The sequence below is a fragment of the Rhodanobacter fulvus Jip2 genome, assembly GCF_000264315.1.
Taxonomy (GTDB): Bacteria; Pseudomonadota; Gammaproteobacteria; order Xanthomonadales; family Rhodanobacteraceae; genus Rhodanobacter; species Rhodanobacter fulvus.
Genome location: NZ_AJXU01000067.1, coordinates 1 through 40893, shown reverse-complemented (window position 1 = coordinate 40893; position 40893 = coordinate 1). Strand labels below are relative to the sequence as shown.

The 40893-nt window shown below is 67.6% G+C and carries 29 protein-coding genes; 17 read left to right on the top strand and 12 right to left on the bottom strand.

The genetic code is table 11. The annotated features are described in order from the left end of the window. Nucleotides 1–311: 311 nt before the first annotated feature. Nucleotides 312–1523, bottom strand: coding sequence for a tyrosine--tRNA ligase (tyrS, locus tag UU9_RS14765; RefSeq protein ID WP_007082573.1), 1212 nt, complete (start codon nt 1521–1523; stop codon nt 312–314). 181 nt (nt 1524–1704) lie between these two features. Between tyrS and UU9_RS14760 the strand changes: the two genes are divergently transcribed. The 3 genes from UU9_RS14760 to UU9_RS14750 are packed head-to-tail and all read left to right on the top strand — an operon-like array spanning nt 1705 to nt 5626. Beyond that, the gene (locus UU9_RS14760) at nt 1705–3150 is read left to right on the top strand and encodes an OapA family protein (RefSeq protein WP_040671144.1); all 1446 of its coding nucleotides are present in this window, start codon (nt 1705–1707) and stop codon (nt 3148–3150) included. Between the two features lie 13 nt (nt 3151–3163). Beyond that, entirely contained in the window at nt 3164–4300 is a 1137-nt protein-coding gene (locus UU9_RS14755) for an anhydro-N-acetylmuramic acid kinase (protein WP_007082571.1), read from the top strand. A 9-nt stretch (nt 4301–4309) separates the two neighbouring features. Next, nucleotides 4310–5626, top strand: a complete 1317-nt coding sequence (locus tag UU9_RS14750; RefSeq protein ID WP_007082570.1) for an AmpG family muropeptide MFS transporter — start codon at nt 4310–4312, stop codon at nt 5624–5626. A 27-nt stretch (nt 5627–5653) separates the two neighbouring features. Here UU9_RS14750 and UU9_RS14745 read toward each other — a convergent pair whose 3' ends face one another. Continuing rightward, complete coding sequence (locus tag UU9_RS14745) at nt 5654–6424, bottom strand: exodeoxyribonuclease III (protein ID WP_007082569.1); 771 nt, start codon at nt 6422–6424, stop codon at nt 5654–5656. Nucleotides 6425–6438: 14 nt separating this feature from the next. On the opposite strand from UU9_RS14745, the gene UU9_RS14740 reads away from it, so the two are divergent. The 3 genes from UU9_RS14740 (at nt 6439) to UU9_RS14730 (ending at nt 8431) form a co-directional block, all read left to right on the top strand. Continuing rightward, nucleotides 6439–6966, top strand: coding sequence for a GNAT family N-acetyltransferase (locus tag UU9_RS14740; RefSeq protein ID WP_007082568.1), 528 nt, complete (start codon nt 6439–6441; stop codon nt 6964–6966). 22 nt (nt 6967–6988) lie between these two features. Next, nucleotides 6989–7651, top strand: a complete 663-nt coding sequence (pyrE, locus tag UU9_RS14735; RefSeq protein WP_007082567.1) for an orotate phosphoribosyltransferase — start codon at nt 6989–6991, stop codon at nt 7649–7651. A 135-nt stretch (nt 7652–7786) separates the two neighbouring features. Then, nucleotides 7787–8431 (top strand): DUF4124 domain-containing protein, encoded by a 645-nt coding sequence (locus UU9_RS14730; RefSeq protein ID WP_007082566.1) that lies wholly within the window; start codon nt 7787–7789, stop codon nt 8429–8431. 21 nt (nt 8432–8452) lie between these two features. Here UU9_RS14730 and UU9_RS14725 read toward each other — a convergent pair whose 3' ends face one another. The 3 genes from UU9_RS14725 to coaBC are packed head-to-tail and all read right to left on the bottom strand — an operon-like array spanning nt 8453 to nt 12488. Continuing rightward, on the bottom strand, nt 8453–10762 hold the full coding sequence (locus tag UU9_RS14725) for a phosphomannomutase/phosphoglucomutase (RefSeq protein WP_007082565.1): 2310 nt from the start codon (nt 10760–10762) through the stop codon (nt 8453–8455). Nucleotides 10763–10818: 56 nt separating this feature from the next. After that, on the bottom strand, nt 10819–11286 hold the full coding sequence (dut, locus tag UU9_RS14720; RefSeq protein WP_007082564.1) for a dUTP diphosphatase: 468 nt from the start codon (nt 11284–11286) through the stop codon (nt 10819–10821). Further along, nucleotides 11283–12488 carry a bifunctional phosphopantothenoylcysteine decarboxylase/phosphopantothenate--cysteine ligase CoaBC gene (gene coaBC / locus UU9_RS14715; RefSeq protein ID WP_040671141.1) on the bottom strand — a complete coding sequence of 402 codons (1206 nt, stop codon included), beginning with the start codon at nt 12486–12488 and terminating at the stop codon, nt 11283–11285. Before coaBC ends, dut begins: the two co-directional genes overlap by 4 nt. 96 nt (nt 12489–12584) lie before the next feature. Between coaBC and radC the strand changes: the two genes are divergently transcribed. From radC to UU9_RS14695, 4 genes are all read left to right on the top strand, one after another. Further along, nucleotides 12585–13256, top strand: coding sequence for a RadC family protein (radC, locus tag UU9_RS14710; protein ID WP_007082562.1), 672 nt, complete (start codon nt 12585–12587; stop codon nt 13254–13256). Between the two features lie 393 nt (nt 13257–13649). Further along, nucleotides 13650–15335: an arginine--tRNA ligase gene (gene argS, locus UU9_RS14705; protein ID WP_007082561.1), complete on the top strand. Its 1686-nt coding sequence runs from the start codon at nt 13650–13652 to the stop codon at nt 15333–15335. Beyond that, nucleotides 15335–16060 carry an SPOR domain-containing protein gene (locus UU9_RS14700; RefSeq protein ID WP_007082560.1) on the top strand — a complete coding sequence of 242 codons (726 nt, stop codon included), beginning with the start codon at nt 15335–15337 and terminating at the stop codon, nt 16058–16060. Before argS ends, UU9_RS14700 begins: the two co-directional genes overlap by 1 nt. Nucleotides 16061–16089: 29 nt before the next feature. Further along, nucleotides 16090–16845: an SDR family NAD(P)-dependent oxidoreductase gene (locus UU9_RS14695; RefSeq protein WP_007082559.1), complete on the top strand. Its 756-nt coding sequence runs from the start codon at nt 16090–16092 to the stop codon at nt 16843–16845. Nucleotides 16846–16851: 6 nt separating this feature from the next. On the opposite strand, the gene UU9_RS14690 is transcribed toward UU9_RS14695, so the two are convergent. The 3 genes from UU9_RS14690 to speA are packed head-to-tail and all read right to left on the bottom strand — an operon-like array spanning nt 16852 to nt 20745. Further along, nucleotides 16852–18021 (bottom strand): DUF3734 domain-containing protein, encoded by a 1170-nt coding sequence (locus UU9_RS14690; RefSeq protein WP_007082558.1) that lies wholly within the window; start codon nt 18019–18021, stop codon nt 16852–16854. Beyond that, nucleotides 18018–18818 (bottom strand): 3-hydroxybutyrate dehydrogenase, encoded by an 801-nt coding sequence (locus tag UU9_RS14685; protein WP_007082557.1) that lies wholly within the window; start codon nt 18816–18818, stop codon nt 18018–18020. Before UU9_RS14685 ends, UU9_RS14690 begins: the two co-directional genes overlap by 4 nt. A 37-nt stretch (nt 18819–18855) precedes the next feature. Beyond that, nucleotides 18856–20745, bottom strand: coding sequence for a biosynthetic arginine decarboxylase (gene speA / locus UU9_RS14680; protein WP_040671146.1), 1890 nt, complete (start codon nt 20743–20745; stop codon nt 18856–18858). Between the two features lie 299 nt (nt 20746–21044). On the opposite strand from speA, the gene speE reads away from it, so the two are divergent. Further along, on the top strand, nt 21045–21899 hold the full coding sequence (speE, locus tag UU9_RS14675; protein WP_007082555.1) for a polyamine aminopropyltransferase: 855 nt from the start codon (nt 21045–21047) through the stop codon (nt 21897–21899). A 302-nt stretch (nt 21900–22201) separates the two neighbouring features. Here speE and UU9_RS14670 read toward each other — a convergent pair whose 3' ends face one another. Further along, nucleotides 22202–22396 (bottom strand): hypothetical protein, encoded by a 195-nt coding sequence (locus UU9_RS14670; RefSeq protein ID WP_007082554.1) that lies wholly within the window; start codon nt 22394–22396, stop codon nt 22202–22204. A 160-nt stretch (nt 22397–22556) separates the two neighbouring features. On the opposite strand from UU9_RS14670, the gene UU9_RS14665 reads away from it, so the two are divergent. The 4 genes from UU9_RS14665 (at nt 22557) to UU9_RS14650 (ending at nt 27404) form a co-directional block, all read left to right on the top strand. Next, nucleotides 22557–23570, top strand: a complete 1014-nt coding sequence (locus tag UU9_RS14665; RefSeq protein ID WP_007082553.1) for a hypothetical protein — start codon at nt 22557–22559, stop codon at nt 23568–23570. 563 nt (nt 23571–24133) lie between these two features. Then, on the top strand, nt 24134–24766 hold the full coding sequence (locus UU9_RS14660) for a ParA family protein (protein ID WP_007082552.1): 633 nt from the start codon (nt 24134–24136) through the stop codon (nt 24764–24766). Nucleotides 24767–24974: 208 nt separating this feature from the next. Next, nucleotides 24975–25448 carry a SixA phosphatase family protein gene (locus UU9_RS14655; RefSeq protein WP_007082551.1) on the top strand — a complete coding sequence of 158 codons (474 nt, stop codon included), beginning with the start codon at nt 24975–24977 and terminating at the stop codon, nt 25446–25448. An 84-nt stretch (nt 25449–25532) separates the two neighbouring features. Continuing rightward, nucleotides 25533–27404: a phospholipase D-like domain-containing protein gene (locus tag UU9_RS14650; protein WP_007082550.1), complete on the top strand. Its 1872-nt coding sequence runs from the start codon at nt 25533–25535 to the stop codon at nt 27402–27404. Between the two features lie 207 nt (nt 27405–27611). Here UU9_RS14650 and UU9_RS14645 read toward each other — a convergent pair whose 3' ends face one another. Continuing rightward, entirely contained in the window at nt 27612–28151 is a 540-nt protein-coding gene (locus UU9_RS14645) for an energy transducer TonB (protein WP_007082549.1), read from the bottom strand. Nucleotides 28152–28169: 18 nt separating this feature from the next. Beyond that, nucleotides 28170–29456, bottom strand: coding sequence for an acetyl-CoA C-acetyltransferase (locus UU9_RS14640; RefSeq protein ID WP_007082548.1), 1287 nt, complete (start codon nt 29454–29456; stop codon nt 28170–28172). A 721-nt stretch (nt 29457–30177) separates the two neighbouring features. Here UU9_RS14640 and UU9_RS14635 point away from each other — a divergent pair. Continuing rightward, a complete protein-coding gene (locus UU9_RS14635; protein ID WP_007082547.1) occupies nt 30178–31302 on the top strand; it encodes a hypothetical protein in 1125 nt (374 codons plus the stop codon). 202 nt (nt 31303–31504) lie between these two features. Here the strand turns inward: UU9_RS14635 and UU9_RS14630 are convergent, their stop codons facing one another. Further along, complete coding sequence (locus tag UU9_RS14630; protein ID WP_007082546.1) at nt 31505–31975, bottom strand: GNAT family N-acetyltransferase; 471 nt, start codon at nt 31973–31975, stop codon at nt 31505–31507. 177 nt (nt 31976–32152) lie between these two features. Between UU9_RS14630 and UU9_RS14625 the strand changes: the two genes are divergently transcribed. Continuing rightward, a complete protein-coding gene (locus UU9_RS14625; protein ID WP_007082545.1) occupies nt 32153–40783 on the top strand; it encodes a GH36-type glycosyl hydrolase domain-containing protein in 8631 nt (2876 codons plus the stop codon). Nucleotides 40784–40893: the final 110 nt, after the last annotated feature.

Genomic DNA, 40893 nt, shown 5'->3' with positions numbered 1-40893 from the left:
GTCAAAGATCGTTCGCTTGGCACCGGTTTTCCCGGTACCGCCCCAAAACGTTTCGTCCTAGGTGAGCCGCCCATCTTACATCGATTTTCCTGACCGTCAACACCCTCGTTGAAGCTTTTTTCGAGGTTCCGGCGGTCCGTCTTGCGACGTTGGGCGACTGCGGGACGCGAATAATACGAGCTGGCTGAAATTTGGCAAGCGATTGTTGAGAGAAATAGCGGAAATGTTCGGCAAGCCACTGGCGTTGCTGAAAATATTTCTTTCCAACCGCGCAAGCTCCACGCGCCCGGTGGGCCCGGACGGCGTGTTCGTCAGGCCTGAACGAGCTTCACCCGGGCGAAATTTCGCTTGCCCACCTGCAGCACGCCTTCGAAACCGGGCTCGAAAGAGCGCTGCGCGTCCTCAACCACCTCGGCATCGATGCGCACGGCGCGCTCTTTCAGCTTGCGACTGGCCTCGGAGTTGCTGGCGGTCAGGCCGGCCGCCGTGAGCAACGCCGCCAGGCGCAGGCCCTCGGCGGGTACGGGCAGCTCGGTCTGCGGCAGCAACGATGTATCGCCTTCGCCGCGCACAACCGCGTGCCAGCCGGCAATGGCCTGTTCCGCCGCCGCTGCACCATGGAAACGCGTGGCCAGTTCACGGGCCAGGCGCAACTTGGCGTCACGCGGGTTGAGCGCGCCGCTGGCGATATCGCTTTTCATCCGCGCCAGCTCATCCAGTGACAGGTCGAAGCTGAGCAGCTCGAACCACCGCCACATCAACTCGTCGCCGATCTTCATGGTCTTGGTGACCATGTCGATGGCCGGCTCGTCGATGCCTATGTAGTTGCCCAGTGACTTGGACATCTTGTTGACACCATCGAGGCCTTCCAGCAGCGGCATCGTCAACACGATCTGCGGCGGCTGGCCATGGTGTTCCTGCAACGCGCGTCCCATCAACAGGTTGAACTTCTGGTCGGTACCGCCAAGCTCGACGTCGGCCTTCAATGCCACCGAGTCATAGCCTTGCACCAGCGGATAGAGGAACTCGTGGATGGCGATCGGCTGCTGGGCGGCGTAGCGCTTGGTGAAGTCGTCGCGCTCCAGCATGCGCGCCACCGTGTGCTGCGCGGCGAGTTTGATCATGTCGGCGGCGGACATCTGGCCGAACCATTCGGAATTGAAGCGCAGCTCGGTCTTCTCCCGATCGAGCACCTTGTAGACCTGCTCGGCGTAGGTCTCGGCGTTGGCCAGCACGTCTTCGCGGGTCAGCGGTTTGCGGGTAACGTTCTTGCCGGTGGGGTCGCCGATCATCCCGGTGAAGTCACCGATCAGGAAGATCACCTGGTGGCCGAGGTCCTGGAACTGCCGCATCTTGTTCAACAAGACGGTATGGCCCAGATGCAGGTCCGGCGCCGTGGGATCGAAGCCGGCCTTGATCCGCAGGGGACGCCCGCTCTTCAGCCGTTCGGCCAGATCCTCCCGCTTGATGATTTCATCCGCGCCACGCGCAATCGTGGCCAGCGCCTGCTCCAGCTCGCTCATGTATTCCTCTCTGATGGGTCGTAAGGGGCAAGCCGCAGTCGTCATCGACCGTGCTGCTTGCGTTAATTGTGCGTTAACCAGAAATGTCGCGCAAACCCTTGATGGGAAAGGCGTTGACGCCATTTACACATGGCCGCTATGGTACGCGCAGTTTGTTACTTTGTACCGCGGGGCGCACGGCATGGCAGAAGACAATCGGGGGGCGCGTCTCGCGCGCAGGCAAGCCATTTGCCGAAAGGCACAGCAGCGGCATTCCCACTTCTACGAACGCTGTGCGCACTGGTCGTTCAACCGCAGCGGTGAAGTGGAACCGATTTCGTGGCACCGGGAACGCTGGGTGCTGGCCGGAACGGCCATGCTGATCACCTTGCTCTCCGGCTTCATCATGCCCGCCTGGGCCAGTGCGATGCGCCCGTCGCCGCTGCCTGAAGTTCATGCGTTGCTGCCGCTTGCCGTACCCGAAATCACGCCCCGCATCGCCGCACCGGAGCAGGACAACTGGCAATCCGTGCGCGTACAACCCGGGCAGACGCTGTCGGACATCTTTGCCGACCGCGGCCTCGGCATGAGCGACCTGCAAACAGTGATGGACGCGGCCGGTGGCGCCAGCAGTGCCCTGCACAGCATCCGGCCGGGACAGGAATTCGATTTTCTGCAGAATAACGACGGCAGCCTCGACGGCTTCCGCTTCGAGAAGGACGCGGCCAGCCGCGCAACCATTCGACTCGATGGCGTGCAGCCCACGCTGGCCATCCAGAAGCGCGACATGGATGTGCGCGAGCAGATCGCCCACGGCGTCATCAGCAGCAGTCTCTATGCCTCGGCTGGTCAGGCCGGCATGGACGCCGCGATGGTCGGCAAGCTCGCCGACCTGTTCAAGTACGACATCGATTTCGTGCAGGACCTGCGCGCTGGCGACCGCTTCACCGTGATTTACGATGACGTCTACCGCGACGGCCAGCGCTACGGCCACGGCGACATCATTGCCGCGGAATTCGTCAACCAGGGCAAGCGCTACACCGCCTATCGGTTCAAGAAAGCCAATGGCGAATTCGGCTGGTTCAGTGAAGACGGGCGGCCGATCGAGAAATCCTTCCTGCGCATTCCGGTGGATTTCACCCGCATCTCATCCAAGTTCACCACCGCACGCATGCACCCCGTCCTTGGCCGCATGCGCGCACACAAGGGCGTCGACTACGCCGCCCCCAGCGGAACGCCCATCCACGCCGCGGGCGATGGCGTGATCAAGTACCACGGCTGGGAGCGCGGTTACGGCAATTTCGTGGTGGTCCAGCACAGCAAGACCATCAGCACGGCGTATGGCCACATGTCGCGTTTCGTGAAAGGCCAGCACGTGGGCGAACACGTGCGCCAGGGCGAAGTGATCGGCTATGTCGGCATGACCGGGCTGGCCACCGGCCCGCATCTTCACTACGAATTCCGCGTCAACGGCGTGCAGCGCAATCCGCAAACCGTGACTCTGCCGCAACCCCAGCCGCTGCCTGCCGCGCAGCTGGCCAAATTCAAGGCACAGGTCGTCAAGCCCCAGCTGGCTCGCCTGGAAGCGCTTGATTCGCGCATGAGGCTGGCGCGCAGCGACAAACCCACCCGCAACTCCGACAGCTGACCTGCGACGTCCCATGGATAGCGAGAAGGCCCTTTACCTGGGCCTGATGTCGGGTACCAGCGCCGACGGCATCGACGCCGCACTGGTCCGTTTTTCCGATGGCAAACCCCGCCTGCAGGCGGCACACAACCTGCCGTGGCCCGAGGATATGCGGGCGCAGATCCTGACCCTGGCGCAAAGCGACGCGCCGCTGGACCTCGATACGTTTGGACGTCTGGACGTCCGGATCGGACACTGCCTTGCCGACGCCGCGCTGGCGCTTCTGCAGCACAGCGGCACCGCGCCCGGTGACGTCCGGGCGATCGGATCGCACGGCCAGACCATGCGGCATCGACCTTCCGGCCCCTACCCCTTCACGCTGCAACTGGGCGATCCCACCGTCATTGCCGAGCGTTGCGGCATCGATGTGGTGGCTGATTTTCGCCGCGCCGACGTGGCCGCCGGTGGCCAGGGCGCGCCCTTGCTGCCGGCCGTGCACGCGATGTTGCTGGGGCGTCCCGGCCACGCACGCGTCGTGCTGAATCTGGGCGGCATCGCCAACATCACCGTGTTGGGCGCCGACGGCGGCGTTTCCGGTTTCGATACCGGCCCCGCCAACGGGCTGCTGGATGCCTGGTGCCAGCGTCATCGCGGCGAAGCCTATGACCGCGACGGCGCGTTCGCCACCAGTGGCCGCGTCAACCCGGCCCTGCTGCAGGCATTGCTCGACGATCCCTATTTCGCGCTGGCGCCGCCCAAGAGCACGGGGCGCGAGTATTTCCACCTGGCGTGGCTGGACGGTCATCCGCAACAGGCGGCGCTGGATCCCGCCGACGTGCAGGCAACGCTGCTGGAGCTGTCCGCGCGCAGCGTGGTGGCGGCGATCGACCGGCACGCGGCGAGTGCCCGCGAAGTGTTGGCCTGCGGCGGCGGCGTGCACAACGGCGCGCTGATGCATCGACTGGGCGAGTTGCTGGCGCCGCGCGTCTTGTTCAGCACCGCGCGCGAAGGCGTCGATCCGGACTACCTGGAAGCCACCGCTTTTGCCTGGCTGGCGCGGCAGCGCGTACTGGGGCTGCCCGGCAACCTGCCGGCGGTTACCGGCGCACGCGGGCTGCGGGTTTTGGGTGCGTTGCACGCGGCGCCCGTCAGCGACGCGCCAGCTGGTTAGCATAGGCCCATGACCAGCACAGCATCGCGCGGCTCCCCGGGCATTCTTGCCTCGCTCAAACCCTATCTGGAGCCCGCGCCGATCGGTGCGCTGCTGCTGGGGATCTCCTCCGGTTTTCCGTACGCCATGATCGGCGCCACCTTGACCACGCGGCTGGCCCAGGACGGCATCGACAAGCGCAGCGTGACCGCGTTTTCCCTGGCGTTTCTGGTCTACAACCTGAAATTCCTGTGGGCGCCGGTGGTGGATCGGGGGCGCCTGCCGTTCCTGGGCAGGTACGGCCAACGCCGCTCGTGGCTGTGGCTGACGGCGCTGGCGGTCGCGGCGTCGGTGGTTTTTCTGGGCGTGGTCAGCCCGCAGGCCAGTCTTGAGACGGTGGCGCTGGCCGCCGTGCTGGTCGGCGTGGCCGGCGCCACGTTCGACATCGTGATCGACGCATACCGGATCGAGATACTGCAGCCGCGGCAACTGGGTGTCGGTTCCGGCATGTCGCAGTACGGCTGGCGGATCGGTTCGGTGAGCGCCGGTGCCATCGCGCTGCTGGTGGCCGCGTCATCGGGCTGGGCGCTGGCCTATACGTTGTGCGCTTTCCTGGTGCTGCCGGCCGTGTTCGTGGGTTTCTGGCTGGGCGAACCGGCCCGCCATCGCGACCCCATTCCGGTGAAGGGTCTGGGTGTGGCGCTGTCGTCGGCGGTGGGGCCATTGACGGAATTTTTCCGCCGCAGCGGCGCGTGGCTGGTGCTGCTGTTCGTGCTGATCCACAAGATCGGCGACACGCTGGCCAACCTCACGGTGCGCCTGCTGCTGCAGGATCTGCACTTCAGCAACGAGGAAATCGCCACCTACGACGTCGGCTTTGGCTTCATCGCCTATCTAGTGGGCATCTTCATCGGCGGCATGCTGTACGTAAGGCTGGGTATGAAGCGCTCTGTGCTGCTGAGCCTGGTGTTGATGGCGGTGTCCAACCTGTCGTTCGCCGTATTGGCGCACATGGGTCACAACAACGACATGCTGGCGTTCACGATCGGCTTTGAGAACATCGCCAGCGGCATCGGTGGCGTGGTGGTGGTGGCGTATCTGTCGGCGCTGTGCAACCTCTCTTACACGGCATCGCAATACGCGCTGCTGTCGGCCGCCGCCTCGGTGGTGGGCCGGCTGGTGACCGGCACCACGGCCGGCGGCCTGATCCAGAGCATGGGTTACGTGGATTTCTACCTGATGACCACCGTGGTGGCGCTGCCGGGCGTGGCGCTGTTCGGCTGGATGATGCACCGCGGCCTGGTGGACCGCGCCATCGCCGAGGTCGACGTTCGCGCCTCGGCTTGATCAGGCTGCCGGATCGGTCCGGCCCGATCAGTCGGCGTAGTCGACGATGTACGGCGCGTGGTCGGAGAAGCGCTGGTCGCGGTAGATCGAGCAGTCCAGCAGCCGCTCGCGCAGTGACGGCGTGCACACCTGATAGTCGATGCGCCAACCCACGTTATTGGCGCGCGCCTGGCCGCGGTTGGACCACCAGGTGTATTCCACCGCCTCGGGCCGGATCGAGCGGAAGCTGTCGACCCAGCCGCGCTGCAGGAACAGCAGATCCAGCCATGCGCGTTCCTCGGGCAGGCAGCCGGAGTTCTTCTGGTTGGAGCTCCAGTTCTTGATGTCGTTCTTCGTGTGCACGATGTTCCAGTCGCCGCAGATCACGTAGTCGCGACCGCTCTTCAGCCACGCATCGAAGATCGGCGTGATCCACTCCATCGCCTTGAACTTGAACTGCTGGCGCTCGTCGCCGGAAGAGCCGGACGGGAAATACAGCGACACCACCGACAGGTTGCCGAACCGCGCCTCGATGTAGCGGCCCTCGTTGTCGAATTCGTCCCAGCCCAGCTCGGTCAGTACCTGGTCGGGCTCACGTTTGGTGTAGATCGCCACGCCGCTGTAGCCTTTCTTGCTGCTGGCATCGCGATAAAAGCAGTGATGGCCATCGGGCCGGAACATCGGATCGGTCAGTTGATGCTCCTGCGCCTTGGTTTCCTGCAGGCACACCACGTCGGCGTTCTGGTCGCGCAGCCATTCGAACACGCCCTTGCTGGCGGCCGAGCGGATACCGTTGGCGTTGAGGCTGATGATGCGCATGGAATCTCCCAAAAGTGATCCCCGATCATAACAATCGCGACGCCGTGGCAACGCCGCCGGACGCGCTGCGCGTGGTGCCGGCGGAGCCGTCGCTGCATCCCGCGCTGCTGCGTTTGCGCGTGCGGCCGGCGCAGCGCGATCGCGTCGGCGCGATGGCCGACCTGCTGGCCGACGTGACGCAGTGCCCGGGCAGCGAGCCGATGGCGATCATGCACGGCGACGCGCCCATCGGTTACTACCGCATCGACGCGAGCGCCCGCAGCGTGGCCGGCCGTGATTTCGCGCAGCCGGCGCAAGGGTTGCGCTCGCTGTTCGTGGATGCCGACTGGCAAGGCCGCGGGCTGGGCGCGCGCGCCGTTGCCCTGCTGCTGGAGGACCTGGCCATGCGCCATCCCGCCACGCGGCTGCTGGTGCTCACCGTCGACTGCGACAACCGCGCCGCCACCCGGATGTACCAGCGCGCCGGCTTCGTCGACGGCGGCGCGCGTTACCATGGCGGCCGCTGCGGGCCACAGCAACTGTTGCTGCGCGCCCTCCCCTGACCTTCCTGCCGCGAGACCGCCCGTGCACGATTACCAGCGCGACTTCATCGAACTCACCCTGGCGCGCGACGTGCTGCGCTTCGGCGAATTCACCCTGAAATCCGGCCGCCTCAGCCCGTACTTCTTCAACATGGGCCGAATCGATTCCGGCGCCGCGCTGGCCCAGCTCGGCCGCGCCTACGCCGATGCCCTGGTGAATTCGGAGCTTCAGGTCGACATGCTGTTCGGTCCCGCCTACAAGGGCATCGCGCTGGCCGCCGCCACCGCCATCGCGCTGGCGGACCAGCACCAGCGCGACCTACCCTGGGCCTACAACCGCAAGGAGGCGAAGGATCACGGCGAGGGCGGCACCCTGGTGGGCGCGCCGCTGAAAGGCCGCGTGCTGATCGTGGACGACGTGATGACCGCCGGCACCGCCGTGCGCGAATCGCTGGCCCTGATCCGCGCGCACGGCGCCACGCCCGCCGGCGTGCTGATCGCGCTGGATCGACAGGAGCGCGGCCAGGGCGAGCGCTCCGCCGCGCAGGAAGTTGCCGCCGACCACGGCATCCCGGTGATCGCGATCACCAGCCTGGACGACGTACTGGCGTACGCGGGCGAACAGCCGCAGCTGGCCGCCGAGCATGGCCGTCTGCTGAGCTACCGCGAACGCTACGGCGTGCAATCGTCATCACAAGGTTTGTGAAAGCATTCCCAACGAAGCAACCGTCAGCCGATGGCGAAACCGCCGCTTCGTACTCGAAAACGTGACGGCGACGCCCCTGTCCACCGCCCGCCCGCGCAATCGCCACGGCTATACTGCCCCGCAAAGGGGGGATTCATGCGCAAGTTTCTGTCAGTCATCATCGCAGGCACGTTGCTGGCTGGCGTGGCCGCGCACGCCCAGAAAGTCAATGGCAACCGCTACAAGTGGGTCGACCCGCAGGGCTTGCCGCATTACAGCGACAGCCTCACCGCCGAGGCGATGAAGGCCGGCTACGACGTGGTCAACGATCGCGGCATGGTGGTGCAACGGGTGCCGCGCCAGTTGACCGCCGCCGAACGCGTGGTGGCCAACAAGCTGGCGAAGGAAGCCGCGGCGAAGGAGCGCGCGCGCCAGGATGTCGCCCGCGCCGAGGCGCAGATGATGAGCGCCTACCCGGACGAGGCCTCCTACAAGATGTCCCTGCAGCAAACGGTCGACGCTCTCGACCAGCAGATCCGCACCACGCGGATCAACCTGCAAAGCCAGGAGAAGGCGCTCACCGGCTTGCTCGACCGCGCCGCGGAACTCGAGCAGGCCAAGCAGCCCGTGCCCAAATTCATGGTGGACAACATTTCCAAGCAGCGCAACGTGGTGGCAATGCAGCGCAACGCACTGGCCCGACAGCAGGCCGAGCGCGACAGCACCGTGGCCGCGCAAGCCAGGCAGCTGGCCCGCTATCGCGAGCTCAAGGCCGCCGAAGACGCGCCGCCGGAACCGTAGCCACGGCAGGCGTCAGGCACGTCAGAACGGCAGCTGCAACGACGGGTCGACCGCCAGCATCTGCTCACGGAACACGTCCTGGATCCGTTGCAGCGCCGCGGCATTGTCGGCGTCGAAACGCAGCACCAGTACCGGCGTGGTGTTGGACGCACGTACCAGGCCCCAGCCATCGGGCCAGTCGGCGCGCACGCCGTCGATGGTGATCAGGGTGGCCCCTTCGAAAGCCGCCTTGGCGCGGAAATTCATCATGAAGCGGTAGTTGCGGCCCTCGACCATCTCCACCTTCAGCTCGGGGGTCGACACGCCCTTGGGCAAGGTGGCGAAGATCTCGTCCGGCGAACGCCCCAGCGCGTCACCGGCAATGATTTCCAGCAGCCGCGCGGCGGCGTAGATGCCGTCGTCGAAGCCGAACCAGCGCTCCTTGAAGAAGAAATGGCCGCTCATTTCGCCGGCCAGTTCTGCGTCGGTCTCGCGGATCTTGGCCTTGATCAGCGAATGACCGGTGCGCCACATCAGCGGGCTGCCGCCGGCATCCAGGATCTGGCCTTTCAGGTGACCGGTGCATTTGACGTCGTAGATGATCGTGGCACCGGGCTGGCGCGACAGCACGTCGCGGGCAAACAGCATCAGCAGGCGGTCGGGATAGATGATTTCGCCGGTGCGGGTGACCACGCCAAGCCGGTCGCCATCGCCGTCGAACGCCACACCCAGGTCCGCGCCGGATTTCTGCACGGAGACGATCAGGTCCTGCAGGTTGGACGGCTCGGACGGGTCGGGATGGTGGTTGGGGAAGGTGCCGTCCACCTCGCAATACAACGGGATCACCTCGCAGCCGATTTCCTCCAGCACCTGTGGCGCCAGTGCGCCGGGGATGCCGTTGCCGCAATCGACCACGACCTTCAGGCTGCGCTCGGCCTGCACGTCGGAAGTGATCCGCTCGATGTAATCGGGCGCCACGTCCACATGCCGATAAGCGCCATGGCCATCGCCCACCAGCGCGCCGCCGGCGATGCGCTGGTACAGGTCCTGGATTGCATCCTCGGCCAGCGTCTCGCCGCCGACCATGATCTTGAAGCCGTTGTAGTCGGGCGGGTTGTGGCTGCCGGTCACCGCCACGCCGCAGCCGGTTTCGAAGTGGAAGGTGGCGAAATAAACCACCGGCGTGGGCACCGCGCCGATGTCGATCACGTCGATGCCGGCGGCGCGGAAACCATCCGACAGCGCACCGGCCAGCTCGGGGCCGGACAGCCGCCCATCGCGCCCGATCACGATCTCGCGCAGATCCCGCTCCCGCATCAGGCTGCCGATCGCCTGGCCCAACAGGTGCGCCACGTCGCGGCTGAGGGTTTTGCCGACGATGCCGCGGATGTCGTACGCGCGGAAAATGGAAGGATCCACGGCAGCCCTGGCATCACCGCCGGACAGCGCCGGCGCTGTCGGGGGGGCCACCAGCTTTGCAGGCTCGCGGACGATCTGGGGAATTTCTGTGGGCACCACTGGCTCCTCGGGTTCGGATGATATTTCGACCGCCGAGCGCGCGCGCCGCCACAGCAGGAACGCTCCCGCGCCCAGGCCGAACAGCGCCAGCAAGGCGGCCAGCAGCACCGAATGCGGCAGCACGATGAATGCGCGCGGCAGGGCGGCACCGACGCTGAACGCGCTTCCGGGCACCGGTTTGCCGCCGGCTTCACTTTCGGCCGAGGCGGCACCGTGGGAAAGCAGGCGCATGTCGCCGCGCTCATCGCCTTGGCGCAGATCCAGGCGACCGCCGGCCGGATCGATCGCGTCCAGCCGCTGGCGCAACGGGGCAAAAGGCAACTCGACCCAGGCCCAGCCCTGCGCCCGATCCGGGGCGCCCAGGGGCACGACGAGACTGAGCCGTCGATCACTGCCGCCATGCGACACGCTTTGCGCGGGCGGCGTGCCATCGGCCGTTTGCGCCGACATCAACTGCGCCGCCTTGGCGTAGCCGAATTCACGGTAATTGGCGTGCAGCACTTCGTTGAGCGTGCCGCTGTAAAGCTCCAGCGCCAGCGCGTGGGGTAAACGCTGGCGCAACGTGGCGGTGGCCTGCGCCGGATCCTGCATGGCCGCGGCCGGATCCAGCGTGGCCACCGCAGCGGTCACCGTGGCGCGTTGCGCGGCGAGCTCCTGCGCCAGCGCTTTCACCGCCTGGTCCTGGGCGACATGCACGCGCGCCGCCGCCTGTCCCTCGTCCGCGATCAACCAGGTCTGCCAGCCGCAGAACAATCCCAGCAGCAGCAGCAACGTGCCCGCCGCCAAAGGCAGCAGTCCACGCCAGTCGAACGACATCCCCTTCGCCATCTTCATCGTTGTTGCCCGCCCCCGCAGGTTGTCGCGGCGTGGCCCGCGGCGCGGGCCGCCACTCAATTGATGCCGGTGGAACCGAAACCGCCGTCGCCGCGCTGGCTCGGGGCGAACGCGGACACGATGTTCATCCGTGCCTGCGCCACCGGCAGCAGCAGCAACTGGGCGATGCGGTCGCCTACCTCGATGGTGTACGGCGCCGCGCCGCGGTTCCAGCATGAAATCATCAACGGGCCCTGGTAGTCGGCGTCGATCACTCCTACCAGATTGCCCATCACCAGTCCGTGCTTGTGGCCCAACCCGGAGCGCGGCACGATCACCGCGCACCAGCCCGGGTCGCCGATGTGGATGGCGATGCCACTGGGCACCAGCGCGCTTTCGCCCGGCTGCAGGGTCAGCGGCTGCTCCAGCGCGGCGCGCAAATCCATGCCGGCGCTGCCGGCAGTGGCCGCCTCGGGCAGGGCGATGCTGTCGCCGAGGCGCGGATCGAGAATCTTCAGTTCGATGTCGACGACGGGCCGGCTCATCCGCGCGCGGCCCGGTAGCGCTCGGCCACGCAGGCCAGCAACTGATGGGCCAGCTCGGCCTTGCCCGCGCGCGGCAATTCCAGCATGCCGCCTTCCCAATACAGGTTGATGGCGTTGTCGGCGGTTTCAAAGCCGAGCCCTTCGCCGACCTGGTTGGCGGCGATCATGTCCAGGCCCTTGCGCTTCAACTTGCCCTGCGCGTAGTGCGCCACGTCATGCGTTTCGGCGGCAAAGCCGACCAGGAACGGATGCGTGGCCTGCGCCGAAAGACTGGCCAGGATGTCCGGGTTCTCGCTGAGCTGCAGCGACAGGTCGGCGCCCGCCTGCTTCTTCAATTTGCGCGGCGAGACTTCGCGCGGACGGTAATCGCCCACCGCCGCCGCCGCGATGTAGATATCGGCCTGTGCCGCGCCGGACAGCACCGCCGCGTGCATCTGTGCCGCGCTGCGCACGTCGACGCGCTGCGCCACGCCCGGCGGCGTGCACAGGCTCACGGGGCCGGCCACCAGCGTGACGCGCGCACCCTGCTGCGCCGCTGCCTGCGCCACCGCGAAGCCCATGCGGCCGGAACTGCGGTTGCCGATGAAACGTACCGGGTCGATGTCCTCGAAGGTGGGGCCCGCGCTCACCAGGATGTTCAGCCCCGCCAGGGCGCCGCCACCGAAGGAAGCGGCCAGCGCATCGCGCAGCTCCAGCGGTTCCAGCATCCGGCCCGAGCCCACGTCGCCACAGGCCTGTTCGCCGGCCGCCGGGCCCAGCACCTGCGCGCCGCGCTGGCGCAAGGTGGCGAGGTTGGCCTGCACCGCCGCATGCGCCCACATCTGCTGATTCATCGCCGGCGCAAGACACAGCGGCGCGGCGCTGGCGAGGCATAGTGTGGACAACAGATCGTCGGCCAGTCCGTGCGCCAGCCGCGCCAGCAGGTCGGCGCTGGCCGGTGCGATGAGGATGCGCTCGGCCCAGCGCGCCAGCTCGATATGGCCCATCGCCGCTTCCGCCTGCGCGTCCCAGCCGCTGACCCGCACGCTCTGGCCGGACAGCGCCTGGAACGTGGTGGGGGTAACGAAATGGGTAGCCGCCTCGGTCATCACCACGCGCACTTCGGCGTCGAGATCACGCAGCCGGCGTACCAGCTCGCAGGACTTGTAGGCGGCGATGCCGCCGGACACTCCCAGCAGAATGCGGCGTTGGGCAAGAGACATGTAAGGCGGGCCTGACAGACGGGCAGACGCCTAGCTTACCGGAATCATTCCGGCTGTCTGCTATCGACCCAACGCCCGACCCGACACGCTATCGGCATGAGTATCCGCGACTGGCCCGAAGGCGAACGTCCCCGTGAAAAACTGCTGGCGCGCGGCAGCGGCGCGCTGTCCGACGCGGAGTTGCTGGCCGTGCTGCTGGGCAGCGGCAGCCGCGGCAAGGATGCGCTGGCGCTGGGTCGCGAACTGATCGCCGGCGCCGGCAGCCTGGGCGCCCTGCTCGGGCGGCCCGATCACCCGATCCGGGTGGGTGGGCTGGGCCCGGCCAAACGGGCCCGCATTGCCGCTGCGCTGGAGTTGGCCCGCCGCAGCCTGGCCGAGCAGCTGCAAGAGCAACCCAGCCTCGGCAACCCCCGCGACAGCGGCGATTTTCTGCGCGCCCGCCTGCGCCACCTGCCATACGAGGTTTTCGGCTGCCTCTACCTGGACAATCGCCACCGCGTGCTGGCGTTCGAGGAGCTGTTCCGCGGCACCGTCGACGGCGCCAGCGTGCACCCGCGCGAGGTGGTTCGCGCCTGCCTGCAGCACAACGCCTGCGCGGTGATCTTTGCCCACAATCACCCCTCGGGCGTGGCCGAGCCCAGTGCCGCCGACCGCGCGATCACCCACGAACTGCGCGACGCCTTGCGCCTGGTCGGCGTGCGCGTGCTGGACCATCTGGTGATCGGCAGCGGCGAGCCGGTGTCGATGGCCGCGCGCGGGCTGATCTGACCCGACCGATCCTGTGTCGCGGCCCTTCCACAACCGCGGATGTCGGCTTCCTGCTGCATTTCGGGTGCATCAAGGCGCGGCAAGTAGTCGAAACTTATGCACAAATCCGCGGAACGGTCACTTGGCGGTCATGTCGCCCTCTTCACCACAGGTTGTCAACGTATGACACTGATGATCAAAGACTTTTCCCAAAAAATCGCGGGTTGATCGGTTCACCGCTCCGGCCAGCCGCCAGCGGGCGAAGCTTTCCCCACAGACTTATCCACAGGCCCGCCCACTGCAGTGCAGCAAAGCCCGAGGCGGTTGCCCCACCGCGCCGGGACTGCGGTATCGGCCCCGCCCGGCGGTGGCGGTCTGCTAGGATTGTCGGTTCCATCACGATATTGAAAGCCCGTGAAAGAACAGCTGCGCGAACTGATTTTGCAGGCGATTCAGGCCTTGCAGAACGATGCCACCCTTCCCGCCGATCTGGCCTTGCCGGGCTTCGTGATCGAACGCGCGCGCAGCCGCGAACACGGCGACTTCGCCTGCAACGTGGCGATGTTGCTGGCCAAGCCCGCGCGCGCCAAGCCGCGCGAGCTGGCCGAAAAGCTGGTCGCGGCACTGCCGGCGAACGACCTGGTGGCGAAAGTGGAGATCGCCGGCCCGGGCTTCATCAACTTCTTCCTGGCCGCCAGCGCGTACCACGCCGAACTGCGGCGCATCCTGGCCGAAGCCGACGCCTATGGCCGCAGCACCGGCGGCGGCAAGACCGTGGGCGTGGAATTCGTCTCGGCCAACCCGACCGGCCCGCTGCACGTGGGCCATGGCCGCGCGGCGGCGATCGGCGATTGCCTCAGCCGCTTGCTGGAAGCCACCGGCTGGAACGTGAAGCGCGAGTTCTACTACAACGACGCCGGCGTGCAGATCGCCAACCTCGCCGTCTCGGTGCAGGCGCGCGCCCGCGGCGTCACGCCGGATGACAGCAACTGGCCGGAAAACGGCTACCGCGGCGACTACATCGCCGACGTGGCGCGCGCGTTCCTCGATCGCGACGCGGTGGTGGCCGATGGCGAAACCGCCACCGCCAACGGCGACGTGGACGATCTGGACGCGATCCGCCGCTTCGCCGTGGCCAGCCTGCGCCGCGAGCAGGACCTGGACCTGCAGGCGTTCGGCGTGGGCTTCGACACGTACTTCCTGGAGTCCTCGCTGTACAGCGACGGCAAGGTCGAGGAAACCGTGCGCGAGCTGGTGGCGCACGGCCATACCTACGAAGAAGGCGGCGCGCTGTGGCTGCGCACCACCGAGTTCGGTGACGACAAGGACCGCGTGATGCGCAAGTCCGACGGCACCTACACCTATTTCCTGCCCGACGTGGCCTACCACCTGAGCAAGTGGCAGCGCGGTTACGAGCGCGCCATCACCGAGCTGGGTTCCGACCATCACGGCTCGCTGGCGCGAGTCAAGGCCGGCCTGCAGGCGCTGAACGTGGGCATCCCGAAGAACTGGCCTGAATACGTGCTGCACCAGATGGTGACCGTGATGCGCGGCGGCGAGGAGGTGAAGATCTCCAAGCGCGCCGGCAGCTACGTCACCCTGCGCGACCTGATCGACGAAGTGGGCCGCGACGCCACGCGCTACTTCCTGATCTCGCGCAAGAGCGACTCGCAGCTGGTGTTCGACATCGACCTGGCGCGTTCGCAGTCGAACGACAACCCGGTCTACTACATCCAGTACGCCCACGCCCGCGTCTGCAGCGTGCTGCGGCAGGCGCCGGAGAAGGGCTTCAGTTTCGACCTTGCCGACGGTCTCGCCCATCTGGCGCGGCTGGACAACGAGCACGAACAGATCCTGCTGACCGAGCTGTCGAAATTCCCCGAGATCGTCGAGACGGCCGCGCTCAACCTGGAGCCGCACCTGGTCGCCGGCTGGCTGCGCGAACTGGCCAACGCGTTCCACACCTACTACAACTCGCACCAGTTCCTGGTCGACGACGCCGCGCTGCGCAACGCGCGCCTGGCGCTGGTGGTGGCCACGCGGCAAGTCTTGAAAAATGGTCTGGGCCTGTTGGGCCTCGGCGCCCCGGAGAAGATGTAATGGCAACACGCAAGGGCAAGGGCCGGCAGGCCGTGCGCAACAAGAAAGGCGGCTTCCCCGCCTGGGGCTACGCGATCGTCGGCGTGCTGGTGGGCGCCGTGCTGATGGTGATGATGCTGCGCGGCAGCCTGCTCACCAGTCTGCACAAACCCGAAGGCCCGCAGGCCAACCCGCAGGCCACCGCCAAGCACGCCAGCGAACCGGGCGTACTCGAAACGGGTAGCAACGACGACGCGCCGAAGAAGCCGCAATACGATTTCTATTCGGTGTTGTCGGAGCGCGAAGTGCGCATCCCCGATGCCGAAATCAGCGCCCAGGCGCGCGCCGAGCAGTTGCAGAAACAGCAGGCGGCCACGCAGGCCCAGCAGCAGGCGGCGGCCGGCGCCGCGCCGGTGGCAACGGCGCCAACCAGCAACCCGAATGCGCCCGCCGCGGTCAGCGAAGACGTCGTCGCCGCGCCGCGCAACACGCCAGCGGCAGCAGCAGCGGGCAGCGGCTACCTGTTGCAGGTCGGTGCGTTCCCCAACGCCGCCGACGCGGAAACCCTGAAAGCCAAGCTGGCGATGCAGGGTTTCATCGCCAACGTGCAGACCGTCAGCGTCAACGGCCAGACCTACCATCGGGTACGGCTTGGCCCGTTCCCCTCCGCCACCGACCTGGAATCGACCAAGCAACGGCTGGCCGGCGCGGGCATCAACGCGATCGCCCTGAAGGAAGGTCGCTGAGTTTCACGTTTCTGGCCAGGCTTTCGCTCATGACAACCAAGACCGCATGGATCACCGGCGCCACCTCCGGTTTCGGCGCCGCCGCCGTTGAACGCTTCGTAGCCGGTGGCTGGCGGGTGATCGCCAGCGGCCGCCGCGCCGAGCGGCTGCAGCCACTGGTGGAACGCCACGGCGCCGAACGCGTGCACATCGCCGCGTTCGACATGCGCGACGAGGCCGCCCTGCGCGCGGCGCACGCGGCATTGCCGCCGGCCTTTGCCGGCATCGACCTGCTGGTCAACAACGCCGGCCTGGCGCTGGGTACCGCACCGGCGCAGCAGGCGGATCTTTCGCAGTGGAAGCAGATGATCGACACCAACGTCACCGCGCTGGTCACGATCACCCACCTGCTGCTGCCGCAGCTGATCGAACGCCGTGGCGCCATCGTCAACATCAGCTCGATTTCCGGCAGCTACGCCTACCGCGGCGGCAACGTGTACGGCGGCAGCAAGGCCTTCGTCACCCAGTTCTCGCAGAACCTGCGCGTGGACCTGCTTGGCACCGGCGTGCGGGTGTCGTCGATCGAGCCGGGCATGGCCGAGACCGAATTCACCCTGGTGCGCACCGGCGGCGACCAGGCCGCCTCCGACCAGCTCTATGCCGGCGTGCACCCGATCACCGCGAGCGACATCGCCGACACCATCTGGTGGATCGCCAACCTGCCCCCGCACCTCAACATCAACCGGGTCGAGGTGATGCCGGTCAACCAGTCGGCGGCCGGTTTGCAGGTGCATCGCGACAGCTGAATCGCCTCAGCTTGTCCCTTTGCGATGCACGTCGTGCGTCACGAACGGACGCTCGGGGTCGGGCACGGCCAGCCAGTGCGGGTGGGCCAGGGTGTGGCGCATGTCGTCCAGGCCGCTCTGCCAATGGCTGCGCATGCTGGCGGTGCTGAATTCGTAATCCTTGAAGTGGCCTTCGTGCGGCCGGTCCTGGTAGATCAGGTGGATCACGTTGGTCAGTGCCTCGGCGGCGCGCGCTTCGGCATGGCGATACGCCGGATCGTTGCGGCGGTCTTCCGGCACCAGCGCCATCACGTCGTGCAGCAGCCGGCGCTGTTCCTGCGTGCGGCGCATGAATTCGGTAACCAGCCGGGTGCGGCTGGAGTACTGGATTTCCTTGCTGCGCTCGGCCACGTCGGCGAGGTCACGCGGCGGCACGCCGCGGGCGCTCCACAGATCCACCTGGAACACCAGCGTGTCGCAACCGGGGCGCTCGCTGAGCACCTCGTACAGCGGCGTGTTGGAGACCATGCCGCCGTCCCAGTAGAACTCACCGTCGATCTCCACCGCGGGAAAGCCCGGCGGCAACGCACCGGAGGCCATGAAGTGCTCGGGCCGCAGGCGCTCGCGGCGGTTGTCGAAATAGGCGAAGTTGCCGCTGCGCACATTCACCGCGCCGACCGCCACACGCATCGTCCGCGCATCGTTGAGGCGGTCGAAATCGACCAGCCGCTCCAGCGTGGCGCGCAGCGGCGCGGTGTCGTACCAGCTCACGCTGCCGGGCGTGGCGTGCGCGCCCAGGTATGGCGGCGGCTGGCGAGGATGGAAGAAGCCGGCCTGGCCCTCGGTCATCGCGCGCCACGCGGCCAGGCCGCTCATGCCGTTGAGCCAGGCCGTGGGCCAGGCGACCGCGTCGAACCACGGCAGCACCGGCACATCCGGCCACAGCGGCGGGCGGCAGATCGCCTCCCAGAATTCGCGTAGCCGTTCCACCCGCTGCCCGGGCGCATTGCCGGCGATGACCGCCGCGTTCAGCGCGCCGATCGAGATGCCGGCCAGCCGGTTCGGCTGCAGGCCGGCCTCGTCCAGCGCCTCGAACACGCCGGCCTGGTAGGCACCGAGCGCGCCGCCGCCCTGCAACACCAGCGCGACGGTGCGGTAATCGCGGGCTACCGTCTCGGCCAGCGACGGGGTGCTCACTGCATGAACCACCCGTGGCTCACCACCACCGACTGGCCGGTCAGCGCCGCGCTGGGGAAGGTGGCCAGGAACAGCGCCGTCTGGGCGATGTCCTCCACCGTGGTGAACACGCCATCGACGGTGTCCTTCAGCATCACGTCGCTGACCACCTGATCCTCGCTGATGCCCAGTTCCTTGGCCTGCTCGGGAATCTGCTTCTCCACCAGCGGCGTGCGCACAAAACCCGGGCAGATCACGTGCGAGCGCACGTTGTGCGGCGCGCCCTCTTTCGCCAGCGTGCGCGCCAGGCCCAGCAGGCCGTGCTTGGCCGCCACGTACGGCGCCTTCAGTCGCGACGCCTCATGCGAGTGCACCGAGCCCATGTAGATCACAATGCCGCCATGGCTCCGGCCCTGCTCGTCCTTGCGGTACATGTGGCGCAGCGCGGCGCGGGTGGTGAGGAAACCGCCATCCAGATGGATGGCCATGACCTTCTTCCAGTCGGCGTAGGCGAACTGGTCGATCGGGTTGATGATCTGCACGCCGGCGTTGGAAACAAGGACGTCCAGACGGCCAAACGCCGCCACCACCTGGTCGGTGCCGGCATCGACGGAGGCCTCGTCGGTCACGTCCATCGCGACGCCCATGGCGGTGCCGCCGGCCGCGTTGATCTGCGCGGCCACGGCATCGGCCGCCTCCTGGCGGATGTCCGCGATCGCCACCTTCGCGCCACGTTCGGCGTACACCTCCGCGATTGCCTTGCCGATACCGCTGGCCGCGCCGGTGACCAGTGCAACCTTGCCATTGAGACTTGTCATGCGTTGCTCCTGCGTTGCGTGAATCGTGGGCTTGCGATCAATGCGTGTCTTCGGCCAGATAGGTGTATGCGGTCAGGCCGCCATCGAGCATGCGGTAGAGCTGATCGGCCTCGGCGCCGGTCACGTCGGCACCGGCGATGCGCTCGCGGTAGCTGCGACGCAGGGCTTCGAGATCGTAGCCCACGTAATCGAGCATCAGGTCGGTGGTGTCGCCGCGGCGCTGGTGGGCGAACACGAAGCCGTCGCCTTCCACCCGCACGTTCACCGCGTCGGTGTCGCCGAACAGGTTGTGAATGTCGCCTAGGGTCTCCTGGTAGGCGCCGACCATGAAGATGCCCAGTCGATAGCTTTCGTCGTCTTTCAACGCGTGCAGCGCCAGGCTCACATCGACGCCGTCGGCATCGACGTAGTGGTCGATGCGACCATCGGAGTCGCAGGTGAGGTCGACGATCACGCCACGCCGGGTCGGCTCCTCGTCCAGCCGTGCGATCGGCGCGATGGGGAAGATCTGGCCGATCGCCCACACGTCCGGGATCGACTCGAACACGGAGAAATTGGCGAAGTATTTGTCCACCAGCTTTTCGTCCAGCTCGTCCAGCGCCCCACGATGCGAGCGCTCGGCCGGCAGCAGCCGCGTGCGTACCGCGTTGGCCACGGCGTAATACATCTCGTCCAGCCGCGCGCGGTCGGCCAGCGCCAGCTGGCCCAGCGCGTACAGCGTCTGGCCTTCGGCCAGGTGGTGCTGGGCTTCGTGGAACAGCTCCAGCGGCGGGCGCCGATCGAGTTCGGCCCAGATTTCGCGCAGGTGCCGCAGCACCATCGGCTCGTCCGCCGCCGGGGGTGGAATCGTGCCGGCGGGCACCTGTTCGACCTCGGTCACGTTGACCACCATCACCGCATGGTGCGCGGTCATGGCGCGGCCCGATTCGGTGAGGATATGCGGTGCGGGCAGGCCCTCGGCCGCGGCGGCTTCGGACAGCGACTGCACGATGGTGGAGGCGTATTGCTCGATGGAGTAGTTGATCGAGTTGTAGCTGCGCGAGCGCGAGCCGTCGTAATCCACGCCCAGGCCGCCGCCCACGTCGACGATGTCCAGCGGCACGCCCATGCGGCTCAGCTCCACGAAATACCGCGTGGCCTCGCGCATGCCGTTGGCGATGTCGCGCACGTTGGAAATCTGCGAACCCATGTGGAAGTGCTGCAGCTTCAGCGTGTGCTTGAGGCCGGCCGCGTCCAGCCGCTGGATCAGCGTCAGCACCTGGTTCGGCGACAGGCCGAACTTGCCCTTGTCGCCGCCGGTGTTCTGCCACTTGCCCGCGCCGATGGAGGCCAGGCGCACGCGCACGCCCAGCAGCGGCTCCACGCCCAGCGCCTTGGCCTCACTGAACACGTGGTCCAGCTCGGACAGTTTCTCGATCACGATATGCACGCGCAGGCCCAGCTTGCGGCCGATCAGCGCCAGGCGGATGTATTCGCGATCCTTGTAGCCGTTGCAGATAACGATGGAACCGGGCCGCGCCATGCCCAGCACCGCCATCAGCTCGGGCTTGGAACCCGCTTCCAGACCGAAACCGTGGGTGCCGGCGGCCACCAGTTCGCCGGCCACGCCGCGCTGCTGGTTGACCTTGATCGGGTAGATGGCGGTGTAGCCGCCGGCGTAATCCCAGTCGCCGATGGCCTTGGCGAACGCGGCCTGCATGTGCGCCAGCCGGTCGGCCAGGATGTCGGGAAAGCGCACCAGCAGCGGCAGCCGCAGGCCGTCGGCGCGGGCGCGCTCCACGATCGCCGGCAGCGACAGTGCGGGGCCGCCGGGGCCGCGCGGCTGCATCACCATTTCGCCGTCGGCGCTCACGTCCACGTAGCCCCCGCCCCAATGCGGCACGGCATAGGTGTGGCGGGCGTCGTCGGTAGTCCACTGTTTCGCCATCGATGTCATCTCCTGTGCAGCCGGCGCGACGGTATCTTGCCGTCGCGGGCCACGTTTCCACGGATGATCGTCGCAGCGGCGGACCTTGACGGAATACTTCGGTGCAACCACCAGGCCCGTACGACCGGAAGCCTCGCACGCCGCGGGGCCGATCGGGCTTGTCGGCACCAGCGCGTTCTGCGCCCGGATGCCAGCGGCCATTGTAATGGCGGCTCGTGACGATAGGGACACGGCGGCCCGCAGGCGTTGCCGCTACAATGGGCGGCCTCGTCATCCCACGGTTCTCCAGGACACCCGCCATGTCGCAGCAGCTCAGCTGGTTCACCGAAGCCCACCAGGCTTCCGGTTCCTCCATCGGTTTCCGCACCGAGCAACTGCTGCACGCGGAGAAGACCCCGTTCCAGAACATCGAGATCTACCAGACCACCGACTGGGGCAACCTGATGGTGATCGACGGCTGCGTGATGCTGACCACGCGCGACAACTTCTTCTACCACGAGATGATGACCCACCCGGCGCTGTTCACCCATGCGCGCGCCAAGCGCGTGGTGATCATCGGCGGCGGCGACTGCGGCACGCTGCGCGAGGTGCTGAAGCACGAGGAAGTCGAGCACGCGGTGCAGGTGGAAATCGACGAGCGCGTGACGCGCCTGGCCGAGGAGTATTTCCCCGAGCTGTGCGAGGCCAACAACGACCCGCGCGCCGAGCTGCTGTTCATCGACGGCATCAAGTACATGGCCGACGCCGAACCCGATTCGCTGGACCTGATCATCGTCGACTCCACCGACCCGGTGGGCCCGGCCGAAGGCCTGTTCAACGTGGCCTTCTACGCCAGCTGCTTCAAGGCGCTGCGCCACGGCGGCCTGCTGGTGCAGCAGAGCGAGTCGCCGCTGGCGCACCTGGACCTGATCAAGTCGATGCGCTCGGCCATGCGCACCTCGGGCTTCAGCGCGGTGAAGACGCTGCCGTTCCCGCAGCCGTGCTACCCCACCGGCTGGTGGAGCTGCACCATGGCGCGCAAGGGCGGCGACCTGTCCGGCTTCCGCGAGCGCGGCGCCGCCGCCAAGAACTTCCCCACCCGCTACTACAACGCCGACGTGCACAAGGGCGCGCTGGCGCAGCCGGAGTTCATGCGCGAGGAGTTGGGGGAGTAAGGGATAGCTTCCCCGCGGCCTGTTCCTGCCTTATCGAGAGACGGAAAAGCTCAAAGGCACCGTGACCTCCTCTCCCCTTGGGGAGAGGACACAGGAGAGGGGCCGGTGCTTGCGGGGAGCGGATTGGCGTGGCTTTTCGACGTCGTGGACAGCGCTTCGGTGGGGCTTTCCCGCGGCGTGTCCCCTCTCCCCTGCCCTCTCCCCAAGGGGAGAGGGTATTACGGCTTGATCTGGCGCTGAGGTTCGGCGGTTACGGCTCTTATGCATCGCGCGTTTATGCGCCGCGTCGCGCCGAGATGCGCTCAAAACATCTTTGATCGCACTTTGGGCAGCAATACCAGCACCAGGGTCGCCAGCGGTCCGAGTACCAGCGACAGCAGGAACCACAGCAGGCCGCTGCGGTTCTTGCCTTGTGCCAGGGCGGCGTTGATCAACGCCAGCGTGCCCCAGCCGGCGAACCACGGCGCACCGTCGGCCCATGTGGGAAATTGACTCACGGCGGTCTCCTTTGGGTTGCCGCTGCGCCTTCGCGCTGAACAGACGGCCATATTCGTACCGCCAAGCCTCGCGCAAGCGCGCCCGCCGTGCAAACCGTGCGATCAGCCGCGCTTAAGATTCAGGCGTTAAGCTGGGGACTTTGTTTGTCTGGAGAGCACCATGCGCGGATTGCGCCATGTATGGCTGGCTTGCGCACTGACCACGATGGCGGCGCCGGCGTGGGCCGCTCGCCATCCAAAGCCCGCGACAAACCACCAGGCCGATGTGGCCCGCGACAAGGCGCTGGCCGGTTTCCAGCGCGACCTGGTCAGCGTGCTGGCGCCGCGCGCCGACGCCTTGCCGCTGCTGGGCGCCGCCCTGCTGGCGCGGCCGCTGCCCAACCAGCCGAAGTACAACAGCTTCCACGCATTGATCGACCGTGCGGCGCAGGCGCAGGATGCGGGCCCGGCCACCGACTGGGTGCGCCTGGCCGATTGCGACGCCAAGGCCGATGCCTGCCCCAACAGCGAGGCGCTGGCCGCCTTGCAGGCCAAGGCGCCCGACAATGCCGCCGTCTGGCTGCTCAAACTCGGCGACGACCAGCGCCGGCTGCACGACGACGAGGCGCGCCAGGATCTGGCCCGCGCCGCCGGCGCGACGCTGTATGACGATTACGCCGGCATCAGCCTCAAGGCGCTCGCCAGCACCATCGCCGTGCTGCCGCCACCGGCCGCCACGCTGGACCCGAAGGACACCGCTGGCGCCGCCGGCCTGCAGGTGATGATGACGTTTGGCAGCGCCCGCGCCCAGCCGCAACCGAACCTGCCCGCCACCGCCAAACTGTGCGAAGGCGCGGCCGGCGATGCCGCGCTGAAGGCCGATTGCCTGAAACTGGGCAAGGTGCTGGAGTGGGGCTCCAGCCCGCTGGCCCGCTCGCTGGGTCTGCACTTGCGCGAAACCCTGGCCGACGACCCCGCCCAGCAGGACGACGCCCGCCACGCCCGGCGCAACCTGATCTGGCAGGTGCAGAACTTCGCCGCCCTCTCCGCCCGCGCGCAAACCGACCCCGCCGTGGCCCAGCACCTGCTGACCCTGGCCCGCAACGGTGGCAGCGAAATGAGCCTGATGCTGGCCGCCCTGCGCAACGCCGGCATCGCCACGGAAGCCCCGGCGGACTGGAAGACCGGGAGCTGAAGGGCGCAGCTCTCCCGCGAGCACCCGCCCCTCTCCTCAGTCCTCTCCCCAATGGGGAGAGGAGGTCGCACTACGGCACGATCGTAATTATTCGACGACCCGCGCAACAGCAAAAAAGCCGCACTGCCCAACCTCGGCACCCAAAAGCACCGTAATACCCTCTCCCCTCGGGGAGAGGGCGGGGGAGAGGGGGACACGCCGCGGGAAAAGCCCAACGAAGCGACTCACGACGCCGAAAGCTCACAGAAGAGAAGACACGCCGCGGGAAACCCCAACAAAGCTGCTCCCACCGCCCCAAAGCCTCTTTCGCCGGGCTACCCCGCAAGCACCGGCCCCTCTCCTGTGTCCTCTCCCCAAGGGGAGAGGAAGTCACGGTGCCTTCGAACCTCGATGTTTGACGGGCTTGGCGCGGCGACGCTCGGGGCGGACGGTGGCGTTGTGCGACGGCGTTGTCATTCCAGGCCCCGCATTCGCCATCTTCGATCCCCCGTTCCGCTCGCCCGTTCCCCTTTGCCCCTTCCACGGGTTAGGCTTGATCCACCTTCCGGGGCAAGGGTCAACCGATGCTTACGACGCTGGTGGCATGCAGCAAGGGTGGTTGCGGCAAGAGCACGCTGGTGACGCAGCTGGCGTCGCACTGGGCACAGGCGGGGCAGCGCACCGCCATCGTCGATGCCGACAAGCAGCATTCCAGTTTCCACTGGGCCGAGCTGCGACCCGACAACGTACCCGGCGTGCTGGCGCTGGAAGGCGGCCGCCGCGGCCTGCAGCGGGTTCCCGCCGATACGCAGCAATTGCTGATCGACACCCCCGCCGGCGTCGGCGAGCGTGAGCTCGAACCCTACCTCGAACTGGCCAACGTGCTGCTGGTGCCGGTGCTGCCTTCGTCGTTCGACCTCGACGCCACGCTGCGTTTCCTGGATGAACTCAAGGCCATCAACCGCATCAAGCGCGGCAAGTTGCCGGTAGCGCTGGTCGCCAACCGGCTCAAGCCGTGGACCCACGCCAGTCAGGACGCGCTGACGCGACTGGCCGAGGAGTCACCCTTCCCGATCGCCGCGCAACTGCGCGATAGCCAGGCCTACGTGCTGCTGACCGCGCTGGGCAAGGGCATTTTCGATTACCAATCCGAGCAGGTACGCAACCACCAACAGGACTGGAAAGCATTGCTGCGCTGGATCAAGCGCCACCCATGACTCCGGGAGCGTGGGCGGCAGAAACCAAGGGGCTGCGGCTTTGCGCTTTTGGCCGGGTTTTCCGCTCCTTCTCGTCAGATAGCTACGGCTATCTTCCTCAAACGAGCGAAAAGCCCGACGCGAAAGCGCTTCGCTCGCTCCCTCGGTTCTACCACCCACACTCCCAGGGCAAGGTCGATCGACACGCCCCACCATCACGGAGTCACTCATGCACGAATTGATCCTGCTGCGGCACGCCGAAGCCGTCCCCATAGAAACCAGCGGCGACGATCGCCAGCGCCCGCTCAGCGGCCACGGTGAACAGGAAGCCCAGGCAGCGGGGCTGTGGCTGGCCAGCCACAACATCCGCCCGCAGCGCGTGCTGTGCTCGCCGGCGCGACGCACCGTGGAAACCGCGCGGCTGGCGCTGACCGCGCTGGATTCACTGCCGGTGCCGCAACTGGCCGAGGAAATCTACGACGCCTCGCCGGGCGAACTGCTGGCCCTGCTCGACCAGCATGGCGATATCGGGTCGGTGATGCTGGTGGGCCACAACCCCGGCATCGAGCGGTTGGTGGCCCTGCTGGTGGAAGGCCGCTCGGACGACTTCCGCGGCATGCCGCCGGGCGCGCTGGCGGTGCTGCATCTGGATGGCATGCTGGAGCCGGGGAATGCCCGGCTGGACGTGTTCTGGTCGCCGTGATCGCCGCGTCGGGCTGAGCTCACCGGGCGCGGCGCCGCGCCTCCGTCATCAACGCCCTCACGACACTGCCCGTATCATGCGCGCATGTCGTCACGCCTCTTTTCCCTGCCCTTGCTGCTTGCGGTCTTGCTGCTGCAAGGCTGCGCCGTGTCGCGCGCGAAAATCCACCAGGCCGACCTGGCGGTGGCCGACACCATCGACCGCCAGCTCACCTGCCAGCAAGCCGACCACTGCGCCCAACCCTCGCCGCTGCTGCAGGCGGCGGACAGCGCGCTGGCCCGATCCACGCCCCAGCAACCCGTGCATGTGGTCACCCTGCTCGACGACAGTGAGCCGGCGCTGGCCGCGCGGGTGAACCTGGTGCGCGCCGCACGCACGTCGATCGACGTGCAGACCTTCATCTGGTCCCAGGACGACGCCGGCCAGCTGATGTTGAACGAGCTGGTGCAGGCGGCGCGGCGCGGCGTGACCGTGCGCATCCTGGCCGACCAGTTGTTCTCCTTCAACGACCTCGACCTGCTCGACCGGCTGGTGCGCGCCAGCGTCAACCTGCACGTGCGGCTGTACAACCCCACCTTCCACAACGCCCGCACGCCGCCACTGGAATTCGCCGCGGGCGTGATCTGCTGCTTCATGAAGTTCAACCAGCGCATGCACAACAAGCTGCTGCTGGTGGACGACAGCATCGGCATCACCGGCGGACGCAACTACGAGGACCGCTACTTCAACTGGGATGACGACTTCAATTACGTCGACCGCGACGTGATGGTCGGCGGGCCGGCGGCACGCGAGATGGCCGACAGTTTCGACCTGTTCTGGAACCACCGCCGCGCCGTGCCGCTGACCCACCTGCGCGATCTCAACAAGCGCATCCTGTCCGACACCGAGGCGCCCGCCTGGCGCGCACCGCACTACCGGCGTCCCCTGCGCGTGGCGCAGCTGGAGCAGGCCGCGGAGGATCCGCAGTGGCTGCATGCGTGGCTGGTCGCGCCGGGCATGGAGGCCGGCAAGGTGGATTACTTCAGCGACATGCCGACCAAGACCCGCGCGCCGAAGCGGGCACGCGCGCAGGTATTCACCCGCCACATCATGCACATGATCGCGAGCGCGAAACGCGAGGTACTGCTGCAGACGCCGTACCTGGTGATGAGCGACCAGGCGCAGAAGATTTTCCGCCGGCTGCACAAGCGCGCCGAACCGCCGCGCATCGTGGTGTCGACCAATTCGCTGGCATCCACCGACGCGTTCGCCGTGTATGCCATGTCGTACAAGCACCGCAAGCGCTACCTCACCAAGTTCGGTTTCGAGATCCACGAGATGAAGCCGCACGCGGTGGCCGCGGCGGTCGACAACGAACTGGCCAACCTGGGCATGGATTCGACGACGCCGGCACCGGAAACCGCCACGCCGGCCAGCGCCAGGCAGGCGCGCTTCCACCTGCTGGGCAGCCACGGCAGCAACAGCAAGCCAGCCCCCTTGCTCAGCGAAGGCCGCCGCTTCGGCCTGCACGCCAAGTCGATCGTGGTGGACGACAGCTTTGCGATGGTCGGCTCGCACAATTTCGATCCACGCTCGGACCACTACAACACCGAGTCGGGCGTCATCGTCTACGACCGGCATTTTGCCGACGAACTGCGCAGCTCCATCCTGCGCGACACGCAACCGGAAAACGCCTGGGTGATCGCGCCACGCCGCCCCGTGGTGCCGGTGCTGACCGACATCAACCAGGCCATCGGCACCGTCTCCGAGCACCTGCCGCTGTTCGACCTGTGGCCGTTCCGCTACGCCACCAGCTACGACTTGAAGCCCGGCTGCCAGCCGATGCTTGCCAGCGACCCCAACTTCTTCGACTGCTACCGGCCAGTGGGCGATTTCCCGGACGTGGCGCTGTCACCGAAGCTGATCATCACGCGGCTGATCACCGCGTTCGGCGTGGGGGCGAAAGGGGTGCTTTGAGGAGGCAGGGAATGGGGAATCGGGAATAGGGAATCGGAGAGCAGCGCCCACAGGGCCCCGAATATCCCCATTGACCCGTCATTCCAGCGAAAGCTGGAATCCAGTGACTCCTACCCTTGAAAAGCCAAGGCACTGGATGACCAGCCTTCGGCTGTTGTAAAGCTCCTCCGGCTTTCGCCGGAATGACGGAGTTTTTTTCGGAATCCCCTACGGTGCGCGGGCCAGGCTGTCCTGGTGCGAGGAGAAGCGCATCGGCAGTTCGCCGCTGACACCGGCGGGGTGATCGGCCGGCACGGCGAAGCGCCAGCCGCGCACGCTGCGCAAGGCGTGTTCGTCCAGCACCGGATCGCCACTGGACTCGACCAGGCTGGCGCGGTCGACCTGGCCGCGGCCATCGGTATCGACGTGCACCACCACGCGGCCGTCCAGATGGCCGCGCAGCTTGTACCACGGCTGCGTGGTGTCATACGGCATCGCCACCGGCTCCAGCGGAGTTGGTGGTGACGGTGCGGCCGCAGGCGCCATTTCCTGCGGCGCGGTGCGAACGACCTTCGTCTTTGCCACGTGCACCGGCGCACGCACATGGCGCGGTACGGGTGCCTTGGCGATGGCCGCCGAATGACGGCTCGGCGTCTTTGCCACCGGGCCGCTCCAGCCAGCCGTCAGCGTGCTGAGCCAGCCGGTGCCGGCGATGCCGCCGGCCAGCAGCAGCAAGCTAAGACCGGTGGTGGTGCGAAGGCGTGGCATGCCGATACGGGCCGTGACTCACGGCCGCTCGAGGATGGCGGTGACGCCCATGCCGCCGGCGGTGCAGATCGAGATCAACCCGCGGCCGCTGCCCTTCTGCTCCAGCAGCTTGGCCAGCGTAGCGATGAGGCGCGCACCAGTGGCCGCGAACGGATGGCCCACGGCCAGGCTGGAACCGTGCACGTTGAGTCTGGCCGGATCGATCGAACCCAGCGGCGCGTCCAGCCCCAGCCGGTTCTTGCAGTACTCGGCCGATTCCCACGCGCGCAAGGTGCACAACACCTGCGCCGCGAACGCCTCGTGGATTTCGTAGTAATCGAAATCTTGCAAGGTGAGGCCGTTGCGCGCCAGCAGTCGCGGCACGGCAATGGTGGGCGCCATCAGCAGGCCTTCGCCGTGCACGAAATCCACCGCGGCCACTTCCGCGTCGCGCAGATAGGCCTGGATTTTCAGGCCGCGCTGCGCGGCCCAGTCGTCGCTGGCCAGCAACACCGCGGCCGAACCGTCGGACAAGCCGGTGGAGTTGCCCGCCGTCAGCGTGCCCTGGCCGGAGCGCTTGTCGAACGCCGGCTTCAGCGAGGCCAGTTTCTCCAGCGTGGAATCGGGGCGCAGGAAACCATCGCGCTTCAACCCGCGGAACGGCACCACCAGATCGTCGAAGAAACCGCTCTCGTACGCCGCCGCCAGCTTGCGGTGGCTGTCCAGCGCCAGCTGGTCCTGCGCCTCGCGGCTGATGTGCCACTCCTTCGCCATCAGCTCGCAGTGGTCGCCCATCGACTTGTTGGTGCGTGGTTCGGCCACGCCGGGAAACGCGGGTTTCAGTTCGCGCAATGAAAACCCGTGCAACGCCACCTTCAACTTGTCCAGCGGCGTCCTGGCGCGATTCATCGCCAGCAAGCGCTTGCGCAGGCGCCGGCCGTAGACGATCGGCACGTCGCTGGTGGTGTCCGAACCGGCCGCGATGCCCGCCTCGATCTGTCCGGCGGCGATCTTGTTGGCCACGATGATGGCGTTGTCCAGCGAGGTGCCGCAGGCGCGCGCCGTGGTGATGCCCGGGGTGGTCGGCGCCAGCCCGGACGACAGCAGCGCCTCGCGCGCCAGGTTCCAGTCCGCCGCGTGCTTGATCACCGCACCCAGCGCCACTTCACCCAGTTCCACCCCATGCAATCCGTAGCGTTCCACCAGCGCGCCGAGCACCTTTACCGACAAGCCGAAATTGCCGACTTCGGCGTAGGCGGTGTTGTTGCGGCAGAACGGAATACGTACCCCGCCAACCACACCGACGCGCTTCTGCGTGTTCTCCATGCTCAGGACGATCCGAAAATATCAAGTCTCACAAGGCTAACCCGCGGTGGGGTCCGGCGAAACCCCATGGCAGCGCGGGGTGGCAGGTTCATTCAGGCGAGCTTTCCCGCAAGCACCCGCCCCCTCTCCTCAATCCTCTCCCCGCAGGGGAGAGGAGGTATTACGGTGGCTTCGGGGCTTTTCGTTCATCGAAGAGACCGAAAAAGCCGCACGCCGCGCCATAAAGCGGAAAGAAGCCGCCACGCCAAACTCAACGCCACAAAAAAACCGTAATCCCCTCTCCCCTGCGGGGAGAGGGCAGGGAGAGGGGGCACACGCTGCGGGGAGATCACAACGAAGCCGCACACGCCGCGGGGAAGCCCAACCAAGCTCCCCGCCGCCGAAAGCTCCCCGCAAGCACGCGCCCCCTCTCCTCAATCCTCTCCCCGCAGGGGAGAGGAGGTCACGGTGGCTTCGGGGATTTTTCGTTCGTCGAAGAGACCGAACAAGCCGCACGCCGCGCCATAAAGCGTAAAGAAGCTGCCATGCCAAACCTCAGCGCCACAAAAAAACCGTAATCCCCTCTCCCCTGCGGGGAGAGGGCAGGGAGAGGGGGCGCACGCCGCGGGGAAATCACAAAGAAGCCGCGCACGCCGCGGGGAAACCCCAACGAAGCCACTCACCACGCCGAGAACTCCCCCCATACCCGCTAGAATCGGACTTCCCGCCCGGAATTCCCCACGTGGAAGCGCAAACGCTGCTCGACCTGCCCGCTGTACTCGCCCTCGAAATCGCTGCCGGCCAGACGCCGCCCCGGCTCACGCTGACGCGCGACGAGGCGGATCAGCTGGCCGGGCACGTGGCCACCGACCTGCGCGGACTGGTCCCGCAGGTGGACACGGCGCGGCTGGCGCTGGCCGGCGCGCTGTTCGATCCGGTGGAATTGCTGCGGCCGAATTTCCCGGTGTGGCACACGCTGGGCGATCTGGCGCGCCGCGTGCCGCGCGGCCAGCTGGAAAACGTGGTGGCGTTCGGCAGCAACGATGGCCAGATGCCGGCGCCGGCGCTGGAACCCTCACCGCATTACGCCGATGGCCCGATGCGCTTGCTGCCGCTGAGCCTGCTGGTGCCTGCGGAGCAGGCCGAAGCGCTGTCCGAGCAGTGGGAACTGCAGCTGATCGGTCGCGGTGAAGCGGGCGCGCCCACCGCCGACTGGCTGATGCGCACGCTGGGCGTTCCGCTGGAGCACGTGCGCTACCTCACCCGCCACGACCTGATGGCGCTGACCTGCGTGCAGTACGAGCACGTCAACCTGGCGCCGCTGTGGGCGCTGCTGGAAGCGGCCCTGCTGACGCCCGATCGCGAGGAATCGGCGATGAGCGCGCGCGGCCTGGGCTGGCATTACGCGCAGGGCACCATCACCGCGCAATCGCCCGCGCAATGGCTGGCCACGCAACATGGCGAGCCGCCGCAACGCGCCCACGATTTCGCCGGCATCGTGTTCGAGCTGCGCCAATACGCCGCCCTGCTCGACGCCCACCAACTGCCGCTGGCCATGGCCGGTGACGACAGCGAAGCGGGCCGCGGCTATCTGCTGGAGACGCTGGCCCCCGCCGCCGCCAACGGCAGCACGCCCACGCTGTATGCGCACGAGGCGCCGGGCCTGGGTGTGGTGGCAATCACGCTGAGCCAGCGCGATGCCGACGGCTCGGTGCGGGTGCTGGCGCACGGTTACCCGCTGCATCCGCAGGCGCGCGATGCGCTGCTGAACCGGCTGTCCGAACGCTACGGCATGGCCATCGATCTGCAGGCGCGTGGCGCAGTGGTGATGGATGAAGAGGGACGGTTGGCGGCACCCGCCCGGTAACGGACGTCGCGGCACCGCCACTTGTGGGAGCGACTTCAGTCGCGATGGTTTTTGACTTCCCGAATCCCGAATCCCGAATCCCGAATCCCGATTCCCGATTCCCGAATCCCGATTCCCGATTCCCGATTCCCGATTCCCGATTCCCGATTCCCGATTCCCGCAAAGAAGCATCGCGGCTGAAGCCGCTCCCACCGAAAAAAAATCACACGCCGTTGCCGGCGGTGAAATCGGTCTCGTACATCCAGTACGGGCAGCGCTGCATGCCCAGCTGCGCGTAGGTAGCTTGCGCGCGCTCGTTTTCGGTCTCCACATATAGCCGCAAGCCCACCGCGCCGGCATCGCGGGCGCGCCGCGCCACGTCCGCATGCAGTGCGCGAAACACGCCGCTGCGGCGCGCGGCGGGAATCACGTACACGCTCTGGATCCACCAGAAATCGCCGTTGCGCCAGTCGCTCCATTCGTAGGTCAGCAACAGGCCGCCCACGGCCACGCCGGCGCGCCCGGCGATCAGGTAGAAGCCGCGTCGCGGCTGCTCCAGCACGCCGGCGATGCCGCGTTCCAGCACAGCCGGGTCCAGCCGTTTGTGCTCGGTTTCCCACGCCATCGCGCTGTTCCACGCCAGCAGGTCGGGGATGTCGGCGACCGTGGCTAGGCGGATCGACAGGGGCGGCATGGGTGGCTCCGATGAAGGGCGAGCAGGCCATGCTAGCGCATCGTCTTCACACGCCGGCGCGTACGCTGGCAGCAAGGTCAGCCGCCGCGGCGGTCTGCTTCTCACGCGACAGGGTCGGGCGATCGCAATGCAGCGGACGCCAGCGACCGCGCGTGGCCAGCGCCAAGGAAACCGGAATTGAAAATCGCCAGCCTGCTCGATCTGTTGAAGTTGCGCCGCCTGCGCGCGTTCCGCCGCCGCCGCGTGGCCGCGCATGCGCGGCCGGAGCAGGAGCCGGCGCTGCGCTCGGAGCTGTTCAGCGCCGAGCAGATGGAGCGCCACGGCGCGGTACTGGCCGCGCAGCACAAGATCAGCGAGCGCTCCAACGCCGACCTGCTGCTGGCCCGCCTGGCCGACAACGAAGCGGTGCTGCTGCACACCTGCGAACGCCTCACCGCGGCCACGCGCCAGCGCAGCCGGGTTACGCCGGCGGGCGAATGGCTGCTGGACAACCTGTACCTGATCGAGGAACAGATCCGGCTGGCCCGGCGCCACCTGCCCAAGGGCTACAGCCGTGAACTGCCGCGGCTGAGCCAGGGACCGTCGATCACCCTGCCGCGCGTGTACGACATCGCGCTGGAGATCATCTCGCACGGCGACGGCCGGGTGGACATCGCCAGCCTCAGCCGTTTCGTGCTGGCGTATCAGACGATCACGCCGCTGAAACTGGGCGAGCTGTGGGCGATCCCGATCATGCTGCGGCTGGCGCTGATCGAGAACCTGCGCCGCGTGGCGGCCCGCGTGATGGCCGACTGGCGCCACCGCAGCGAGGCCGTGCGCTGGGCCGACGCGCTGGCCGCCACCGCCGAGCGCGACCCCAAGAGCGTGGTGCTGGTGGTGGCCGACATGGCGCGCTCGGACCCGGCCATGGCCAGCTCGTTCGTGGCGGAAATGACGCGCCGGCTGCAGGGCCAGAGCCCCGCGCTGGCGCTGCCGCTGAGCTGGATCGAACAGCGGTTGTCCGAATCCGGCCAGAGCATCGAGCACCTGGTGCAGATGGAGGCGCAGCAGCAGGCCGCGCATCAGGTGTCGATCAGCAACAGCATCGGCAGCCTGCGCGCGTTGTCGGCGATCGACTGGCGCGATTTCGTGGAGCACACCAGCCTGGTCGAACAACGCCTGCGCAAGGACCCGGCCGGCATCTACCCGGCCATGGATTTCGCCACCCGCGACCGCTACCGCCACGTGATCGAGTCGATGGCGCGCAGCCATCATCTGGCCGAGCAGCAGGTGGCTGATGCGGCGCTGGAATTATGCGGACGCGCCGAACCGCCCGCGTTGCAGCAGCATGTGGGCTTCTACCTGATCGACGAAGGCCGCCACACGCTGGAGCAACGCCTGGGCGTGCGCCCGTTGCTGGGCGAGGCGCTGCGTCGCCAGTTCGACCGCACGCCGCTGCCGGTGCATCTGGGTCTGCTGGCGCTGCTGACGTTCCTGTTCGCGCGACCGCTGGTGCTCACCGCGGTGCACGACGGCCTGCCGTTGTGGGGCATCGTCGCCATCGCCATCCCCGCCGCCATCGTGGCCAGCCAGCTGGGCATGAGCCTGCTCAACTGGCTGGCCACGCTGATGGTGGAGCCGCAACGGCTGCCGCGCATGGATTACTCGACCGGCATCCCGGCCAGCGCGCGCACGCTGGTGGCGGTGCCCAGCCTGTTCGCCAACGCGCAGGACATCGAGGATCTGGTGGAGACGCTGGAGGTGCGTTTCCTGGGCAATCGCGATCCCAACCTGCACTTCGCGCTGCTCACCGATTTCACCGACGCGGCCAGCGAAACCCTGCCCGGCGACGCCGCGCTGCTGGCGCTGGCGCAACGGCGCATCGAAGCGCTCAACGAGCGCTACGCCACCGCCACCAGCGACCGCTTCTTCCTGTTCCACCGCCCGCGCCGCTGGAACGATGCCGAGCAATGCTGGATGGGCCACGAGCGCAAGCGCGGCAAGCTGGCGGACCTCAATGCCCTGCTGCGCGGCAACGGCCACGACCGCTTCCAGTTGATCGTGGGCGACATCGACACGCTGGGCACGGTGCACTACGTGATCACGCTGGACACCGACACGCAGCTGCCGCGCGACTCCGCGCAGGAGATGGTGGCCACGCTGGACCACCCGCTCAACCGCGCCGTGTACGACCCGGAGCAGCGGCGCGTGGTGGCCGGCTACTCGATCCTGCAGCCGCGCGTGGGCGTCAGCCTGCCCAGCACCGCGCGCTCGCGCTACGCGCAGTTGTACGGCAGCGACGCCGGCATCGACCCGTATACGCGGATGGTTTCGGACGTCTATCAGGATGTGTTCCAGGAAGGCTCGTTCATCGGCAAGGGCATCTACAACATCGACGCGTTCGAGCTGACGCTGGACGGCCGCTTCCCGGAAAACCGCATCCTCAGCCACGATCTGGTGGAAGGCTGCCACGCACGCTCGGGCCTGCTCAGCGACGTGCAGGTGTACGAGGAGTACCCCACCCGCTACAGCGCCGACGTCAAGCGCCGCCACCGCTGGATCCGCGGCGACTGGCAACTGCTGCCCTGGCTGCTGCCGTGGGCACCGACCGCGCACGACGGCTGGCGCCGCAATGCGCTGACCGCGCTGTCGCGCTGGAAAATCCTGGACAACCTGCGCCGCAGCCTGGTGCCACCGTCGCTGGTGGTGCTGCTGGTGGTGGGCTGGCTGATGTTGTCGCCACCGCTGTCGTGGATGCTGGCGGTGCTGGCGATGGTGCTGCTGCCGCCGATGCTGTCGGCATTGCTGGACCTGGTGCAGAAGCCGGCCGAGGTGCAACTGGACCAGCACCTGCGTGCGGCCTTCCGCTCAGCCGCGCAACACCTGGCGCGCATGCTGCTGGGGCTGGCGTGGCTGCCGCACGAAGCCTTGTACGGCCTCGACGCCATCGTGCGCACGTTGTGGCGCATGGGCGTCAGCGGCCGCCACCTGCTGCAATGGCAAACCTCCAGCGATGCCGAGCGCACCAGCAGCAACGCGCCGGGCGCGCTGTGGCGGCTGATGTGGATCGGCCCGTTGCTGGCGCTGGTGCTCACCGTGGTGCTGGCGCTGCAGCGGCCGATGGTGCTGTTGCTGGCCGAGCCATTGCTGCTGTTGTGGTTGTGCTCGCCGGGCTTCGCCTGGTGGATCAGCCAGCCACGCCGCGCCAGCGCCTTTGCGCCCAGCGGCAGCCAGCGGCGTTTTCTGCGCGCGCTGGCGCGGCGCACCTGGGCTTATTTCGATACCCACGTGGGCCCGGCCGATCACTGGCTGCCGCCGGACAACATGCAGGAAGACCCGGAGCCGGTGGTGGCCCATCGCACCTCGCCCACCAATATCGGCATGGCGCTGCTGGCGAATCTGGCCGCCTACGATTTCGGTTTCCTCAGCATGGGCCGGCTGCTCGATCGCACCCGCCACACGCTGGCCACGATGCGCGCGCTGACGCGTCATCGCGGGCACTTCTACAACTGGTACGACACCCAGACCCTGCAGCCGCTGCAGCCGCTGTACGTCTCCACGGTGGACAGCGGCAACCTCGCCGGCCACCTGCTGACGCTGCAGCCCGGGTTGCAGGCGCTGGTCGACGAACCGCTGTTCCACCCGCGCCTGTTGCACGGCCTGCGCGATACCGTGGTGGTGCTGCGCGACGCCCTGGGCAGCGTGCGCCCGACCGTGCTGCAACCGATGCGGCGCGCGCTGGATGCCGCGCTGGAAACGCCACCCGCCACGCTCGGCGAGGCCGTCGCGGTGCTGCAACGCCTGCGCGACCACGCCAACGCGCTGGCACTGGAACTGCCGCAGAACCCGGACAGCGACGTGGCGTACTGGAGCGCGGCGCTGGTGCAGCAATGCCACGAACTGCACGACGACGTGCAGGCCTTCCAGCTCGATCCGCCGGCCGATGAGGAGATCAACTTCAGCGGCATCCCCACCCTGGCCCAGCTCGGTCGCATCGAGCCGCTGTGCTGGCCCTGCGAGGCCGATGCCGAGGCGATCCGCGAACGCGCGCGCGAACGCATCGCGCTGCTGGAGCAACTGGCCGACCAGGCCGGCGAGATGGCCGTGGTCGATTACCACTTTCTGTACGACGCCGGCCGCGACCTGCTGGCCATCGGCTACAACGTGGACGAGCGCCGGCGCGACGAGAGCTATTACGACCTGCTGGCCTCCGAGGCGCGGCTGGCCAGTTTCGTGGCCATCGCCCAGGGCCAGCTGCCGCAGGAAAACTGGTTTGCGCTGGGTCGGCTGCTGACCACCAGCGCGGGCGAGCCGGTGCTGCTGTCGTGGACCGGCTCGATGTTCGAGTACCTGATGCCGATGCTGGTGATGCCCAGCTACGAGCACACCCTGCTGGACCAGACCTGCCGCGCGGCGGTGGGCCGGCAGATCGAATACGGCAACCAGCTGAACATTCCGTGGGGCGTTTCCGAATCGGGCTACAACACGCGCGATGCGCAGTTCAACTATCAATACCGCGCCTTCGGCGTACCCGGCCTCGGCCTGAAGCGCGGGCTGGGCGAGGACGTGGTGATCGCGCCCTACGCCACCGCGCTGGCGATGATGGTGCGGCCCGCCGCGGCCACCGCCAACCTGCAACGGCTGGCGACGGAAGCCGGCGCGCTGGGGCGTTTCGGCCTGTATGAGGCGATCGACTACACCCCGGCGCGGCTGCCGGTGGGGCAAGGCTCGGCGCTGGTGCAGTCGTTCATGGCGCATCACCAGGGCATGAGCCTGCTGGCGCTGGCGCACGCGCTGCTGGGCCAGCCGATGCAGCGGCGGTTCGAGTCGTATCCGCCCTTCCAGGCCACCAGCCTGCTGTTGCAGGAACGCATCCCGCGCACCGCGGCCGAGTACCTGCATGCGTCGGGTTTCCCCGAGTTCGACGGCATGCCACGCATGGCCGAATCGCGGCTGCGCATCTTCACCGACCCCGACCGCCCGCGCCCCGCCGTGCAGCTGCTGTCCAACGGCCGCTACCACGTGATGGTCAGCAGCGCCGGCGGCGGCTACAGCCGGCGCGGCGAGCTGGCGCTGACGCGCTGGCGCGAGGACATCACGCGCGACCACTACGGCATGTTCTGCTACCTGCGCGACGTGGCCAGCGGCGAGTACTGGGCCACCACCCACCAGCCCACGCTGAAGAAGACCGAGCTGTTCGAGGCGATCTTCTCCGACGCGCGGGCCGAGTTCCGCGTGCGCGAAAAGGATTTCCACGCGCATACCGAGATTGTGGTCTCGCCCGAGGACGACATCGAGCTGCGCCGCACCCGCATCACCAACCGCGGCCGCGGCCGTCGCACCATCGAGCTGACCAGCTACGCCGAAGTGGTGCTGGCACCGCCGATCAGCGACGCCGCGCACCCGGCCTTCAGCAACCTGTTCGTGCAGACCGAGCTGCTGCCCGAGTTGCAGGCCATCGTGTGCAGCCGCCGGCCGCGTTCGCAGGGCGAGCCGGTGCCGTGGATGTGCCATCTGCTGGCCGTGCACAACGCCCACATCGACGAGATCTCCTACGAAACCGACCGCGCCCGCTTCATCGGCCGCGGCCGCAGCACGGCGCAGCCCCGGGTGCTGGACGCGGCACAGGCGAAGCTGTCCAACAGCGAGGGTTCGGTGCTCGACCCGATCGTGGCGATCCGCTGCCGCATCACGCTGGAGCCCGAGCAGTCGGCCACCATCGACCTGGTGACCGGCATGGCCGACAACCGCGAGGGCTGCCTGCACCTGATCGGCAAATACCGCGACCGCCACCTGGCCGACCGCGTGTTCGACCTGGCCTGGACGCACAGCCAGGTGCTGCTGCGCCAGCTCAACGCCAGCCTGGCCGATGCACAGCTGTACGAGCACATGGCCACCGCGATCATCTACCCGAACACGCAACTGCGCGCCGACCCGGCCGTGCTGCGCGGCAACCGGCGCGGCCAGTCGGGCCTGTGGGGGCAATCGATTTCCGGCGACCTGCCGATCGTGCTGCTGCAGATTTCCGACCCCGCGCGGATCGAGCTGGTCCGTCAGCTGGTACAGGCCCACGCGTACTGGCGACTGAAAGGCCTGGCGGTGGACCTGGTGATCTGGAACGAGGACCGCGCCGGCTACCGGCAGGAATTGCAGGACCAGATCATGGGCCTGATCGCCTCGGGCAGCGAGGCGAGCCTGCTCGATCGCCCCGGCGGCATCTTCGTGCGGCCGGCACAGCAATTGTCCAGCGAGGATCGGATGGTGGTGCAGGCCAGCGCGCGCATCATCCTGGGCGACACCCGCGGCAGTCTGGCCGAGCAGATCAGCCGCCGGCATGTGGAAACCCATGCGCCGCGCTTCGAGCCGGAACGCAGCTATCGCGCTTCTGCCGGCGAAGCACCGGTCGTCGAATCCGAACCGCGCACGCTGCAATTGCCCAGCCCGCACGGCGGCTTCAACGCGGACGGCAGCGAGTACGTGATCGTGCTGCGCCCGGGCGACGCCACCCCGGCGCCGTGGTCCAACGTATTGGCCAACCCCCATTTCGGCACCGTGGTGTCCGAAAGCGGCAGCGCCTACACCTGGGGCGAGAACGCACACGAATTCCGGCTCACGCCGTGGCACAACGACCCGGTGGGCGACGGCAGCGGCGAAGCCATCTACCTGCGCGACGAGGAAACCGGCCAGCACTGGTCGCCCACCCCGCTGCCGCGCCGCGGCGAGGGCGAGTACGTCACCCGCCACGGCTTCGGCTACAGTGTGTTCGAGCACGCCGAGGACGGCATCCACGGCGAGCTGTGGATGTACGTGGCGCTGGATGCCTCGGTGAAATTCTCGGTGCTGAAACTGCGCAACGACTCCGACCGCCCGCGCCGGCTCAGCATCGTCGGCTACGTCGAATGGCTGCTGGGCGACCTGCGCGAGAAAACCGCCATGCACGTGGTCACCGAGGCCGACCCCGCCACCGGCGCGCTGTTCGCGCGCAATGCCTACAACGGCGAGTTTCCCGACCGCGTGGCCTTTTTCGACGTCGACGACCTCGACCGCCGCGTGGGCGGCGACCGCACCGAGTTCCTGGGCCGCAACGGCAGCATGCACGCCCCGGCGGCGCTGGAGCGCACCCATCTCTCCGGCCGCCTCGGCGCCGGCATGGACCCCTGCGGCGCGCTGCAACTGGCCGTGCCGATGGAACAGGGCGAGCAGCGCGAGATCGTGTTCCGGCTGGGCCTGGGCCGCGACAGCGCCGACGCCCGCACCCTGGTGCAACGCTTCCGCGGCACCGGCGCCGCCGCCGACGCGCTGGCCCAGGTGCGCGCGCACTGGCAACGCACGCTGGGCGCGGTGCAGATCAGGACGCCCGAACCCGCGCTGGACATGCTGGCCAACGGCTGGCTGATGTACCAGACCATCGCCTGCCGCTTCTGGGCGCGCAGCGGCTACTACCAGTCCGGCGGCGCGTTCGGCTACCGCGACCAGCTGCAGGATTCGATGGCGATGCTGCACGCGGCGCCGGAGCTTTCCCGCGCCCAGCTGCTGCTGTGCGCCGCCCATCAATTCCCCGAGGGCGACGTGCAGCACTGGTGGCACCCGCCGCTCGATCGCGGCGTGCGCACCACCTGCTCGGACGACTACCTGTGGCTGCCGCTGGCCATCAGCCGCTACGTGCTGGCCACCGCCGACACCGCGGTGCTGGACGAGCGCGTGGGTTATATCGAGGGGCGCGCGCTGCATCCCGACGAGGAATCCTATTACGACCTGCCACAACCCTCGGGCCTCACCGAAACGCTGTACCAGCACGGCGTGCGCGCGATCGAGCACGGACTGCGCCGCGGCGCGCACGGCCTGCCGTTGATCGGCGGCGGCGACTGGAACGACGGCATGAACCGCGTCGGCGAAAAAGGTCGCGGCGAAAGCGTGTGGCTGGGCTTCTTCAGCTGCGAGGTGATGAACCGTTTCGCCGAGGTGGCGCGCCTGCGCGGCGACGAAGGCTTCGCCCAACGCTGCCACGACGAGGTGCAAAAACTCACCGCCGCGCTGGAACAGCACGGCTGGGACGGCGAGTGGTTCCGCCGCGCCTACTTCGACGACGGCACCCCGCTCGGTTCCAGCCAGAACATGGAATGCCGTATCGACGCCATCGCCCAGAGCTGGTCGGTGCTGTCCGGCGTGGCCACGCCGGAACGCCAGCAACAGGCCATGGCATCGCTCGACCAGCACCTGGTGCGCCGCGATGCCAGCCTGATCCAGCTGCTGGATCCGCCGTTCGACAAATCCCCGCACGACCCCGGCTACATCAAGGGCTACGTGCCCGGCGTGCGCGAAAACGGCGGCCAATACACCCACGCCGCCATCTGGACCACGATGGCCTTCGCCGAGCTGGGCGATCACGCCCGCGCGTGGGAGCTGCTGCGCATGATCAACCCCGTCGGCCACAGCCTCGACCCTGCGCAAATGGACGTCTACAAGGTCGAGCCCTACGTCGTCTGCGCCGACGTCTACGCCGTCCCGCCGCACACCGGCCGCGGCGGCTGGAGCTGGTACACCGGCTCGGCCGGCTGGATGTACCGGCTCATCGTGGAATCACTGCTGGGCCTGCGACTGGAAGCGGGCAAGCTGCGCTTCACCCCCGTGTTGCCACCCGCATGGGACGGCTTCACGATGGACTATCGCCATCGCAACACGCTGTACCGGATCAACCTGCGCCAAAGCGATGCCGGCACTCCCGCCAGCGTGTGGCTGGACGGCGTGGCGCAGGCGGATGGCTTCATTCCGCTGACCGATGACGGAGCGGAGCACAGCGTCGAACTGAACCACCCACGCCCCGAATGACCCTGCTTTTTTTGTGGGAGCGACTTCAGTCGCGATGCCTTTCGTGAGGTAACGAAGAGCATCGCGACTGAAGTCGCTCCCGCAAGTGGCCCCGACGTCCCCCCGATTTT

What these genes read in the sequence shown, in the direction of transcription:
- tyrS (WP_007082573.1), bottom strand. Translation starts at nt 1,523, where the DNA reads ATGAGCGAGCTGGAGCAGGCGCTGGCCACGATTGCGCGTGGCGCGGAT.
- UU9_RS14760 (WP_040671144.1), top strand. Translation starts at nt 1,705, where the DNA reads ATGGCAGAAGACAATCGGGGGGCGCGTCTCGCGCGCAGGCAAGCCATT.
- UU9_RS14755 (WP_007082571.1), top strand. Translation starts at nt 3,164, where the DNA reads ATGGATAGCGAGAAGGCCCTTTACCTGGGCCTGATGTCGGGTACCAGC.
- UU9_RS14750 (WP_007082570.1), top strand. Translation starts at nt 4,310, where the DNA reads ATGACCAGCACAGCATCGCGCGGCTCCCCGGGCATTCTTGCCTCGCTC.
- UU9_RS14745 (WP_007082569.1), bottom strand. Translation starts at nt 6,424, where the DNA reads ATGCGCATCATCAGCCTCAACGCCAACGGTATCCGCTCGGCCGCCAGC.
- UU9_RS14730 (WP_007082566.1), top strand. Translation starts at nt 7,787, where the DNA reads ATGCGCAAGTTTCTGTCAGTCATCATCGCAGGCACGTTGCTGGCTGGC.
- UU9_RS14725 (WP_007082565.1), bottom strand. Translation starts at nt 10,762, where the DNA reads ATGAAGATGGCGAAGGGGATGTCGTTCGACTGGCGTGGACTGCTGCCT.
- dut (WP_007082564.1), bottom strand. Translation starts at nt 11,286, where the DNA reads ATGAGCCGGCCCGTCGTCGACATCGAACTGAAGATTCTCGATCCGCGC.
- coaBC (WP_040671141.1), bottom strand. Translation starts at nt 12,488, where the DNA reads ATGTCTCTTGCCCAACGCCGCATTCTGCTGGGAGTGTCCGGCGGCATC.
- radC (WP_007082562.1), top strand. Translation starts at nt 12,585, where the DNA reads ATGAGTATCCGCGACTGGCCCGAAGGCGAACGTCCCCGTGAAAAACTG.
- UU9_RS14700 (WP_007082560.1), top strand. Translation starts at nt 15,335, where the DNA reads ATGGCAACACGCAAGGGCAAGGGCCGGCAGGCCGTGCGCAACAAGAAA.
- UU9_RS14695 (WP_007082559.1), top strand. Translation starts at nt 16,090, where the DNA reads ATGACAACCAAGACCGCATGGATCACCGGCGCCACCTCCGGTTTCGGC.
- UU9_RS14685 (WP_007082557.1), bottom strand. Translation starts at nt 18,818, where the DNA reads ATGACAAGTCTCAATGGCAAGGTTGCACTGGTCACCGGCGCGGCCAGC.
- speA (WP_040671146.1), bottom strand. Translation starts at nt 20,745, where the DNA reads ATGGCGAAACAGTGGACTACCGACGACGCCCGCCACACCTATGCCGTG.
- speE (WP_007082555.1), top strand. Translation starts at nt 21,045, where the DNA reads ATGTCGCAGCAGCTCAGCTGGTTCACCGAAGCCCACCAGGCTTCCGGT.
- UU9_RS14665 (WP_007082553.1), top strand. Translation starts at nt 22,557, where the DNA reads ATGCGCGGATTGCGCCATGTATGGCTGGCTTGCGCACTGACCACGATG.
- UU9_RS14660 (WP_007082552.1), top strand. Translation starts at nt 24,134, where the DNA reads ATGCTTACGACGCTGGTGGCATGCAGCAAGGGTGGTTGCGGCAAGAGC.
- UU9_RS14655 (WP_007082551.1), top strand. Translation starts at nt 24,975, where the DNA reads ATGCACGAATTGATCCTGCTGCGGCACGCCGAAGCCGTCCCCATAGAA.
- UU9_RS14650 (WP_007082550.1), top strand. Translation starts at nt 25,533, where the DNA reads ATGTCGTCACGCCTCTTTTCCCTGCCCTTGCTGCTTGCGGTCTTGCTG.
- UU9_RS14645 (WP_007082549.1), bottom strand. Translation starts at nt 28,151, where the DNA reads ATGCCACGCCTTCGCACCACCACCGGTCTTAGCTTGCTGCTGCTGGCC.
- UU9_RS14640 (WP_007082548.1), bottom strand. Translation starts at nt 29,456, where the DNA reads ATGGAGAACACGCAGAAGCGCGTCGGTGTGGTTGGCGGGGTACGTATT.
- UU9_RS14630 (WP_007082546.1), bottom strand. Translation starts at nt 31,975, where the DNA reads ATGCCGCCCCTGTCGATCCGCCTAGCCACGGTCGCCGACATCCCCGAC.